General features: G+C 63.1%; 48 protein-coding genes (2 of these 48 running past the window's edge). 27 read left to right on the top strand and 21 right to left on the bottom strand.

The genetic code is table 11. The features are described 5' to 3' along the window. Together Q6A47_RS17675 and Q6A47_RS17670 are read left to right on the top strand one after the other, a co-directional pair. A protein-coding gene (locus Q6A47_RS17675; RefSeq protein ID WP_304484949.1) for a zinc-dependent alcohol dehydrogenase crosses the window boundary here: on the top strand, positions 1-813 show its 3' portion. The gene continues 411 nt to the left of window position 1, outside the view; only the last 813 of its 1,224 coding nucleotides appear in the window; the start codon falls outside the window, past its left edge; the stop codon is at positions 811-813. 95 nt (positions 814-908) lie between these two features. Then, complete coding sequence (locus tag Q6A47_RS17670) at positions 909-1,214, top strand: DUF6555 family protein (protein ID WP_304484948.1); 306 nt, start codon at positions 909-911, stop codon at positions 1,212-1,214. A 13-nt stretch (positions 1,215-1,227) separates the two neighbouring features. Here Q6A47_RS17670 and Q6A47_RS17665 read toward each other — a convergent pair whose 3' ends face one another. Continuing rightward, positions 1,228-2,235 carry an aldo/keto reductase gene (locus Q6A47_RS17665; RefSeq protein WP_039577580.1) on the bottom strand — a complete coding sequence of 336 codons (1,008 nt, stop codon included), beginning with the start codon at positions 2,233-2,235 and terminating at the stop codon, positions 1,228-1,230. A 157-nt stretch (positions 2,236-2,392) separates the two neighbouring features. Between Q6A47_RS17665 and Q6A47_RS17660 the strand changes: the two genes are divergently transcribed. Continuing rightward, positions 2,393-2,866 (top strand): YbjN domain-containing protein, encoded by a 474-nt coding sequence (locus tag Q6A47_RS17660; RefSeq protein WP_029614137.1) that lies wholly within the window; start codon positions 2,393-2,395, stop codon positions 2,864-2,866. Positions 2,867-2,876: 10 nt separating this feature from the next. On the opposite strand, the gene alkB is transcribed toward Q6A47_RS17660, so the two are convergent. Then, the gene (gene alkB, locus Q6A47_RS17655) at positions 2,877-3,521 is read right to left on the bottom strand and encodes a DNA oxidative demethylase AlkB (protein ID WP_304484947.1); all 645 of its coding nucleotides are present in this window, start codon (positions 3,519-3,521) and stop codon (positions 2,877-2,879) included. Positions 3,522-3,795: 274 nt separating this feature from the next. Between alkB and Q6A47_RS17650 the strand changes: the two genes are divergently transcribed. Together Q6A47_RS17650 and Q6A47_RS17645 are read left to right on the top strand one after the other, a co-directional pair. Then, on the top strand, positions 3,796-4,404 hold the full coding sequence (locus Q6A47_RS17650) for an SCO family protein (RefSeq protein WP_029614138.1): 609 nt from the start codon (positions 3,796-3,798) through the stop codon (positions 4,402-4,404). After that, entirely contained in the window at positions 4,405-4,887 is a 483-nt protein-coding gene (locus Q6A47_RS17645) for a copper chaperone PCu(A)C (RefSeq protein ID WP_304484946.1), read from the top strand. Between the two features lie 47 nt (positions 4,888-4,934). Here Q6A47_RS17645 and Q6A47_RS17640 read toward each other — a convergent pair whose 3' ends face one another. The 4 genes from Q6A47_RS17640 to Q6A47_RS17625 all read right to left on the bottom strand — a co-directional run bounded on the left by Q6A47_RS17640 (position 4,935) and on the right by Q6A47_RS17625 (position 7,069). Then, positions 4,935-5,162: a hypothetical protein gene (locus Q6A47_RS17640; RefSeq protein WP_029614139.1), complete on the bottom strand. Its 228-nt coding sequence runs from the start codon at positions 5,160-5,162 to the stop codon at positions 4,935-4,937. A gap of 64 nt (positions 5,163-5,226) precedes the next feature. Then, on the bottom strand, positions 5,227-6,060 hold the full coding sequence (locus tag Q6A47_RS17635) for an AraC family transcriptional regulator (protein ID WP_304484945.1): 834 nt from the start codon (positions 6,058-6,060) through the stop codon (positions 5,227-5,229). Continuing rightward, positions 6,057-6,371 carry an AzlD domain-containing protein gene (locus tag Q6A47_RS17630; protein ID WP_029614140.1) on the bottom strand — a complete coding sequence of 105 codons (315 nt, stop codon included), beginning with the start codon at positions 6,369-6,371 and terminating at the stop codon, positions 6,057-6,059. The genes Q6A47_RS17635 and Q6A47_RS17630 overlap by 4 nt, the downstream gene beginning before the upstream one ends. After that, positions 6,368-7,069: an AzlC family ABC transporter permease gene (locus tag Q6A47_RS17625; RefSeq protein WP_304484944.1), complete on the bottom strand. Its 702-nt coding sequence runs from the start codon at positions 7,067-7,069 to the stop codon at positions 6,368-6,370. Before Q6A47_RS17625 ends, Q6A47_RS17630 begins: the two co-directional genes overlap by 4 nt. 156 nt (positions 7,070-7,225) lie before the next feature. Between Q6A47_RS17625 and Q6A47_RS17620 the strand changes: the two genes are divergently transcribed. The 3 genes from Q6A47_RS17620 to Q6A47_RS17610 all read left to right on the top strand — a co-directional run bounded on the left by Q6A47_RS17620 (position 7,226) and on the right by Q6A47_RS17610 (position 10,205). Further along, the gene (locus Q6A47_RS17620) at positions 7,226-8,089 is read left to right on the top strand and encodes an SMP-30/gluconolactonase/LRE family protein (RefSeq protein WP_039577590.1); all 864 of its coding nucleotides are present in this window, start codon (positions 7,226-7,228) and stop codon (positions 8,087-8,089) included. 50 nt (positions 8,090-8,139) lie between these two features. Continuing rightward, positions 8,140-8,892 carry a methyltransferase domain-containing protein gene (locus Q6A47_RS17615; protein WP_304484943.1) on the top strand — a complete coding sequence of 251 codons (753 nt, stop codon included), beginning with the start codon at positions 8,140-8,142 and terminating at the stop codon, positions 8,890-8,892. A 98-nt stretch (positions 8,893-8,990) separates the two neighbouring features. Continuing rightward, a complete protein-coding gene (locus Q6A47_RS17610; RefSeq protein ID WP_304484942.1) occupies positions 8,991-10,205 on the top strand; it encodes a YeeE/YedE family protein in 1,215 nt (404 codons plus the stop codon). A 136-nt stretch (positions 10,206-10,341) separates the two neighbouring features. On the opposite strand, the gene Q6A47_RS17605 is transcribed toward Q6A47_RS17610, so the two are convergent. After that, positions 10,342-10,671: a hypothetical protein gene (locus tag Q6A47_RS17605; RefSeq protein WP_029614143.1), complete on the bottom strand. Its 330-nt coding sequence runs from the start codon at positions 10,669-10,671 to the stop codon at positions 10,342-10,344. 227 nt (positions 10,672-10,898) lie between these two features. Between Q6A47_RS17605 and Q6A47_RS17600 the strand changes: the two genes are divergently transcribed. Next, entirely contained in the window at positions 10,899-11,651 is a 753-nt protein-coding gene (locus Q6A47_RS17600) for a FadR/GntR family transcriptional regulator (RefSeq protein WP_039583158.1), read from the top strand. A 33-nt stretch (positions 11,652-11,684) separates the two neighbouring features. Here the strand turns inward: Q6A47_RS17600 and Q6A47_RS17595 are convergent, their stop codons facing one another. The 5 genes from Q6A47_RS17595 to Q6A47_RS17575 all read right to left on the bottom strand — a co-directional run bounded on the left by Q6A47_RS17595 (position 11,685) and on the right by Q6A47_RS17575 (position 18,496). After that, entirely contained in the window at positions 11,685-13,265 is a 1,581-nt protein-coding gene (locus Q6A47_RS17595; RefSeq protein ID WP_304484941.1) for an aldehyde dehydrogenase (NADP(+)), read from the bottom strand. Positions 13,266-13,335: 70 nt separating this feature from the next. Continuing rightward, positions 13,336-14,889, bottom strand: a complete 1,554-nt coding sequence (gene garD / locus Q6A47_RS17590) for a galactarate dehydratase (protein WP_304484958.1) — start codon at positions 14,887-14,889, stop codon at positions 13,336-13,338. Positions 14,890-14,945: 56 nt separating this feature from the next. Further along, positions 14,946-16,301 carry an MFS transporter gene (locus Q6A47_RS17585; protein WP_304484940.1) on the bottom strand — a complete coding sequence of 452 codons (1,356 nt, stop codon included), beginning with the start codon at positions 16,299-16,301 and terminating at the stop codon, positions 14,946-14,948. 100 nt (positions 16,302-16,401) lie between these two features. Next, complete coding sequence (gene kdgD / locus Q6A47_RS17580) at positions 16,402-17,313, bottom strand: 5-dehydro-4-deoxyglucarate dehydratase (RefSeq protein ID WP_295487172.1); 912 nt, start codon at positions 17,311-17,313, stop codon at positions 16,402-16,404. A gap of 370 nt (positions 17,314-17,683) precedes the next feature. Continuing rightward, positions 17,684-18,496, bottom strand: a complete 813-nt coding sequence (locus Q6A47_RS17575; RefSeq protein ID WP_304484939.1) for a gamma-glutamyl-gamma-aminobutyrate hydrolase family protein — start codon at positions 18,494-18,496, stop codon at positions 17,684-17,686. Between the two features lie 398 nt (positions 18,497-18,894). On the opposite strand from Q6A47_RS17575, the gene Q6A47_RS17570 reads away from it, so the two are divergent. Further along, positions 18,895-19,932, top strand: a complete 1,038-nt coding sequence (locus Q6A47_RS17570; RefSeq protein WP_304484938.1) for an Ldh family oxidoreductase — start codon at positions 18,895-18,897, stop codon at positions 19,930-19,932. Between the two features lie 399 nt (positions 19,933-20,331). Here the strand turns inward: Q6A47_RS17570 and Q6A47_RS17565 are convergent, their stop codons facing one another. Beyond that, the gene (locus Q6A47_RS17565) at positions 20,332-20,829 is read right to left on the bottom strand and encodes a hypothetical protein (protein ID WP_304484937.1); all 498 of its coding nucleotides are present in this window, start codon (positions 20,827-20,829) and stop codon (positions 20,332-20,334) included. Between the two features lie 253 nt (positions 20,830-21,082). Here Q6A47_RS17565 and Q6A47_RS17560 point away from each other — a divergent pair, with 253 nt between their 5' ends. From Q6A47_RS17560 to Q6A47_RS17520, 9 genes are all read left to right on the top strand, one after another. Then, entirely contained in the window at positions 21,083-22,282 is a 1,200-nt protein-coding gene (locus tag Q6A47_RS17560; protein WP_304484936.1) for an amino acid aminotransferase, read from the top strand. Between the two features lie 202 nt (positions 22,283-22,484). Then, the gene (locus Q6A47_RS17555) at positions 22,485-23,765 is read left to right on the top strand and encodes a serine/threonine transporter (protein ID WP_039577611.1); all 1,281 of its coding nucleotides are present in this window, start codon (positions 22,485-22,487) and stop codon (positions 23,763-23,765) included. Between the two features lie 91 nt (positions 23,766-23,856). Further along, positions 23,857-24,357, top strand: coding sequence for a thiol peroxidase (tpx, locus tag Q6A47_RS17550; protein ID WP_029615159.1), 501 nt, complete (start codon positions 23,857-23,859; stop codon positions 24,355-24,357). Positions 24,358-24,579: 222 nt separating this feature from the next. Further along, entirely contained in the window at positions 24,580-25,851 is a 1,272-nt protein-coding gene (locus Q6A47_RS17545) for an MdtA/MuxA family multidrug efflux RND transporter periplasmic adaptor subunit (RefSeq protein ID WP_039577614.1), read from the top strand. Then, entirely contained in the window at positions 25,848-28,943 is a 3,096-nt protein-coding gene (locus Q6A47_RS17540) for an MdtB/MuxB family multidrug efflux RND transporter permease subunit (RefSeq protein WP_304484935.1), read from the top strand. The genes Q6A47_RS17545 and Q6A47_RS17540 overlap by 4 nt, the downstream gene beginning before the upstream one ends. Positions 28,944-29,070: 127 nt before the next feature. Further along, positions 29,071-32,181: a multidrug efflux RND transporter permease subunit gene (locus Q6A47_RS17535; protein WP_304484934.1), complete on the top strand. Its 3,111-nt coding sequence runs from the start codon at positions 29,071-29,073 to the stop codon at positions 32,179-32,181. After that, entirely contained in the window at positions 32,178-33,668 is a 1,491-nt protein-coding gene (locus Q6A47_RS17530; protein WP_304484933.1) for an efflux transporter outer membrane subunit, read from the top strand. Before Q6A47_RS17535 ends, Q6A47_RS17530 begins: the two co-directional genes overlap by 4 nt. Positions 33,669-33,759: 91 nt before the next feature. Next, on the top strand, positions 33,760-38,553 hold the full coding sequence (locus tag Q6A47_RS17525) for an NEL-type E3 ubiquitin ligase domain-containing protein (RefSeq protein WP_304484932.1): 4,794 nt from the start codon (positions 33,760-33,762) through the stop codon (positions 38,551-38,553). Positions 38,554-38,732: 179 nt separating this feature from the next. Continuing rightward, positions 38,733-39,287, top strand: coding sequence for a DUF4174 domain-containing protein (locus tag Q6A47_RS17520; RefSeq protein ID WP_029612575.1), 555 nt, complete (start codon positions 38,733-38,735; stop codon positions 39,285-39,287). 71 nt (positions 39,288-39,358) lie between these two features. Here Q6A47_RS17520 and Q6A47_RS17515 read toward each other — a convergent pair whose 3' ends face one another. From Q6A47_RS17515 to Q6A47_RS17505, 3 genes are all read right to left on the bottom strand, one after another. Next, a complete protein-coding gene (locus Q6A47_RS17515; protein ID WP_304484931.1) occupies positions 39,359-40,219 on the bottom strand; it encodes a shikimate dehydrogenase in 861 nt (286 codons plus the stop codon). A 163-nt stretch (positions 40,220-40,382) separates the two neighbouring features. Next, on the bottom strand, positions 40,383-41,723 hold the full coding sequence (locus tag Q6A47_RS17510; protein ID WP_304484930.1) for an MFS transporter: 1,341 nt from the start codon (positions 41,721-41,723) through the stop codon (positions 40,383-40,385). 160 nt (positions 41,724-41,883) lie between these two features. After that, complete coding sequence (locus Q6A47_RS17505; protein WP_304484929.1) at positions 41,884-42,567, bottom strand: FadR/GntR family transcriptional regulator; 684 nt, start codon at positions 42,565-42,567, stop codon at positions 41,884-41,886. 275 nt (positions 42,568-42,842) lie between these two features. Between Q6A47_RS17505 and Q6A47_RS17500 the strand changes: the two genes are divergently transcribed. From Q6A47_RS17500 to Q6A47_RS17480, 5 genes are all read left to right on the top strand, one after another. Continuing rightward, positions 42,843-43,628: a transporter substrate-binding domain-containing protein gene (locus Q6A47_RS17500; protein ID WP_116888184.1), complete on the top strand. Its 786-nt coding sequence runs from the start codon at positions 42,843-42,845 to the stop codon at positions 43,626-43,628. Positions 43,629-43,650: 22 nt separating this feature from the next. Then, positions 43,651-44,316: an amino acid ABC transporter permease gene (locus Q6A47_RS17495; protein ID WP_304484928.1), complete on the top strand. Its 666-nt coding sequence runs from the start codon at positions 43,651-43,653 to the stop codon at positions 44,314-44,316. Next, positions 44,317-44,964, top strand: coding sequence for an amino acid ABC transporter permease (locus Q6A47_RS17490; protein WP_029612583.1), 648 nt, complete (start codon positions 44,317-44,319; stop codon positions 44,962-44,964). After that, positions 44,951-45,685, top strand: a complete 735-nt coding sequence (locus Q6A47_RS17485) for an amino acid ABC transporter ATP-binding protein (protein WP_304484927.1) — start codon at positions 44,951-44,953, stop codon at positions 45,683-45,685. The genes Q6A47_RS17490 and Q6A47_RS17485 overlap by 14 nt, the downstream gene beginning before the upstream one ends. Positions 45,686-45,857: 172 nt before the next feature. Further along, positions 45,858-46,637, top strand: coding sequence for an AraC family transcriptional regulator (locus tag Q6A47_RS17480; RefSeq protein ID WP_304484926.1), 780 nt, complete (start codon positions 45,858-45,860; stop codon positions 46,635-46,637). Positions 46,638-46,646: 9 nt separating this feature from the next. Here the strand turns inward: Q6A47_RS17480 and Q6A47_RS17475 are convergent, their stop codons facing one another. Next, positions 46,647-47,231 (bottom strand): LysE family translocator, encoded by a 585-nt coding sequence (locus tag Q6A47_RS17475; protein ID WP_029612585.1) that lies wholly within the window; start codon positions 47,229-47,231, stop codon positions 46,647-46,649. A gap of 259 nt (positions 47,232-47,490) precedes the next feature. Here Q6A47_RS17475 and Q6A47_RS17470 point away from each other — a divergent pair, with 259 nt between their 5' ends. Then, a complete protein-coding gene (locus tag Q6A47_RS17470; protein WP_116888189.1) occupies positions 47,491-49,059 on the top strand; it encodes a TerC family protein in 1,569 nt (522 codons plus the stop codon). Here the strand turns inward: Q6A47_RS17470 and rarD are convergent. Next, on the bottom strand, positions 49,025-49,909 hold the full coding sequence (gene rarD, locus Q6A47_RS17465; protein ID WP_116888190.1) for an EamA family transporter RarD: 885 nt from the start codon (positions 49,907-49,909) through the stop codon (positions 49,025-49,027). The two genes, Q6A47_RS17470 and rarD, sit on opposite strands and share 35 nt — an antisense overlap. A gap of 34 nt (positions 49,910-49,943) precedes the next feature. Further along, entirely contained in the window at positions 49,944-51,530 is a 1,587-nt protein-coding gene (locus Q6A47_RS17460) for an EAL domain-containing protein (protein WP_304484925.1), read from the bottom strand. 304 nt (positions 51,531-51,834) lie between these two features. Here Q6A47_RS17460 and hppD point away from each other — a divergent pair, with 304 nt between their 5' ends. Then, a complete protein-coding gene (hppD, locus tag Q6A47_RS17455; protein WP_304484924.1) occupies positions 51,835-52,911 on the top strand; it encodes a 4-hydroxyphenylpyruvate dioxygenase in 1,077 nt (358 codons plus the stop codon). A gap of 14 nt (positions 52,912-52,925) precedes the next feature. On the opposite strand, the gene Q6A47_RS17450 is transcribed toward hppD, so the two are convergent. After that, positions 52,926-53,702, bottom strand: coding sequence for a CSS-motif domain-containing protein (locus Q6A47_RS17450; RefSeq protein ID WP_304484923.1), 777 nt, complete (start codon positions 53,700-53,702; stop codon positions 52,926-52,928). A 321-nt stretch (positions 53,703-54,023) separates the two neighbouring features. Here Q6A47_RS17450 and Q6A47_RS17445 point away from each other — a divergent pair, with 321 nt between their 5' ends. Continuing rightward, positions 54,024-56,090 carry an ATP-binding protein gene (locus Q6A47_RS17445; protein WP_304484922.1) on the top strand — a complete coding sequence of 689 codons (2,067 nt, stop codon included), beginning with the start codon at positions 54,024-54,026 and terminating at the stop codon, positions 56,088-56,090. A 6-nt stretch (positions 56,091-56,096) separates the two neighbouring features. On the opposite strand, the gene Q6A47_RS17440 is transcribed toward Q6A47_RS17445, so the two are convergent. Further along, on the bottom strand, positions 56,097-56,944 hold the 3' portion of the coding sequence (locus tag Q6A47_RS17440; RefSeq protein ID WP_304484921.1) for a response regulator. 733 nt of this gene lie beyond the right edge of the window; the window shows 848 of its 1,581 coding nt (coding positions 734-1,581); the start codon falls outside the window, past its right edge — the gene reads right to left on this strand; the stop codon is at positions 56,097-56,099.

Raw genomic sequence — 56,944 nt, 5'->3', positions numbered from 1 at the left:
GGTGGGCAGGCCGATTACGTGCGGGTGCCGAAGGCCAACGTCGGCCCGTTCAAGGTGCCGGGGCATCTGGCTGACGACAAGGTGCTGTTTCTCTCCGACATCCTCCCGACGGCCTGGCAGGCGGTGGTCAATGCCGAAGTGGGCGAAGGCTCTTCATTGGCCATCTACGGGGCCGGCCCGGTCGGCCTGCTGTCGGCGGCGTGCGCACGCATGCTCGGCGTGGAACGCATCTTCATTGTCGACAACTGCGGTTATCGTCTCGATTACGCCCGCCAGGCTTACGGTGTGATTCCCATTGATTTCTCCCACGATGACGATCCGGCCGACACCATCATCCGCCAGACCGCCGGCATGCGCGGGGTGGACGCGGTGATCGACGCAGTAGGCTTCGAGGCCAAGGGCAGCGCTACCGAGTCGGTACTCACCGCCTTGAAGATCGAAGGCAGCAGCGGCAAGGCGCTGCGCCAGAGTATTGCTGCCGTGCGGCGCGGCGGAGTGGTGAGCGTGCCGGGGGTGTATGCCGGTTTCGTCCATTGTTTCCTGTTCGGCGACGCCTTCGACAAGGGCCTGACCTTCAAGATGGGGCAGACCCATGTGCAGCGCTATCTGCCCGAGTTGCTGGAGCATATCGAGGCGGGACGGTTGAATCCGGAGGCGATTGTCACCCATCGCCTGGCGCTGGAGGACGCTGCGCGTGGCTATGAGCTGTTCGACGAGATGCAGGAGCGCTGCCGCAAGGTCATCCTGCAGCCCGGTGCGGTGCCGGATCCCGAGATCGAGGCCGTGCGCCGAAGCTTGGCGGGGCAGGACTGAACGCACTGTTTATCCACTTGTTCGACAATTTTCTGAATCTTCGCGATGAAGCCCGATCAATCTAGGGTCATCCATGGAGAACAGGAGGCCCAGAAATGCCAGCTCCACAGTTGTACGTCATCGAATACAAGCAGCATGGGCAGCTGCGAAGCTTCATCATTCGATCGGAGCGCATGGACAATGCCGAGGCTTGGCATTGGGCCAGTTGCGATGCGGGGGTGGGCATCATTCCCAAGTTCGGGCGAGAGAAGATCAAGAAAGTCAGCCGGCCCATGGCTGAGCGCTACGGCATTACCGATGTGACCTGGCGGTTGTCCGGAAGCGGAGCCGGACGCAACGTCAGCGACAGCCCGCAACGCACCGAGCCGCTGTCTGGCGGCGAGATGCGTGTGCTGGTGTGATCACCGGGTTAAGTCAGCGCGGCAGCCGCCCGCTGACGAAATGCGCGACATCGTTGAATCCCGGGGTCGAAGCATGCCCTGGGGTGACCAGTGAATCGACGAAGGCTTCGTCTTCAGTGCTGATTTGGACCTCCAGCGCGCCGGCGTAGGTCTGCCACTGCGCCTCGGTGCGCGGGCCGACGATGGCCGAGCTGATCAATTGGTTGTTGAGTACCCAGGCAATGGCGAATTCGACCATGCCGACCCCTTTGGCCTGGGTGTACGCGTGGATCTTCTGGGCAATGGCCAGCGATTCCTGTCGCCATTCCACCTCCATGATGCGTTTGTCCTGGCGCGCCGCACGGCTGCCTTGCTCAGGTGTGGCGCCCGGTGCGTACTTGCCGCTGAGCACGCCGCGCGCCAGCGGGCTGAAGGGCACCACGCCCAAGCCATGGTAGGCGGCTGCCGTGAGCTGCTCGGGCTCGGCCTGGCGGTTGACGATGTTGTACAGCGGTTGGCTGACCACCGGTTTGGCCACACCCAGGCGCTCGGCCAGGTTGCAGATCTCGGCGATGCGCCAGCCGCGGAAGTTGGACACGCCCCAGTAGCGGATCTTGCCTTGCTGCAGCAGGTCCCCCATGGCGCGCACGGTTTCCTCCAGCGGCACCTGGTGGTCCTCGCGGTGCAGGTAGTAGATGTCCAGGTAATCGGTATTCATGCGCGTGAGCGTGGCGTGCAGGGCATTGAACAGGTGCTTGCGCGACAGGCCGCTACGGTTGGGCAGTCCGTCGACCGGGCCATAGCCGCCTTTGGAGGCGACCACCCAGTCCTGACGATTATGCGCCACCGCCTGGCCGACGATTTCCTCGGAGCGTCCGGCGTTGTACACATCGGCGGTGTCGATGAAGTTGATGCCCTGGTCCCAGGCCTGGCCGATGATTTTCAGGGCGGTCGGAGTGTCGGTCTGTTCGCCGAACATCATGCTGCCCAGGGTCAGGGCGGAAACGTGCAGGCCGGAGCGGCCGAGGGGGCGGTAGCGCATGCTGAAGGTCCTTGCATCGGGAAGGGGATCGGTCCGTTTTACACACAACGCCGCGGCTTTTAAAGGCTGGGCGCGCGTGCCTGGGTGTCGTCCTGGCCAATCAGGAGCGCTGTGCTACTACTTGATAGCGACGCAATGATGATGAGGAAGCGTGTGCATGACGGATGTGACCCTTATTGAAACCGTGAGCGTAGAGTCGCTGACCGAGCTGCTGCAGGATGCCGGCTGTCGGGTCAACCGCAACGAACAGAGCGCTGTGGTGCAGTTGCTCAGCGCCAGTCAGGGCGTGGGCTATGCGGTGCGCTTCGGCAACCGCGCGCCAGGCAAGGACGGCGAATTTCTCGACTTTACCTTCAGTTGTGCGCTGCGCATCCAGGGTGACCTGCCGGACGGCTTGGCTGAACGTTGGAATGCGAGCCGGCGGTTCGCGCGGTTGTCGCTACAAGGTGAATTTCTGGTGATGGAAATGGATGTCGTGGTGGCCGATGGCGTCACCCCGAAGCATCTGCTCGGTAGCCTGCTGCTGTGGGATCGGGTGTTGCAGGAGTTCATCGTTTATCTGCGCGACTACGGGCGTAATAACCCGGTACAGGCGGCGCAGTCGGTCAGCGACGACACGGCTGCGGTCTGAAGGCTGTGCTTCAGCCGGCCCTGCGCAAGGTCAGGTTGATGCGTCGCTCGCCCATTCGTTCATGGCGTCCCGGCTTGATCGGTAACACGCCATGAAATCGCAGCCGGTCCTCGCCGCCCCAGACCAGGACATCGCCATGACTGAGCGGCACCTGTTGCGGGCGGTCGCTGCGCTGATGACCGCCGAACAGGAACGTGGCTGGCAGGCCCAGTGAAATCGACACGATCGGCTGGGCGAAGTCGCGTTCGTCACGGTCCTGGTGCAGGGTCAGTCGGGTGCCGGGCAGGTAGTGGTTGATCAGGCAGGCGTCGGCGACAAAATCGTCGAAGCCGGCTGCGGCGGCTGCCTGCGTTGCCAGGGACGATAACGTCTCGGGCAGCCTCGGCCAGGGTCGATCAGTGCGCGGGTCGGTGCGGCTGTAGCGGTAGCCGCGCTCATCGCTGACCCAGCCGAACGTGCCGCAGTTGCTCAAGGCCACGGCCATGTGCAGCCCGCCGGGCGTGCGCATGTGCCTGAAGGGTGCCGCGCGCAATACCGGGCGCAGCGCGTCGAGCAACGCTTCGATCTGCGGCAGTGCGAAGCCGGGGAGCAATACGGTGTGGCTGGCCAAGCGCTGCGGCTGCTGGTCGAACAGGTCGAGGTCGGACTGGATCATGGCGCTCACGGGCGGGGACAGGCGCTCAGTGTAGCGCCGTGGCCGGGCAGCGCCCATGCCCTCCGGTCGTCCGTAAGCCTTCGCCGCACTGATCTCTAGCAACAAAGTGTTACTCTTTCAAGCCCTGCGACAACAGGCCGCAGCCCGTAAATACGGGGCTGCGGGGGAATTGCCGTGTCGGCGTGTGGCTGCTGACGGGGTGTCATGCCAGAATGCCGCGGTTTTCGACCGGTCCTGCGCGAGGACCGGCGCCTCTCCTGTAAAGGATGGTTCCATGACTGATCTACTGACTCGGCGCGCGGTCGTCGCCGGGATGGGTGTACTGGGGCTCGGTCTGCTGGCCGGCTGCAGCCCGGCCCGTGGCCTGGACTTCAAGTACGGCAAGAACATGAGCAATGAGATTCTCGGGCGCAAGTTCAAGCTCAAGGACCCCCAGGGCAACGAGCGAACCTTGTCGAGCTTCTACGGCTCGATGCCGATGATCTTCTTCGGTTTCACCCAGTGCCCGGCCGTGTGTCCGACCGCGCTGGCACGCGCTGCGCAGATCCGCCAACAGCTCAAGGGCCGTGATCGCGATCTGTTCCGGGTGGTGTTCATCACCCTGGATCCGGAGCGCGACACCCCGGAGGTGCTCGACGCCTACGTCAAGGCGTTCGACCCTTCATTCGTCGCCCTGACCGGCACGCCGGAAGAGATCGATGCTGTCGCCCGGGAGTTCAAGGTGTTCTACGAGAAGATCCCGACCGGCGACACGTACACCATTTCCCACTCGTCCACCAGCTACGTCTACGATACCCGTGGCACCCTGCGCCTGAGTCTCGGCCATTCCCTGAACGCCAAGGAATGCGTCGAAGACCTGCGCACATTGATGGAGATCTGCTGAATGTCGATGCAACCGATCAAGCGCGGCCTGGCCGCATTCGCCCTGCTGGGCCTGACTCTGCCAGCGTTGGCCGACACCAGCGTCAAGGACGCCTGGGTACGTGCCAGCGTCCCTCACCAGCAATCGACCGGGGCGTTCATGACCCTTACGGCGACGACCGACAGCAAGCTGGTCGGGGTCGCGTCGCCCGTGGCCAAGACCGTGCAAGTGCACGAAATGACCATGCAAGGCGATGTGATGGGCATGCGTGAGGTGAAGGCCGTGGATCTGCCAGCCGGCAAACCGGTGACCCTGGACCCGAACGGTTACCACGTGATGCTGATGGGGCTCAAGGACCAGGTCAAGGAAGGCCAGCAGGTGCCGCTGACCCTGACCATCGAAGATGCGCAGGGCCAGAAGCAAATCCTGGACGTCCAAGCCCCGGTCAAGCCATTGACTGCCGACATGAGCGGCGGCCACGACCACATGCACATGAAGCACTGATCGCCTTGATACCCGTTGGCCGCCTATCAGCCAACGGGTTGGAGGGATCAACTGCGAAAGCGCGGCAGTGGCCGGTCGACGGTGAGCGAGGTCAGCGTGCGCCGCACCTGCGCTTCGTCGGCCTCAAGCGCCTTGAGGCTGGCGCGGATCTTACCCGCCGCCGGGACATCGCCCTGCCGGTCGATCCAGTCGGCGATCTGTTTGCAGGCGCTGCTCAGGCAGGCCTGGCGCTGGTTCATCAAGTTGATGAGGGTAGTGAGTTCGCGTTCAGACATGACTGCATCCTCCATTCAGCCCCAATCAGTGTAGCAGCGCCTGGCCATCTCGCCGGGTGCGCGCTCAGCGCTGCACACAGGCCAGACGGTAGGCCCCGGGCGTGACGCCATAGGCTTGCTTGAACTGACGGTTGAGGTGGCTCTGGTCGGCGAAGCCCAGGGTAAAGGCCACCTCCAGTGCCGGCAGGCCGCGACGCAGCAGTTCCCTGGCCCGCGCCAGGCGCCGTTGTTTGAGCCAAGCATGGGGCGGCAGTCCAGTGGCCTGGCGAAACACGCGGGCGAAATGGAAAGGCGAGAGGTTGACGGCCGCTGCCAGGGCCTCCAAGGAAGGAGGATCGGCCAATTGGCTTTCCAGCAGTTCCCGCGCCCGCGCCACGGCCAGCGGCTCGTGGCCCGGTGCAGCAGGTTCGGCGCCGTGGCCATGGCGCTGCACCAGTCCCAGCACGGCTTCGCGCCAGGCCGTTTGCTGCTGCAGTGCGCTGGCGCCCTGTTCACAAAGGCGATGCAGTTGGCTCAGGGCGGCTGCCAGCAGCGGATCCTGGACCACGCTCTGGCGAAAATGCGGCAGGCCACCGCGCCTGAGTTCGAGCTCGTCGAGCACCCCAGTGACCCGTTGGTGCTCGGGGTAGAACGCCCGGTAACGCCAACCGGCCTCGTGCGCCTTCGCGCCGGTGTGCAACTCGTCAGGATTGATCAGCACCACGCTGCCGACCGGCGCCAGATGGTCGCTGCCACGGTGCCAGAAGCACTGCGCGCCGGACTCGATCACCGTGAACACGTAGCCTTCGTGCACATGGGGCGCGAAGCGCTGCTGCACGTAGCGGGCGTGCAGCATCTCGACATCGCCGAGCGCAGGCGCCTGCCACAGGTGGATCTGTTCGCGCAGGGGCGTGCTCATGCCAGCCAGCTGCGCAGAAGGATGAAGAGCAACATGCTCGCCAGCATGCTCAGCAGTACGCTGCGGGTCAACAGAACGAGTGCGATGGCCACCAAGGCGCCCAGCAGGTACGGGTTCAGCGGATCCAGGTCGAGCTGATGGCCGGGCAGGAAAATGATCGGCCCACAGATTGCGGTGAGCATGCCCGGTACGGCGAATCCGAGGAACTGGCGCACGTTGGAGCTCAACCGCAGCGGCAGTCGCGGTTCGAGGAACACGTAGCGGTTGAGAAACACCAGCAGCCCCATGGCGACGATCAGTAACCAGATCATGGGCGGCTCCTTGTCAACTTCTGGCACACGAAGCCCGCCGCCATGCCCAACAGGCCGGCCAGGACCAAGGCGGTTTCCCAGTGCCAGGTGCTGAACAGCACCGAGCAGAACAGCGATACCGCCACGCACACCAAGGTCGGTAGATTGCTCACGCGGGGTGCGATCAGCGCGACGAAGGTGGCGACGATGGAGAAGTCCAGACCCAACCGATCAAGGTGCGGGATGCTCTGACCGAGCACGATGCCGGCCAGGGTGAACAGGTTCCAGGCCACATAGAAGGTGAGTCCTACGCCCAAGGCGTACCAGCGGTCGAACTGTTGACGGTCGTGATGGCTGGTCAGGGCGAACAGTTCATCGGTGAGCAGAAAACCCAGGCCCAGCCGCCAGCGCGTCGGCAGGCCACAGATCACCGGCCGCATGGACAGCCCGTAGAGCAGGTGCTGCGAGGTGAGCAGCAGGGTGGTCAACAGGATCGATAGCGCGCCGGCGCCGCTCTTGAGCATGCCGATCGCTACCAGTTGTGCGGCGCCGGCAAAGACGATGGCTGACAGACCCTGGCCTTGCCAGGCGCTGAGGTCGGCTTCGATGGCCATGGAGCCGGCCAGCAGGCCCCAAGGCGCCACGGCCAGGGACAGTGGGACGATGGCGAGGCTGCCTTGGACGAACGCCTGGCGGTGATGCAGTGCAGGGCTGGACATGGTGACTTCGAACGTAGGGCAGGGGTAGCCAGCATGCCAGAGCCAATGCGGCAGGGCTTGAACGATCTTGCTGCCTGGGCGCTGGCCCGGGCCGAGCCGATGACATTTTTTTCACATCCCCTTGTTAGGATCGCCGCGACCTCAAAGGAGCGATCGATGATTCAAGTGTTGCGCACGCGCGCGGTAAAACTGACCTTGGCGGCCACGGCAGGCGTTGTCGTCAGTGCTTTGGGTTTCTTCGCCTGGCAGAGCTTCTATCCCGTCCAGGCCGCCGATGGTTGGCAGGTTCAGGTGCTGCACGACGACCTGGACAAGGCCGCGTCGCTGCTGCCGCTGGCCGATGGCAGTCTGCTGGTCAGCCGTGAGCTGGACGACGGCAAAGGCAGCATTCTCAAGATCACCCCTCAAGGCGAGCGTCAGGTCCTGATTGATGGGCTGTCCAAGCCTGACGGCATGACAGCGGTGGAGGGCGGCTGGGTGTTCAGCCAGGAGGGAGGGCTGGCGCCGGTCAACCTGTCCCGCGACGGTCAGCTCACAGCCCTGTTCGAAGGCGAGAACGTGCAGGGGCTGTGGAACGAGGGCAGCCACCTCTACGCCATCGAGGACCGCAAAGGCGAAGGTCGCCTGATGCGCTACGACTGGAGCACTGGCCAGGTGCAGGTGCTGCGCGCGGCGCTCACCGAAGGCGAGGGCCTTACCCGCTGTGAAGGGGGGCGTCTGCTTTATACCGAAAAAGCGGCCGGGCGCATTCGCGCACTGGGCGACAAGGGCGAGGATCCGGTGGTGGCCGAGGGCCTGCGCCATCCAACCTTCCTGTTCTGCGACCAACGCGGGTTGTGGATCAGCGAAGACTCGACCCACCGCGCCCGATTGCTGCGCATCGATGCCGATGGTCAGCAGCACACCGTCCTGTCGTTCCTCAAGGCGCCACAGTCGATCGTGCCCGACGGCCAGGGCGGTTATCTGCTCGCCGAAGGCGGGCGGGATCGTGTACTACGTTTGTCGCCGTCTGCGCAGTAGCGCTCGGCGGTCTGTCCCGCCACACTGACCACCCCGATCAGGAGCAGGGCATGGCGCTTTCCTCGACCGATTTCACCACCCGGCTGCTGGTCGATGCCGGCATAGGCCCCGGCATGCGTGTACTGGATGTCGGCTGCGGCATGGGCGATGTCAGCTTCATGCTCGCCGAGCTGGTGGCGGCGGACGGGGCGGTGGTGGGCATCGACCCGTTTGCCGCCGCGCTGGCGCACGCGCGCCAGCGTCAGGTAGATGGGCATGCTGCCAACGTCGAATTCGTCGAGTGTGACCTGCATCGACTGCCGGCGTCTCTGGGGCTGTTCGACGCCATCGTCGGGCGCCGAGTGCTCATGTACCAGCCCGATGCCGTGCTTGCCGTGCGTCACTTGGCCAGGCTGCTGCTGCCCGGTGGCGTGCTGGTGTTCCAGGAACATGACAGCTCCCTGACGCCCGCCAGCCTCGACCCTTTCCCCTTGCATCGCCGTGCCCAGCGCTGGTTGCAGCGCATGATCGCGCATGAAGGCGCCGACTTGCACATCGGTTTCAATCTGCACCGGATCTTCAGTCAGGCCGGGTTGCAGGTCGGTCACTTGCGCGCCGAATGCCTGCTGCAGACGCCTGACAGCCCCTACGGGCTGGCGGCGATCATTCGCGCCTGCCTTCCCCGCATCATCGAGCACGGCATTGCCACCGCGCGACAGGTCAACATCGACACCCTGCAGGCGCGTCTGGACGCCGAGCGGACCGCCTCCACGGGCATCTACATTGGCGACATGGCCTTTGGGATTTGGGCACACAAGCCCTGAACAGGCCGGTGTCACGACTGCGTGACGGTACAGGCATCTCGCCAACGCCCGCATAGCGGTATACTCGCGGTCCGTTCGACTGTTATCCGAGTATTTCAATGGGTCTTTCCACTACCGCCACTTCCGAGCCGCGCCGTCTGGGCGCGCCGCTCATCGCCCTGGTCCTGTTGCTGACCGGCGCCTGGTTTCTCCAACTCAATGCCAGCTTCAAGCAGATGCTGTTGCTGCTGGTGGGCGCGGCCCTGGGGCTGACCCTCTATCACGCCGCCTTCGGCTTCACATCGGCCTGGCGCGTGTTCATCAACGAGCGGCGCGGCGCAGGGCTGCGTGCGCAGATGGTCATGCTGGCACTGGCGGTCGTGTTGTTCTTCCCGGCCTTGTCTGCCGGCAGCCTGTTCGGTAATCCAGTCAACGGACTGGTGGCGCCCGCCGGAGTGTCGGTGGTGTTCGGCGCCTTCATCTTCGGCATTGGCATGCAACTGGGCGGCGGCTGTGCATCTGGCACCTTGTTCACGGTGGGCGGCGGCAACGCGCGCATGCTGGTGACTTTGCTGTTCTTCATCATCGGCTCGGTCGCCGCGACTCACCACGCCGATTGGTGGTTCGCCTTGCCGTCGCTCCCGGCCACCTCGATCGTCAAGGCCTGGGGTGTCGGACCGGCACTGGTCGCCAGCCTTGGGCTGTTCGCGCTGATCGCGTGCGTGACGGTGATCCTGGAGCGACGTCGCCATGGTGTGCTGGAGCGGCCTGTGGGCAGCGAGCACCACGGCGTGCGGCGTTTTCTGCGCGGGCCGTGGCCGCTGCTGTGGGGAGCCATCGCTTTGGCGCTGCTGAACTACGCCACCCTGGCATTGGCCGGCCGCCCGTGGGGCATCACCTCTGCCTTCGCCCTGTGGGGCGCCAAGACCTTGAGTGGGTTGGGCGTTGATGTCGGCAGTTGGGTCTTCTGGCAGGCACCGGCCAACGCCAAGGCCCTGGCATCGCCGCTGTGGCAGGACATCACTACGGTCATGGATGTGGGCATCGTGCTCGGCGCCTTGCTCGCCGCCGGACTGGCGGGTCGGTTTGCGCCTAGCCTGAGGATTCCCTTGCCTTCGCTCGTCGCTGCGGTGATCGGGGGGCTGTTGCTGGGGTATGGCTCGCGTCTGGCCTACGGCTGCAATATCGGCGCCTATTTCAGTGGCATCGCGTCCGGCAGCCTGCACGGCTGGCTATGGCTGGTGGCCGCCTATGTCGGCAACGTGATCGGTGTGCGACTGCGTCCGCTGTTCTTCGCCGGTGAGCGACGTGCTGACAAGCTGACCGGGTGTTGAGCATCGGGTCATCAATCGTGAAACTGAGAAACTACCTGAGCTTTATCGATAAATAGCTTTAGGTTTTCATCTTAAGCTATTGATTAATAAAACATTCCTGGTTTGAGGCTCTGATCAGCAGAGCCTCTGCTGCGAATCATCGACGGGCTACGGCATGCTGCACGCACTGTTCGTAGTACGTCTGCTTGATCGCCTTGGGCGGCAGCCTTGAACGACTGTTGTAGGTCTGTTCAGTGATGCCCATGGCGGTCATGCGCATCCAGGGCTTACCGAAGCGGCGTACCTGCAGTTTCTTGCGCGCTGCATACAGCGTGGCCCCCGACAGTTTGGACTGCTGCGCCTCAGCGGCGATCTGAGCGCCCCATCCACAGACGCTGCGATCGTTCTGGTTCAACGGCCTGGCCTGGGCGTCCCACGCCACGAAGGCCAGCGCACAGCTGGCCAGGGTTGCTAGAAATACGCGCATGTTGCTGTCCTAAGCATCTGATGAAAAAGGGAGTTTGCCTTCGCTTCTGTGGCATCGGGGCCAGCAAATTGCCGTCAGCCGACGGACTGTCATACCCCTTCCAGGGACCATGGCCGCGCGAGCATGGGCTGGTTCATGTGAGGTGAGGAATATCGGGTGCATCGATGTGATCGTACAACTGCATGCGTTATGATGGCCGCTGTCTTTTCACGGTGAATCACAACGGCATGACAGAGCAGCACGTACAGCCGCGGACACGACGCAAGCCGCGCAGTTTGGCTCAGGAATTGGTCACGGTGCTCACCGAGCGTATCCGCAACGGCCAGCTCAAGCGCGGCGACAAGTTGCCGACCGAGTCGCAGATCATGCTCGAGGAGGGGGTCAGTCGCACCGTGGTGCGGGAAGCCATCTCGCGCTTGCAGGCAGCCGGGCAAGTCGAAACCCGTCATGGCATCGGCACCTTCGTGCTCGACGCACCGAGCGCTACCGGCTTTCGGATCGATCCTGCGACCGTCGTCACCTTGCGCGAGGTGTTGGCGGTGCTGGAGCTGCGCATCGCCCTGGAGATCGAGGCGGCCGGACTGGCCGCCCAGCGGCGCAGCGACGCGCAGTTGCAGGGCATGCGCACGGCGCTGGACGAGCTCAATGAAGGCGCCGCACAGGCCTGCGATGCGGTCTCGGCGGACTTCCAGTTCCACCTGCGCATCGCCCAGGCCAGCGGCAATCATTATTTCGCCGATATCCTCGCCCACCTGGGTACCAGCATCATCCCTCGCACCCGTCTCAATTCCGCGCGTCTGGCCCACGATGACCAGGCCCATTACCTCAGCCGCCTGAGTCATGAGCACGAGGCCATCTACGAAGCCATCGCTCGCAGTGACAGCGAGGGCGCGAAGTTGGCCATGCGCTTGCACTTGAGCAATAGCCGCGAGCGTCTGCGCCAGGCTCATGCCGCAGCCGAAGAGCAGCACGCGGGGTAGCGAACAGGGGCCTCGAGGCCCCTGGCCGTCGCGTCAGAGCGGTGCGTCACTCCACTGGCCGTTCACCAGTCGCCGCAGCCGCAGTGGATTGGCGTCCTGCAAGGCCAGTGGTAACAGCGCCTGCGGGTAGTTCTGGTAGCACACCGGGCGCAGGAAGCGGTCGATGGCCAGTGTGCCGACCGACGTGCCGCGTGCGTCGGACGTGGCGGGATAGGGGCCGCCATGGACCATCGCATCGCACACTTCGACCCCCGTGGGATAGCCGTTGATCAAGATCCTGCCGACTTTTTCCTCCAGCAACGGCACCAGCCAGGCGTAGGCCTCGAGGTCTTCGGGTTCGCCAATCAGCGTGGCCGTCAGTTGTCCACGCAGGCCCAGCAGCGCGGCGCGTAGCTGAGCGTCGTCAGCGACTTCGACCGCGACCGTGGTCGGGCCGAACACTTCTTCCTGCAGCACCGGGTCGGACGCCACCAGCAAATGAGCGTCTGCCTTGAACAGTTGCGCGTGCGCTTGGGTGCCGGTCTGGACCTGACCGGCCAGGTGCTCGATGCCAGGATGCGCATGCAGGTGCGTCAGCCCCTTTTCGTAGCTGCGCAGGCCACCGGTATTGAGCAAGGTCTGTGCGGCTTGCTGTTGCAACTGCTGACCGACTTCGCTCAACAACTGACTGAACGCGGGGGATTTCAGGCCGATCACCAGCCCCGGATTGGTGCAGAACTGACCGGCACCCAGGCATACCGACCCTGCAAGTTCCCGGGCAATGGCTTCGCCGCGCTGGTTCAGTGCCGCGGGCAGGACGATCACCGGATTGATGCTCGACATTTCAGCGAACACCGGAATGGGCTGGGGGCGTTCGGCGGCCATGCGGCACAGGGCATCGCCACCCTTGAGCGAGCCGGTGAAGCCGACCGCCTGGATGGCGGGGTGCTTGACCAACCCTTCGCCCACGCCTGCACCGAAGACCATGTTGAACACGCCCTCAGGCATACCGGTGCGCCTGGCAGCGCGGACAATGGCGCAGCCGACCAGGTCAGCGGTGGCCATGTGCCCGCTGTGCGCCTTGAACACGACTGGGCAACCGGCCGCCAGCGCAGCGGCCGTGTCGCCACCTGCCGTGGAGAAGGCCAGCGGGAAGTTGCTGGCACCGAACACCGCTACCGGACCCACGCCGATACGCATCTGTCGAAGGTCGACGCGCGGCAGCGGTTGGCGCTGTGGCTGGGCCTGGTCGATGCGAGCGCCAAGGTAGTCGCCACGGCGCAGTACCTGGGCGAACAGGCGCATCTGACCGCTGGTACGGGCGCGCTCGCCCTGGATGCGCGCGGCGGGCAGTGCGGTTTCCTGGCAGACGATGGCGACGAAGCGGTCGTCCAGTTCATCCAGCTCGTCGGCGATGGCGTCGAGAAATTCGGCACGCCGTGTCCCAGGCAACTGACGGAATTCGGCGAAGGCGGCCGCTGCCGCGCGAGCAGCTTGATCGACTTCGCTGTCGGTGGCCTGCGCGAAGCTGAAGGGCAGTGCCTGCCCCGTACTGGCGTCCAGGCTCTGCAGACGTTGCTGGCCGGCAGCGCTGCGCTGGCCGGCGATGAAGTTGTGGCCGAGGATCTCAGGCATGGGGTGCTCCTGTGGTTGACGCTGGGTGCCTGCTCACCGCCCCGTCAGGTGCGGAAGATGCAGGCCATTTTCAGGTGATGGGTGCTGGATTGAACAAGGTGATGTCGTTGTGCAGCTTGTGGCGCTCGGCCCAGGTCTGTTTGCGGCCACTGGCCACGTCCAGGTAGTAGTGGAACAGCTCCCAGCCCAGCGCCTCGATGCTCGAGCGGCCGCTGGCGATGCGTCCGGCGTCGATGTCGATCAAGTCGGGCCAGCGTTGCGCCAGTTCGCTGCGGGTACACACCTTGATCACCGGCGCCATGGCCAGGCCATACGGGGTGCCGCGGCCCGTGGTGAAGACATGCAGGTTCATGCCCGCCGCCAACTGCAGGGTGCCGCAGACGAAATCGCTGGCCGGTGTGGCGCAGAAGATCAAGCCCTTGCCGGTGACTCGCTCGCCTGGGCCGATGACGCCCTGGATGGCGCCACTTCCGGACTTGACGATCGACCCCAGGGATTTTTCGACGATGTTCGACAGGCCGCCTTTCTTGTTCCCGGGCGTGGTGTTGGCGCTGCGGTCGGCTGCGCCCTGTTGCAGGTAGCGGTCGTACCAGTCCATCTCGCGCACCAGCGCCTCGGCCACCTCGGGGGTCTGTGCGCGCGAGGTGAGCATATAGATGGCGTCACGCACTTCGGTGACCTCCGAGAACAGCACCGTGGCCCCGGCGCGCACCAAGAGATCGGCGGCGAAGCCCAGCGCCGGGTTGGCGGTGATGCCGGAGAAGGCATCGCTACCCCCGCATTGCATGCCCAGGATCAGCTCACTGGCCGGGACCGTCTCGCGGCGACGCTGATCGAGCTTCTTCAGTCGCGTTTCGGCCAGGTGCATGATCTGTTCGATCATCTCCACGAAGCCTAGCGAGGCATCCTGCAGGCGGTACAGCCACGGCTCGGCGAGGTTCACGGAGGAGTCTCCCTCGTGCATGACCTGTCCTGCCTGCAATTTCTCGCAGCCCAGGCTGATCACCAGCGCTTCGCCGCCCAGATTGGGGTTGCGTGCCAGGTTGCGTACGGTGCGGATGGGGATATAGGCGTCGCGGGCATTGATTGCCACGCCACAGCCGTAGCTGTGGGTGAGGGCGACCACGTCGTCGACATTGGGATAGCGCGGCAGCAACTCGGCGCGAATGCGCTTGACGGCGTGGTCGAGCACACCCGTCACGCACTGCACGGTGGTGCTGATGCCGAGGATGTTGCGGGTGCCGACGGTGCCATCGGCGTTGCGATAGCCCTCGAAGGTGAAGCCCTCCAGGGGGGGTAAGGCCGCTGGCACGGCATTGCACCGGGGCAGGCTGTCGAGTTCAGGCGCAGCAGGCATCGACAACTGGGTTTCCTGGACCCAACTGCCCTGGCGCAGGTCCTGGAGGGCGTAGCCGATGATTTGCCCATAACGCCGCACCGGCTCGCCTTGGCGGATGTCGACGGTGGCCACCTTGTGGCTTTGTGGTACGCCCTCGATCAGGGTCAGGCCATCGGCGAACCGCGCGCCTTCGCCCAGCCCGCCGTCGTTGACCACCACCACGACATTGTCATCGTCGTGCAGGCGGACGTAGCGGGGCGACTCGGAATGTTCGATCAACTGCATGCTCAAGCCCTTTTTGTCATTCATCTCAGGCGTTCATCCGGCGTTCTTGGTTCAGCTCATCGGCGCGCGGCCGCCAGCCCGCCAGTAGGCGCGGCGGCAGGCTTGGGCGGATCCTTGAGCTCGATACGCTTGATCGGCCCAACGATCACCAGGTAGCTGAACACCGCCACCAGCGCGTTGGCGCCGATATACACCAGTGCCCACTTGAACGAGCCGGTGGCGCTGATGATGTAGCCGATGACAATCGGTGTGGTGATCGAGGCGATGTTGCCGAAGGTGTTGAACAGGCCGCCCGAGAGTCCGGCGATCTGCTTGGGCGAGGTATCGGCGACCACGGCCCAGCCCAGCGCGCCGATGCCTTTGCCGAAGAAGGCCAGGGTCATGAAGCCGACCACCATCCACTCGGCCTCGACATAGTTGCAGAACACCATGGTGGTGGAGAGCATGAGGCCGCAGACGATCGGCAGCTTGCGCGAGAAGGTCAGCGAGTTGCCGCGTCGCAGCAGCCAATCCGACAGTACGCCGCCCAAGACACCGCCGATGAAGCCGCAGATGGCCGGCAAGGAGGCGATGAAGCCCGCCTTGAGGATGGTCATGCCGCGCTCTTGCACCAGGTACACCGGAAACCAGGTCAGGAAGAAGTAGGTGATGGCATTGATGCAGTATTGGCCGAGGTAGACCCCCAGCAGCATGCGACTGGTGAGCAGTTGCTTGATGTAGCCCCATTTCGGTCCGTCGTTGCCGCGTTTCTGGTCCATGTCCACCAGGCCGCCGTTGTGTTCGATGTGCTCGAGTTCGGCCGGACTGATACGCGGGTGCTGGCGTGGGTTGTAAATGGTTTTCATCCACACCGCCGAGAACAGGATGCCCAGGCCACCCATGACCACGAACACATGTTCCCAGCCGAAACTGAACACGATCCAGCCCATGAGCGGGGCGAACAGGGCGGTGGCGAAATACTGCGCCGAGTTGAAGATCGCCGAGGCGGTGCCACGCTCGGCGGTGGGAAACCAGGCCGCGACGATGCGGGCGTTGCCCGGGAACGACGGGGCTTCGGCGAAGCCGACCAGAAAGCGCAGGGTGAACAGCGTGACCACCGCCCAGGCGACCGGCAGGCCGCCGACGAAGCCTTGCAGCAGGGTGAACAGCGACCAGGTGAAGATGCTGAAGGCGTAGACATTCTTCGAACCGAAGCGATCGAGCAGCCAGCCACCGGGAATCTGTCCGGCCACGTAGGCCCAGCCGAATGCCGAGAAGATGTAGCCCAGAGTGACTGCGTCGATGCCCAGGTCCTTCTGCAGGCTGGAGCCGGCGATCGCGATGGTGGCGCGGTCGGCATAGTTGATCGTGGTCACCAGGAACAGCATGAACAGGATCAAGTAGCGCACGTGCGTTGTTTTCGTCGCTTGCATGCGGTTGAACTCCCACTAGTTATTGTTGTGCGGGGCGGTCGAATTGTAGGCCGGAGCAGCTGTGCTCCGGCGGCGGCCTGTGCTGGCCGCAGGGCTGCGCCTATTGCGGGCCCATCTTGTCCATCAGCGCGGCGAGCATCTGGTATTCCTCGTCGGTCAGGTCGGTCAGCGGTGTGCGCACGGGACCGGCGTCGTAGCCGGCGATACGGGCACCGGCCTTGACAATGCTCACGGCGTAGCCAGCCTTGCGGTTGCGGATGTCCAGATACGGCAGGAAGAAGTCATCGATCAGTTTGCCGACGGTCGCGTGGTCGTCGCGGGCGATGGCGTTGTAGAAATCCATGGCGGTCTTGGGCACGAAATTGAACACGGCCGAGGAATACACCGGCACGCCCAGTGCCTTGTAAGCCGCTGCATAGACTTCAGCAGTCGGCAGGCCGCCCAGATAGCTCAGGCGATCCCCCAGGCGACGGCGGATAGACACCATGAGCTCGATATCGCCCAGGCCATCCTTGTAGCCCACCAGGTTCGGGCAGCGCTCGGCAAGCTGTTCCAACTGGGTTGCGTTCAGCCGGCAGACGTTACGGTTGTACACCACGACGCCGATCTTGACCGACTTGCACACCGCCTCCACATGGGCGGCTACCCCGTCCTGGCTGGCTTCGGTGAGGTAGTGCGGCAGCAGCAGCAGCCCTTTGGCGCCCAGGCGCTCGGCTTGCTGTGCATATTCGATGGCCTGGCGAGTGGCGCCACCGACCCCGGCCAGGATCGGAACCGAGGTGGCGCAGGTGTCCACGGCAGTCTTGATCACTTGGCTGTATTCGCTGGCAGCGAGGGAGAAGAACTCGCCGGTGCCGCCAGCGGCGAACAGCGCGCTGGCGCCGTAGGGGGCGAGCCATTCCAGGCGCTTGGCGTAACCGGCGGGATTGAAGTCGCCGTGAGCGTCGAAGTCGGTGACCGGGAAGGACAGCAAGCCGTGGGAGAGGATGGATTTCAGTTCTTGTGGATTCATTGTTGGACGCATCCTATGGCGCTTGAGGAGGAAAGGGTTCAAGGCTAGAGGTAAGTTATCGTACAACCTAAATTCTGCAAAGAGGTCTGTTGAAAAATTTCGATGCCAGGCGACGGAGATCGAGAGGGTGAGAAGCAGGCAAGCTGTTCGATCAGCACTGAGTAGGATCAGCTAGCTGCTTACGGTTGCAGGTGTTTGCCCAACGTGATCGACTACTTGAAGGTTCAAGCAAGACTAGGCCAGGTCATCGTATGTCTAAGTCGCAGGGCCGTGAGTGGTGCTGATCATGTCTGGTCCGCACGTCAAAGGCAGACAGTCCCACTGCGGAACGACATTGCGTCGTCCCGCGATCAGGGTGTCAAGCACGCGATCAGGCCGCCTGATGGCGTTTTCCGGCCTTAGCTTTACGCACCTGGGCGCGGCACGCCTCGCCAAAGGCCTGGAACAATTTTATCGAATCCGGGTTCTTCGCGGCCTGCCATTCCGGATGCCACTGCACCGCGAACAGGAAGGGCGAAAGGCTTGGTGCATGGATGGCCTCGACCAGACCGTCTTCGGCACGCGCAATGGGCTGCAGGCCTTCCCCGAGGTTGCGCAAGCCTTGACCGTGGAGCGAGTTCACCCGGATCTGATCGCTACCCAGGATGTCGCGCAGCCAGGTGCCTGGTTCAATGGTGACGCTGTGGGAAGCGGCATACTGCACCTCGACCGGATCATCGGGATTTTCCCGATGATCGTTGAAACCGGGCTCGGCGTAGACCTTCTGATAGATGTCGCCACCGAGGGCCACGTTGATTTCCTGCATGCCACGGCAGATGCCGAAGATGGGCAGGCCACGGGCGATGGCCAGTTGTACCAGGGGGATGTCGAACAGGTCGCGATCCTTGTCCTGCGCTTTGCCGGGCGTTTCGTTCTGCTGACCGTACAGGGTCGGATCGATGTTGCTGCCAGCGCCCGTCAGGTACACGCCATCTGCCATATCCAGGTAGGCTTCGAGCGCCTCCGTACCACAGCAAGTGGGGACCAGAACCGGGATGCAGTCGGCGAAGTCGACCAGGGGCGTGATGTACTTGTGGGTCATGACCTGGTAGTCGTGACCTTTGCGCTCTTGGGTGCCCATGGTCATCAGGACGACGGGTTTGCGCAGGGCGGGTTGCTTGTTGCCAATGTTGCTGTTGGACATATGTCACCTTGGGACAGGTACTACCTGTCGTTGTTATGCAGGCGCGCGGCCTGAAGCCTGAAGTGCGCGGCCTGAAGCCCCGAGCACTGCCGGCGCAGCGATTGGCTGCGAAACCGGTCGGGGCATGGGATCTAGCTTGCCAGAGCCGTTCGATATGTCAAACGACCGAGCGGGCGGTTTAACGCGGTTTTCCGGGGTGTGCAGGGCTGCATGCCCGAGGCTGTAGGGGTTTGCCAGGGGCGCGGGTCAATAATAATTAACGACGCAGTTGGATCATTGCAGCGTTGCAATGAAGCGCACTGACCGCATGTGGTGATCGTCAGATTTGACAATGTGGCGGTGCTGGCCGAAGAGTGTCTGCCATGCCACCGACCCGCTATCACTGCAAGGAGCCGTGTATGTCCGTGTCCATAGAACCCTTGATTCGTGTACCTCTGGCCGAGTTGCAGGCGCTGTTGCAGCAGGTTTTCCAGCGTCACGGCTGCAGCGAAGCGGTGGCCGGTGTGCTCGCCGCTAATTGCGCGAGCGCCCAGCGTGACGGCGCGCACAGCCATGGCGTGTTCCGTATGCCGGGATACGTTTCGACCTTGGCCAGCGGTTGGGTCGACGGGCGTGCGGTGCCTGAGGTCAACGATGTCGCGGCGGCCTTCGTGCAGGTCGATGCCAAGGGCGGTTTTGCCCAGCCGGCCCTGGCTGCGGCCCGGCAACTGCTGGTGCAGAAGGTGCGTAGTGCTGGCATTGCGATGCTGGCGATACACAACTCCCATCATTTCGCGGCGCTGTGGCCGGACGTCGAACCGTTCGCCGAAGAGGGCCTGATCGCCCTGAGCGTGGTCAACAGCATGACCTGCGTGGTGCCCCATGGCGCGCGCAAACCCTTGTTCGGCACCAACCCGATTGCCTTCGCCGCGCCCTGCGCCGGGCATCCGCCGATCGTCTTCGACATGGCCACCAGCGCCATGGCCCATGGCGATGTGCAGATCGCTGCGCGTCAGGGTGAGCAACTGCCGACCGGCGTGGGGGTTGATGCCGCCGGTGAGCCGACCACCGATCCCCAGGCGATGCTCGACGGCGGCGCCTTGCTGCCGTTCGGCGGACACAAGGGGTCGGCGCTGTCGATGATGGTCGAGCTCCTGGCCGCAGGGCTGACGGGCGGGCACTTTTCGTGGGAGTTCGACTGGTCTCAGCACCCCGGCGCGAAGACGCCCTGGACCGGCCAATTGATCATCGTCATCGACCCGGCCAAGAGCACAGCCACACCGTTTTCCTACCGCAGCGCAGCATTGGTGGAGCAGATGCACGCGGCGGGCTTGTCGCGTTTGCCGGGGCAGCGGCGGTTCATCGAGCGTGAGTTGTCGGCAGACCGAGGCGTAGCGGTCACCGAGGTCCAGTGGCTGGAGTTGCAAGGGATGCTGGAGAGGCAAGTCGACGAGTGAATGGTTCGCTTGAATTTTAGTGGCTCAAGACAGCATGACTTCAGCTCGGTCTCTTGGTCGATTCCAGCAAGGCGCAGGCCTTCGATTTTTCGTACCAAAGTTCGCAAGGTATGTGTTCATTCGCACTGGGAATTTCAGTGGGAACTGGCATCTGAGCGATCAAAAAACTTGGCACGCTTAGACAATAGGAAACTGCCGAGGAGTATCAAAGCCCAGCCCCACCAAGCACCGTCCAAGTGAAGAAATCGTTTAACGCCCAGTGTTGACCAAACGGCTACACCTACCATGATTAATGCGAGACCTAAATGCCTACGAATGCGAGGCGATTCGCACAGCCACTCCAGCAGGAAACCTATCAGTAGTAGTGCAAGTGCCAGGTAGATTTCAGTCATTTCAAATCTAGATAATGAGCATGGTGGTTGATACTTGAGGTCCGATACCACCTTTAACCTCAGCCTGGAGAACTACCATAACGTTGCCGGCATGGTAGGGCGTCAACGCTTTCCGAGTCGCGAGCGCCGCTGCACTACCGGATACGCCACCTACCGCCCCTTTGGCCAATTTGCCAGATACCTTCGGCATTACCCACCCGGCGCCACGGGCAACGATCAAGCCGACCAGTGATGCAATTGTGATTTTGTTTTCGTTAAGTCTGTCGGCTTGCTGTCTGCTGAGAGGCCTGGAGACAGAGACTTGCAGGGTGCAAACACGTTCATCAGCAAGCATTCGCTCGTAAAGCTCTCGCATGGCACTCACCACTTTATAGTGTGCTCCATGGACGGAGGGGAGATTGGTTTCGGGGAAGTCGCAGCATTCCCCAGGTCTTATGATAAATACACTTACATCAAACGCTATGGCGTAACGACCGATAGAGTGATACGTCCTTTCAGGTTTCATGACCTCTCCTGGTGGGGCCTGCATAACGTTGATACTGCAACGTCAACAAGATAAATCGTTGCGCAGGCACAGCAAGACGGCCCTTTCTGAAAGATCCGTGGTGCGTTTCCGCTCAATTTTCCATGCTGTCATAACCCTCGGCATTGCAACGCCGCACACCCACCTTGCACATCCAGTGATGTTCCTCGCCGGCTCCTGCAGGTATGCTCGGGCCTGTCCTTCCGACTGTCCTGATTCCAAGGAGCTGCGCGCTGTGTTCAAACATGTCGATGCCTATGCCGGCGACCCGATTCTCTCGTTGATGGAGGCCTTCAAGGTCGATTCGCGGACCGACAAGGTCAATCTGAGTATCGGCCTGTACTACGACGAAGCCGGCGTGGTGCCGCAGTTGGCGTCGGTGGGCGAAGTCGAGAAGCGCCTGGCCGACCAGCCGCACGAGGCGTCGCTGTACCTGCCGATGGAAGGCCTGGCCAGCTACCGCCAGGCGATCCAGGCGCTGCTGTTCGGTGCAGACCACCCCGCAATCATCGAGGGCCGAGTGGCCACCGTGCAGACGGTTGGCGGTTCGGGGGCGCTGAAAGTCGGCGCCGACTTCCTCAAGCGCTATTTCCCGCAGGCCGAGGTCTGGGTCAGCGATCCAACCTGGGACAACCACCGCGCCATCTTCGAAGGCGCCGGATTCAAGGTCCATACCTACCCGTATTTCGACCCAGCCACCCGTGGCCTCGACTTCGAGGGCATGTTGGCGAGCCTGCAGGCGCTGGCGCAACAGAGCATCGTGCTGCTGCACCCGTGCTGCCATAACCCGACGGGCGTCGATCTGAGCCAGGACCAATGGCAGCAGGTGGTCGAAGTGGTCAAGGCGCGCCAATTGATCCCGTTCCTCGACATCGCCTACCAAGGCTTCGGCGAGGGCTTGGTCGAGGACGCCTACGCCATCCGCGAAATGGCCCGTGCCGGCGTGCCTTGTCTGGTCAGCAATTCCTTCTCGAAGATCTTCTCGCTGTACGGCGAGCGGGTAGGGGGGCTGTCGGTGGTCTGTGACGACATCGCCAGCGCGCACAGCGTGCTGGGTCAGCTCAAGGCGACCGTGCGCCGCAACTACTCCAGCCCGCCCAGCCATGGCGCGCTGCTGGTCGCCGGCGTGCTGGGCGACGCGCAGTTGAACGCGCAGTGGCAAGCGGAAGTCGGCGCCATGCGCACGCGGATCCTGGCCATGCGTCAAGGCCTGGTCGAGGCATTGGCCCGACACCTGCCAGGCCAGGACGTCCAGTTCTTCCTGCGCCAACGTGGCATGTTCAGCTACACCGGCTTCAGCCCCGAGCAGGCGCGTCGTCTACGTGACGAGTTCGGTGTGTACATTCTCGACAGCGGTCGAGTGTGCATGGCCGGGCTGCGTGAGGATAACCTGCAGCGCGTCGCCGAGGCCTTCGCGGCGGTGCAGCAGGGCTGATCCGAGCGCCCTCTGGAAGCGGCTCCACGCCGTTCCAGAGGGCAGCGTTTCCCTGCTACACCTGTCCCTCATGCCAACAGGGCTTCGCATTCGCCCCCATTCAGTGCACAATCGCGCCCCTCTTTTTCGGTTGGGGGTGGCGTGAGTCTCGTGTCTCGCCATGCTCAGCCTGTTGCAGTCTTGCGACTGGAGTTGCACCCGGATGAATGAGCAGGCCCAAAGCGTCGAGCAACGCTTCGAATCGACCCAACACGCCGCCCTCGGCAGCTGGTCACGTCAAGACACCACCTGGATGCTGGGCCTGTTCGGCACGGCCATTGGTGCCGGTACGCTGTTCCTGCCGATCAACGCCGGTCTTGGTGGCTTCTGGCCGCTGCTGGTCTTGGCTGCGCTGGCATTTCCCATGACCTACTACGCGCACCGGGCCTTGACCCGCTTCGTGCTCTCCGGCAGCAAGGAAGGCGACATCACCCAAGTGGTCGAAGAGCATTTCGGCATCACTGCTGGCGCGCTGATCACCGTGCTGTATTTCTTCGCCATCTTCCCGATCCTGCTGATCTACAGCGTGGCGCTGACCAACACCGTGGCCAGCTTCATGGAGCACCAACTGCACATGACCCCGCCACCACGGGCGATCCTGTCGTTCGTGCTGATTCTCGGCCTGCTGGCTATCGTGCGCTGCGGCGAGCAGGCCACGGTCAAGGTCATGAGCCTGCTGGTGTATCCGTTCATCGTCGCCCTGGCGCTGTTGGCGCTGTACCTGGTGCCGCATTGGAATGGTGGCATCCTCGATACCGCGCACCAGGTGCCGTCCGGCTCGTCGCTGCTGCATACCCTGTGGCTGGCGATTCCGGTGATGGTGTTCTCGTTCAACCATTCGCCGATCATTTCGGCGTTCGCCGTGGACCAGAAACGCCGCTACGGTGCCCATGCCGATGAGCGCAGCGGGCAGATCCTGGCGCGCGCGCACCTGCTGATGGTGGCGATGGTGCTGTTCTTCGTGTTCAGTTGTGTTCTGACCTTGAGCAGTGCGCAACTGGCCGAAGCCAAAGCGCAGAACCTGTCGATCCTGTCGTACCTGGCCAACCACTTCAGCAACCCGGCCATCGCTTTCGCCGCGCCGCTGATCGCCTTCGTGGCCATTGCCAAGTCGTTCCTGGGCCACTACATCGGCGCCAGCGAAGGCCTCAAAGGCATCATCGCCAAGACCGGCGCTCGCCCGGGCGCCAAGACCCTGGATCGTGTCGTGGCGGCGCTGATGCTGGTGGTGTGCTGGATCGTCGCCACGCTCAACCCGAGCATCCTGGGCATGATCGAGTCGCTCGGTGGTCCGATCCTGGCGGTGCTGCTGTTCCTGATGCCGATGTATGCCATTCGCCGCGTGCCGTCGATGCGCAAATACAGCGGCGCGCTGTCGAATCTCTTCGTCGTGGCGATCGGCCTGGTAGCCTTGAGCTCGGTGGTCTACGGCCTGCTGGCCTGAGTGAGTCAAAGCCTGCGGGCTTGCCCGCTTGCAGGCTGGCGCTAAAAACGATTAACTCGGGATCCTTTTCAAACCCATAAGGATTCGCGCCATGGCTCAAGTGACTCTCAAAGGCAACCCGGTTCAGGTCAACGGCGAGCTGCCCAAGGTCGGTGCCCAGGCGCCGGCCTTTTCCCTGGTTGGCGAAGGTCTGGCCGACAAGTCGCTCCAGGACTATGCCGGCAAGCGCAAAGTGCTGAACATCTTCCCCAGTGTCGACACCCCCACATGCGCCACCTCGGTGCGTAAATTCAACGCCCAGGCCAACGACCTGCCCAACACCGTGGTGCTGTGTATTTCGGCCGACCTGCCGTTCGCCCAGGCCCGTTTCTGTGGCGCCGAGGGCCTGACCAACGTGCACAACCTGTCCACGCTGCGCGGACGTGAGTTCATCGAGCAATACGGCGTAGCCATTGCCGATGGTCCGCTGGCAGGCCTGACCGCCCGTGCCGTGGTGGTGCTGGACGAACAGGACAAGGTGTTGCACGCCGAGTTGGTCAAGGAAATCGCCGACGAGCCAAACTACGACGCGGCGCTGGCTGTCCTCAAGTAAGCCTGCACTAACGCCGCTGCGCGCTGTGCACGCAGCAGCCTCGCCGAAAATACGCGGCCATACGGCCCGGACGCCTTTCCGGGCCGTTTTCATTTAAAGTTCATTGTTTTAGCAACGTCAGCCAATGGTAAATCCCTGGTAAAGCTCCTTTGCTAAACCGATGCCAGTGCTTATCGTTCAGCCTCTCCGGCCGCCACTCTCTGAACAAGGTTCGTTCAATCCATGCAAGCTTCCGTTTCCCGCTCCCCCCGTCGCTGGCTGATCGGCCTGCTGATCCTGCTGCTGGTGGCCCTGCTGGCCTGGTGGCTGTGGCCTGCGGCTGCGCCCAAGCACACGGACCCGGCGGTACGCATGGGCAAGGGCGGGCGACCGGGTTTCGGCGCGTCCAGCGATCCAGTGCCCGTGCGCGTGGAGCCGGTCCGCGTCGGTGATTTCCCGCTGTATTACAAGGCATTGGGCACCGTGACGGCGACCAGCACGGTCAACGTACGCAGCCGCGTCGCTGGCGAGCTGGTGAAGATTCACTTCACGGAGGGCCAGCAGGTGAAGGCCGGTGACCTGCTTGCCGAGATCGACCCGCGGCCTTATCGCATCGCCCTGCAACAGGCCGAAGGCACCTTGGCGCAGAACCAGGCGCAGCTCAAGAATGCCCAGGTCGATGTGGCCCGCTACAAAGGCCTCTACGCCGAAGACAGCATCGCCAAGCAGACTCTGGACACCGCCGAGGCTCAGGTCGGTCAGTTCCAGGGGCTGGTCAAGACCAACCAGGCGGCGGTCAACGATGCGCGGCTGAACCTGGAGTTCAGCCAGATCCGTGCCCCAATCAGCGGGCGTCTGGGCCTGCGTCAACTGGACCTGGGCAACCTGGTGGCGGCCAACGACACCACGGCGCTGGTGGTGATTACCCAGACCGAGCCGATCAACGTCGTTTTCACCCTTCCTGAAACCGAACTGGGTACCGTGCTGGACCGCTATCGCAGCGGCGCACGGTTGGCCGTCGAAGCCTGGGACCGGGGCGACAGCAAGCTGCAGGCCACCGGCGTGCTCGGCAGCCTCGACAACCAGATCGACACCAGTACCGGCACCCTCAAGTTCAAGGGCCTGTTCGAGAACAAGGACCGGGCCCTGTTCCCCAACCAGTTCGTCAACGTGCGCCTGCTGGCCGACACCCTCAAGCAGGTGGTGCTGGCCCCGGCAGCGGCAATCCAGTTCGGCAACGACGGCACCTTCGCCTATGTGGTCGGCGCCGACGACAAGGTCAATGTGCGTAAGCTCAAGGTCGGTGCCAGCGATGGCATCAACAGCGTGATCCTCGATGGCCTCAAGGATGGCGAGCGCCTGGTCCTGGAAGGCACCGACCGCCTGCGCGAAGGCACTCAGGTCGAGATCGTCGACGACAGCTCACAGGTGCCCGCCACTCCGGGTCAGCACCTGCAAGGCCAGGAAACCAAGGACGCCACCCAGGCCGGTGAGTCGAGCAAGGCGGGCGCATGAACATCTCGCGGCTGTTCATTCTGCGCCCGGTCGCCACCACGCTGACTATGCTGGCCATCGTGCTGGCTGGCCTGATCGCCTACACCCTGCTGCCGGTGGCGGCCTTGCCGCAGGTGGACTATCCCACTATCCGGGTCATGACCCTGTACCCCGGCGCCAGCCCGCAAGTGATGACCAGCGCGGTCACCGCACCGTTGGAACGTCAGTTCGGCCAGATGCCGGGGCTGAGCCAGATGGCCTCGACCAGCTCCGGCGGCGCCTCGGTCCTGACCCTGCGCTTCAACCTGGACATGAACATGGATGTCGCCGAGCAGCAGGTGCAGGCGGCGATCAATGCCGCCAGCAACCTGCTGCCCAGCGACTTGCCGGCGCCGCCGGTGTACAACAAGGTCAACCCGGCCGACACGCCGGTGCTGACCCTGGCCATCAGTTCGCGCACGCTGCCCTTGCCCAAACTCAACGACCTGGTCGATACCCGGGTGGCGCAGAAGATCGCGCAGATCAGCGGCGTCGGCATGGTCAGCATCGCCGGTGGCCAGCGCCAGGCGGTGCGCATCAAGGTCAATGTCGATGCCTTGGCGGCCAACGGCCTGAGCCTGGACGACGTGCGTACGCTGGTCGGCGCCTCCAACGTCAACCAGCCCAAGGGCAACTTCGACGGGCCGACGCGGGTGTCGATGCTCGACGCCAACGACCAACTGCGTTCCCCTGAGGAATACGCCAACCTCATTCTCAAGTACAGCAACGGCGCGCCGCTGCGTTTGAAGGACGTCGCCGAGATCGTCGATGGCGCCGAAAACGAACGCCTGGCCGCCTGGGCCAATGAAAACCACGCCGTGCTGCTGAACATCCAGCGTCAGCCTGGGGCCAACGTCATCGATGTGGTCGACCGCATCAAGACGATGTTGCCGTCGATCACCGACAACCTCCCGGCGGGCCTGGACGTCAGTGTGCTCACCGATCGCACCCAGACCATCCGCGCCGCCGTGCGCGACGTCCAGCATGAACTGCTGTTCGCCATTGCCCTGGTGGTGATGGTCACCTTCCTGTTCCTGCGCCGCTTCAGCGCCACGATCATTCCTTCCATCGCCGTGCCGCTGTCGCTGGTCGGCACCTTCGGTGTGATGTACCTGGCCGGCTTCTCCATCAACAACCTCACGCTGATGGCCCTGACCATCGCGACAGGATTCGTGGTGGACGATGCCATCGTCATGCTGGAGAACATCTCGCGCCATATCGAGGAAGGCGAAACGCCGCTGCAGGCCGCGCTCAAGGGCGCGCGGCAAATCGGTTTCACCTTGATTTCGCTGACGTTCTCGTTGATCGCGGTGCTGATCCCCTTGCTGTTCATGGCCGATGTGGTCGGCCGGCTGTTCCGTGAGTTCGCCATTACCCTGGCGGTGGCGATCCTGATCTCGCTGGTGGTGTCGCTCACCCTGACACCGATGATGTGCGCACGGCTGCTCAAGCGCGAGCCCCGGGAAGAGGAACAGGGCCGTTTCTACCGCGCCAGCGGTGCCTGGATCGACTGGTTGATCGAGCGCTACAGCCAAGGCCTGCGCTGGGTACTGCGGCATCAACCGCTGACGCTGCTGGTCGCGCTGGCCTCGTTGGCGCTCACCGTCATGCTTTACGTCATCGTGCCCAAGGGCTTTTTCCCGGTGCAGGACACCGGCGTCATCCAGGGCATTTCCGAGGCGCCGCAGTCGATCTCGTTCGCCGCCATGAGCGAACGTCAGCAGGCGCTGAGCCAGGTGATCCTGCAGGATCCGGCGGTGCAGAGCTTGTCGTCCTATATCGGTGTGGACGGCGACAACGCCACCCTCAATAGCGGTCGCCTGCTGATCAACCTCAAGCCCCATGCCGAGCGCGACGTCACCGCCAGCCAGGTGATCGCCCGGCTGCAGCCGCAACTCGAGCGCCTGGTCGGCATCCGCCTGTTCATGCAGCCGGTGCAGGACCTGAGCATCGAGGACCGCGTCAGCCGCACCCAGTACCAGTTCAGCCTGTCGTCGCCCGATCCGGACATGCTCGCCGAATGGAGCGGTAAGTTGGTGCACGCGCTGCAGCAGCGCTCCGAGCTGACCGACGTGGCCAGCGACCTGCAGGACAAGGGGCTGCAGGTGTACCTGGCGATCGACCGCGACATGGCCAGCCGGCTGGGCATCAGCGTGGCGCAGATCACCAACGCGTTGTACGACGCCTTCGGTCAGCGGCAGATTTCCACCATCTACACTCAGGCCAGCCAGTACCGCGTGGTGCTGCAGGCCCAGGCGGCCGCCAACATCGGTCCGCAGATGCTCGAATCGATCCACGTCAAGGCCGCCGATGGCGGACAGGTACGCCTGTCGGCGCTGGCCCGGATCGAGCAGCGCCAAGCGCAGTTGGCAATTTCCCACATCGGCCAATTCCCGGCGGTGATGATGTCCTTCAACCTCGGCCAGGGCGTTTCGCTGGGCGAAGCGGTGCAGGTGATCGAACAGGTGCAGCACGATATTGGCGTCCCTCTGGGGGTGCAGACGCGCTTCCAGGGCGCCGCCGAGGCCTTCCAGGCCTCGCTGTCGAGCACCTTGCTGCTGATTCTCGCCGCTGTGGTGACCATGTACATCGTGCTCGGCGTGCTCTATGAGAGCTACGTTCATCCCGTGACCATTCTGTCGACGCTGCCTTCGGCGGCGGTCGGGGCGTTGCTGGCGTTGCTCATCAGCGGCAATGACCTGGGCATGATCGCCATCATCGGCATCATCCTGTTGATCGGCATCGTCAAGAAGAACGCGATCATGATGATCGACTTCGCCCTGGAGGCCGAGCGTCACCAAGGCATGAGCCCGCAGGAGGCGATCTACCAGGCCGCGTTGCTGCGCTTCCGGCCGATCCTGATGACCACCTTGGCCGCGCTGTTCGGTGCTTTGCCGCTGATGCTGGCCACGGGCTCCGGCGCCGAGCTGCGCCAGCCCCTGGGGCTGGTGATGGTCGGTGGATTGCTGGTGAGCCAGGTGCTGACCCTGTTCACCACCCCGGTCATCTACCTGTACTTCGACCGCCTTTCGCGCCGCTGGCGGCGCAGCCCCGCGCTGGAGACTCAGGTATGAGTGGCAAGCGCGAAGCGGCGAGCGGCGAGCTGATTGCGAAGCGCTCGGGCACGACACGCGCAGACGCCGCGGCTTGCCGCTTGCCACTTGAGGCTTGCAGTTCGCCGCGACCGGCAGGGAGCGCTCGATGAACCTGTCCGGCCCGTTCATTCGTCGGCCCGTGGCGACCATGCTGCTGAGCCTGGCGATCATGCTGCTTGGCGGCGTGAGTTTCGGTCTGCTGCCGGTTTCGCCGCTGCCGCAGATGGACTTCCCGGTCATCGTGGTGCAGGCCAGCCTGCCGGGGGCCAGCCCGGAGGTCATGGCCTCGACTGTGGCCACGCCGCTGGAACGCAAGCTGGGCAGCATTGCCGGGGTCAACGTGCTGACCAGCAATTCCAGCCAAGGCTCCACGCGAGTGATCATCGGTTTCGAGCTGGGCCGCGACATCGACGGTGCCGCGCGCGAGGTCCAGGCCGCGATCAATGCCACGCGCAACCTGTTGCCCAGCGGCATGCGCAGCATGCCGACCTACAAGAAGGTCAATCCGTCGCAGGCGCCGATCATGGTGCTGTCGCTGACCTCCGACGTCCTGTCCAAAGGCCAGCTGTACGACCTGGCGGACACCATCCTGTCCCAGAGCCTGTCACAGGTCACCGGGGTGGGCGAGGTGCAGATCGGCGGCAGCTCGTTGCCAGCGGTGCGCATCGAGCTGGAACCGCAACTGCTCAACCAGTACGGGCTGTCCCTGGACGAAGTACGCACCGCGGTGGCCAATGCCAACCAGCGCCGCCCCATGGGGTTCGTCGAGGATGACCAGCGCAACTGGCAAGTGCGTGCCAACGACCAACTGGAAAAGGCCGATGACTACAAACCCCTGGTAATCCGCCAGCAAAACGGCGCGATCCTGCGCCTGGGGGATGTGGCCAAGGTCCGCGATGGTGTCGAGAACCGCTACAACAGTGGTTTCTTCAACAACGATGCGGCGGTGCTGCTGGTCATCAACCGCCAGGCCAACGCCAACATCATCGAGACTGTGCAGCAGATCAAGGACCAGCTCCCGGCCTTGCAGTCGCTGCTGCCGGCCAGCGTCAAGCTCAACGTGGCCATGGACCGCTCGCCGGTGATCAAGGCGACGCTCAAGGAAGCCGAACACACCCTGCTGATCGCCGTGGTGCTGGTGATCCTGGTGGTCTACCTGTTCCTGGGCAACCTGCGCGCCTCGTTGATTCCCAGCCTGGCGGTGCCGGTGTCGTTGGTGGGTACGTTCGCGGTCATGTACCTGTGTGGCTTCTCGCTCAACAACCTGTCGCTGATGGCGCTGATCCTCGCCACCGGACTGGTGGTGGACGACGCCATCGTGGTGCTGGAGAACATCTCACGGCATATCGAGAACGGCGAGAAGCCCATGCGTGCGGCCTTTCTCGGCGCCAAGGAGGTCGGTTTCACGCTGCTGTCGATGAACGTCTCGCTGGTGGCGGTGTTCGTTTCCATCCTGTTCATGGGTGGCATCGTGCGCGGGTTGTTCCAGGAGTTCTCGATCACCTTGGCGGCCGCGATCCTCGTTTCGCTGCTGGTGTCGCTGACCCTCACGCCCATGCTGTGCTCGCGTTGGCTCAAGCCCCACACCGCGCGCCAGCAGACACGCCTGCAGCGCTGGAGCGACCGTCAGCACCAGCGCATGGTCGCCGGCTATGACCGCAGCCTGGGCTGGGCCTTGCGCCATCGGCGCCTCACGTTGCTCAGCCTGCTGGCGACCATCGTGCTCAACGTTGCCCTCTACGTGATCGTGCCCAAGACCCTGATGCCGCAGCAGGACACCGGTCAGTTGCAGGGCTTCGTGCGCGGCGACGATGGCCTGTCGTTCAGCGTCATGCAGCCGAAAATGGAAACCTATCGACGTGCGCTGCTGGCCGACCCGGCCGTGCAGAGCGTAGCCGGCTTCATCGGCGGCAACAGCGGCACCAACAACGCCTTCGTGCTGGTGCGCCTCAAGCCCATCGGCGAGCGCAAGGAAAACGCCCAGAAAGTCATCGACCGGCTGCGCAAGGAGCTGCCGAAAGTGCCGGGCGGGCGGCTGTACCTGATGGCCGACCAAGACCTGCAACTGGGCGGCGGCGGACGTGACCAGAGCTCCTCGCAGTACCTGTACACCCTGCAGAGTGGCGATCTGACGGCCCTGCGTGAGTGGTTCCCGAAAGTAGCGGCGGCGTTTCGCAAGCTGCCGCAGCTCACCGCCATCGATGCGCGCGACGGTGCAGGCACCCAGCAGGTGACGCTGGTGGTCGACCGCGACCAGGCCAAGCGCTTGGGCATCGACATGGACATGATCACCGCGGTGCTGAACAACGCTTACAGCCAGCGGCAGATCTCGACCATCTACGACAGCCTCAACCAGTACCAGGTGGTGATGGAGATCAACCCGCGCTATGCCTGGGACCCGAGCACACTGGAACAGGTGCAGGTGATCACCGCCGACGGCGCGCGGGTGCCGCTGTCGACCATCGCCCACTACGAAAACAGCCTGGCCAACGATCGGGTCAGCCATGAAGACCAGTTCGCCTCAGAGGACATCTCCTTCGATGTCGCCGAAGGCTATAGCGTCGATCAGGCGCTGGCGGCGGTGGAGCGTGAGGTGGCCAAGCTGGGGCTGCCCGAATCGGTGATCGCCAAGCTCGGCGGCGACGCCGATGCTTTCGCCAAGACCGCCCAGGGCCAGCCATTCATGATCCTCGGCGCCTTGGTGCTGGTGTATCTGGTGCTGGGCATCCTCTACGAGAGCTACATCCATCCGCTGACCATTCTCTCGACCCTGCCGTCGGCTGGGGTGGGCGCCTTGCTTACGTTGTACCTCACCGGCGGGGAGTTCAGCCTGATTTCGTTGCTCGGCTTGTTCCTGCTGATCGGGGTGGTGAAGAAGAACGCCATTCTGATGATCGACCTGGCGCTGCAACTGGAGCGCCACGAAGGCCTGACGCCTGAAGAGTCCATCCGCCGCGCCTGCCTGCTACGGCTGCGACCGATTCTGATGACCACGCTCGCCGCGATGCTGGGCGCGTTGCCGCTGCTGCTCAGCCAGGCCGAAGGCGCGGAGATGCGCCAGCCGCTGGGCCTGACCATCATCGGCGGCCTGGTGTTCAGCCAGGTGCTCACCCTCTACACCACTCCCGTCGTCTACCTGTACCTGGACCGCGCGCGCCATCGTTTCAACCGCTGGCGCGGCGTGCGTACCGACGCCGCCCTGGATACCCCGCTATGACTTTTGCCCAGACCCCGCTGCACCGTGCCCTGCAACTGCTGACCCGTGGCCGCGGCTCACGCCTGCTAGGTGCCGGGCTGTGCGTGGCGCTGCTCAGTGCCTGCACGCTCAGCCCCGACTATCACCGTCCCGAGGTCAGCACGCCGGTGCAGTTCAAGCAGGCCGAGGGCTGGACCCAGGCCAAGCCCTCGGATGCCATTGCCCGTGGCGCCTGGTGGGAAATCTACGGCGACCGCCAGCTCGATACCTTGGTCGAGACCCTCAACAGCAGCAATCAGACCGTGGCCCAGTACGAAGCGCAGTACCGTCAGGCCCAGGCCCTGGTGCGTAGCAGCCGTGCGTCGCTGTTTCCATCGCTGAACCTCACCACCAGCAAGAACCGTTCGGCCCAGGGGGCGGGCAGCTCGAGTTCGAGTCTGTCGAACAACAGCAGTGGCATTCGCAACACCTACAACGCGCAATTGGGGGTGAGCTGGGAGATCGACCTGTGGGGCAAGCTGCGCGAAACCCTCAATGCCAATGAGTCCAGCGCCCAGGCGAGTCTTGCCGACATGGCGGCAATTCGGCTGAGCCAGCAGTCCGAGCTGGTGCAGAACTATTTGCAGTTGCGGGTGATCGATGAGCAGAAGCGGCTGCTTCAGGCCACGGTGGCCGCGTACGAACGCTCGCTGCGGATGAACCAGAACCAGTACCGCGCCGGCGTCGCCGGGCCCGATGCCGTGGCCCAGGCGCGCACCCAGCTCAAGAGCACCCAGGCCGACCTGATCGACCTGGCCTGGCAACGTGCCCAGTACGAAAACGCCATCGCCGTGCTCATGGGCAAGGCGCCGGCCGAATTTTCCTTGGCCGAAACCCGCGACATCCCTGCATTGCCGCAGATTCCGTTGAACCTGCCGTCGCAGTTGCTCGAGCGTCGTCCGGACATCGCGTCTGCCGAGCGCAAGGTCATGGCCGCCAACTCGAACATCGGCGTGTCGCGCGCCGCCTATTTCCCCGATCTATCGCTGAGCATGAATGGCGGCTATTCCAGCAGCAGCTTCAGCAACTGGATCGAATTGCCCAATCGCTACTGGTCGGTCGGCCCGCAACTGGCGCTGACTCTGTTCGATGCCGGTAAACGCAGCGCCGAGGTCGATCGCACCGTGGCGGTGTATGACCAGACCGTCGCGCAGTATCGCCAGACGGTGCTCGATGGCTTCAAAGAGGTGGAAAACTACCTGGTGCAGTTGAAGGTCTATGCCGATGAGGCTGTGGTACGTCAGGAAGCACTGGATTCGGCGCGCGAGTCGTTGCGTTTGACCGAGAACCAGTATCGCGCTGGGCTAATCGGTTATCTGGACGTGGTCAACGTGCAGACGACCGCCCTGAGCAATGAGCGCAGCGCCTTGAACCTGCTGCAGGGGAGGCTGGTGGCCAGTGTGCAGTTGATCGCAGCACTGGGCGGTGGCTGGGACGCCGAGCAGGCCTTATCGCCAGTCGAGGACTGAGCGAGTCGACGCGTTCTACGTGGCAACTATCTAGCGCATGAGCGCACCGCCTGCTCCTTAGCCTCAGGGCTTTCTCCAGGAGCATGCCATCGTGACTCACGCTATCCCTCCCTCGGCAGCGCATCAGGACTGGATCATCGGTCGGCGCTTGCCCAACTGGCTGGCGACCGCCAGCATTGAACAGGTCCAGGCACTTCAGGATGCGTTGAGCTTGAGCCTGTATTTTCATGAACGGGCCAGAGCGCTATTGGCTGGACTTCGAGCCCCGGATGCTTACGCTGCGCCCTTGCTGAGCGCAGCGCTCGAACAGCAGATGGGCAGGGCTGTCGAGCTGGATGCCTTGCGGTTCAGAGTCGGCACCCGCGAACCTGTACTGACCTCGCAACCCATCGGTTACCCCGTGACCAAGGCGGTGTATCGCGAGATATCACTCTTGGAGGCAGCTCTGCGCAACTTCAGCGCCGAGCAGGCTGAGGAGGGTGGACAGCTGGAAGGCAATCGGCTGCTCCGGCCCGATGACGAACAGGCTGTACTGCCCACTGCCGCGCAGTTCGCCCAACTGTGCCGCGAGGTGGATGTGGGTGGGCAGTATCAGGCGCATGTGGACCAGGTGCTGCAACCTGACGATCACGCCGACGAGCCGGCAGGCGCAGCGCAGCGCCGGACCTTGTCCCTCCTGGCCCGCGCACACCGCTACGGGATGCTCGCCGATGCTCATGTGGCGCGCCTGAGAGGCCACCTGAGCGAGCAGGAGTTACAACTGGTGGTGCAGGTGTGCAGCTTGACCGTCAAGCCAACCTTCCAAGGTTGTCCGGTTCAGACCAAAGGCCTGCAGTTGCTAGGCACTGCACTAGAACGCATCGTGGTATTGGATGTACGCGATGAGAGCCTCAGCCCTCTCTATACCTCAAGCCAACGTGTGCTGGTGCATATTCCAGGCGATCCGCACACGCCCTGGAGTGCGTTTCCCAACTTGCGCTACTTCGCCAACGACTTGGGCAAGCGCCTGCGCACTGCCGACTATCAAGCATTTTTCAGTCGCTTCGTTCGCAGACGGCAGGCCAATGCCTTCTTCAATCAATTGGTCAGTGGCTACGCGGGCGTATCGGATCTGGCCAACATTGCGCTCGAAGAGCACATGCGGCCGTTGCCTGAGCCGTTGTTCGACCAGTTGGCTCAGGCACGCATCGCACAGATCAAGGACGATGCTGCGATGATCGCGGTGCCGGTCAAGGCCGTCGATGAGCAGGTGCAGCGCGAGCACGATCAGCGCTTGGCCAGCGAAGGCTGGGCCTTGCTGAATCTGGCGGGTTTCTTCGTGCCGGTGATCGGCCTGGGGTTGCTGGCGGTGACCGCCTGGGAGCTGCTGGGCGAGGTCTACCACGGCGTCGAGGCCTGGCGCGAAGGCGATACCAGTGAGGCGTTGGACCACCTGCTCAATGTGGCGGGCGATGTCGCTGCATTCGCGGTCACGGCCGCCGGCGTGGGTGTGGTGCGCGGTGCCTGGAGTCGATCACGCTGGGTCGACGAGCTGCTGCCGGCCACCCTGGAGGATGGCAGTACACGCCTGTGGCACGAAGACCTTTCGCCCTGGCGCGACGCACCGCCGGCCGAAGCGCGCTGCGACGAGCAGGGCCTCTGGCGCCACGGCGACCGTACCTGGGTCCAGATCGATGAACATCACTATCCGGTGCGACAGCGCGCCGATCTGCGCTGGCAGCTTTTGCCGCACAACGGTCACGGCCCGCTACTCGAACACAACGGTGCCGGTGCCTGGCGTTTGTGGTGGGAGCAGCCGCTGGCCTGGGACGACCCGTATCGGCTGTGTCGCCGCCTGGGCGGGGCCTGGGCGCGGCTGGATGACCAGCAGTTGGACGAAATCATGCAGATTCACGGCCTGGATGCCGCGCAATTGCGCGCGCTGCATGCCGATGGACGCAAGCCTCCTGCAGTCTGGCAGGACAGCGTCGAGCGCTATGATCTGGACCGCCGCATTCGGGGCACCGTCAGCCAGTTGCGCAGCGGCCAGCCGGCGAGCGACGGTCTGGTGCTCGCCCATGCACGGCGCTTGCCGGGTGCCGCCGACGTCAGCGATCAAACCCTGGCCGAGCGGATCTGGGCACAGCGTCGAGAACTGTTCGAGCAGTTGTATGAGGCCACGCAGCCCAGTGACGCGCCCGCGGCGCAGATCGTGCGACGGCAGTTCACCTCGCTGCATTCACGGGGCGCAGCCCAGGTGCTGAACGATGCCCGTGCTGCGGATCGCGAACGTTTGTTGCAAGGCGCACGCGTGCCGCTGGCCCTGGCGGAGGCGGCGCGTGAAATGGTGCGGCAGATCCGTGTCGCCCGGGTGCTGGAGGCGTTGTACCTGGACGCCAGTCAGGACGCGGATCTGGCGCGGGTGGTGTTGCACCTCTTGGGCCGATCGCCTGGGCCGGCCGCCGCTAGCGGATGGCGTTTGTACGAGCATTCATTGTCGGGGCCCACGCTGCTGTCGATCGAAGCCGGGGAGGGCGCAGCCAGCTTCGACCTGGTTCATCTCAATGGCAGGTTTCAGTTGGCGCAGGGGGGGCATGCACTCGGCGAGCGGGGCGAGTTGTTCGAAGTCATCGCGCACACGTTGGATGAATCGCGCTGTACGGCGATGGGACTGAGCGACCCACTGCCGCACAACCTGCGCGTGCACATGGCCCGACTGGCTGCCCGTCAGCCTGGCGAAATCCAGCAGGCCCTGGGGCTGCGCTCGCCGGTTGGCGGCTTCCGGCCGCCCCAGCGTCTGGCTGACGGACGCCTGGGCTATCCGCTCAGTGGGCGCGGTGCGCGACACCAGGCCCGCGCATTGTATGCACGGGTTCGGGCGCTGTACCCCAATTTCAGCGACAGCGAAGTGGAGAACTGGCTGATTTCCGTACGCGCACAAGGTCTTGACCATAACCTCGAGCTGCAGCGCTTGGGCGCAGAGCTCGACACGCTGCGCGAACATCTCGCTGCCTGGACCCAGCAAGCGCCGGGGCTGATGGCCCGTGCCGAGCGCTCTGCCATGAGGGATGCGCTGATGGCTGTCTGGCGCCGCCAGTCTCAGCGCGTGGCCAACCAGGTCGGCGAGCCGATCGGCTATCGCCTGGCCCTCTGGGGGCTGCCCATGCATCGACTACCAGACATCCCGGCGCAGGTGCGCTTCAGTCATGTGGTGTCGCTGAACATGACCAGCATGAGCCTGGAAGAGATCCCTGAGTCGTTCATGAACGCCTTCACCGGCTTGCAGTCCCTGGCGCTGAACAACAACGCGTTGAGCCGATTACCGGCCAACATCGAGCACTTGCCTGAGTTGCGCGAGCTGGACCTGTACGGTAACCAGATCGTGCTCGATCCTGAACAGGCCGAGCGTCTGGGTCGTTGTACCCGTTTGCAGCGGCTGAACCTGTCGTTCAATCCGCTGGGGCGGGTATTCTCGGTGGCTGCCATGCCGCGCCTGATCTCGCTGCAGGTGCGTGCGACGAGCATCAGCGAACTGCCGAGCGGTCTGTTCGACCATCACCTGCTGGAAGAAGTGGACCTGCGCAACAATCTCATTACACGGGTGCCAGACGACTATTACCGGGTCCCGCTGTGGGTTTCGGGTGCCATCCTGCTAGCCGAGAACCCGCTGGAGTCCGGCTCGGCCAACCGGCTGCGCAGTTTCATGAGGGTGAACGGCTGGCTGGAGGAAACCGATCCTGCCTCAGGGGTCGAGGAACCCGAGTCGCTCGATCTTGCTCAGGCTTTGGATTATGCCCGCGAGGGGTGGATGCGCCGCATCGCGCCGCGTGAGGCCAGAGGTTTCGGCGAAGCCTGGGACGCCTTGCAGGCCGAGCCGGGCAGTCAGGACTACTTGGCCTTGCTGGCTCGTCTGCGCGAGACCCGCGATTACCGGACCGACCCTACCGGCCTGGGCAGCCGAGTCGCGGCCACCCTGCAGGCTGCCCAGGACCATGCCGAACTGCGTCAGGAGCTGTTCGACCTGTCCAGGGGGCTGGAGGGGTGTGACGACGCGGTGATTGGCCGCTTCAGCGATCTGGAAGTCCATCTGCTGGTGTGGCGAGCACGGTGTGAGGCCGAGCGCGGTGCCGAAGAGTCCGCTCTGCTGTACCTGGGTCGACAGTTGTGGCGGCTGGACGAACTCGATCGCATCATCGCCGAAGACCTGCAGAGTCGGCGCCGGGACGGTGGGCATCCGGATGAAGTCGAGGTAGGACTGGCCTACCGGCTAGGCCTGCGTGACGAGTTCGATCTGCCGGGGCAACCGGCGACCATGAGTTACCGCGAGGTGGCTGGTGTGGGTGCGGATCAGTTGGACGACGCGCGGGCGCGGCTGCATGAGAGCGAGACCGACGAGGCGGTGGCGCAGTCGATGGTCTGGAAGTCCTTCTGGCGCACCCATCTGCTGCGCAGCGATCCAGAAGGCTTCGAGCGGTTGGACCAACGTTTCCACAGCCGCTTGCAGGTGATCGAGGACATGGCCGAGGGCAAAAGCTATGACCAGGTGCTGCTCGATCGCGCCGCACAGATCGACGCCTTGCAGCAACGGGCGCGGGTGTTGGGCGATGAAGCACAGGCGCTGGGCGAGGATTCTGAGGCGCGGGTGCGCAATGCAGCGGCTTTGGCCGAAAACGCCCGCCAGTTGCAAGAGAGCCAGAGTGAATTGGCAGCAATACAGGACGATTCGGCGTTCGCCGAACAGGTCAGGGCACTGACGGTGTCCGCCGATGACCATGAAAACTGGCTGCGCAGCATTGGTCGGGACCGAGAGGCGGCGTGGGATGCACGCATATTGGCATACACCCGTGCAGCACTCGCCCAGGCCAGGCCCGAACCGCAACCGGGGCCCAGCCACAGGCGTCCCTGATGCCTTGATCGACTATGCTTGCAGATGTGTAGGAAGCTTCTGAGACGTTCGGGGCCGTTTCCGAAATCCCACGTTACCTTTAGTCTAAGCCGGTGCCTGATCCCTTGGTTTAGGCTCTGGCTCGGATCTTTCTCCCTGATCTGTAGTCCCTGGTTAATCGAGAAAACAAGGAGATGCTCATGCTCGTCCGGTCACTGACCCTCGCCACCCTGTTCGCCGTCAGCGGCCCGCTGTTCGCCGCCGACAGCGACGCTCCACTGGCCAAGGAACTGGGCAAGGCACGGCCATTGGTCGTCATCGCGCCCAGCAGCGCCGACCCGACGCTGCGCGGCCTGGAGCAGGCCATCAAGGATCCTGCCACCGAAGCCGGGTTCAAGGAGCGCAATCTGGTGCTGTTCAGCGTGGCCAGCATGATGGGCAAGCGCGAAGACAAGAACCTCGAGCAGCAGACCACCATGGCCTTGATCCGCGAGCTCAAGCTCGGGGCGAGCAAAGGCACCCGGGTGATCCTGATCGGCAAGGATGGCGAGCGTCATGTACTCAAGGACGACGACACCCCGGAGAAGCTCGACCCGCAAGCGGTGTTCAAGGCAGTCGACGAACTGCCGGCCAGCGAAAAGGCTGTGACTGCGCCTGAACCGGTGGCTGTGGCGCCAGCCGGCAAGCCGGAGAAGCCGAACAAGGGGACCAAACCTGTCAAGCCCGCTGCGGCGCCCAAACCACTGGACGACTGATTGCGCTCGGCGATGCGCAGGTCTGGGCGTTAGTGCTCATCTGGCCTTTGCCTTCGACCTGCCTGCGACCCTCAACTCAGCCGTGCAAAGTGCGCTTGCATGCGTGCAGCATCGGCCGGCCGGCCGCTGAACAGCTCGAACGCCTTCACTGCCTGAAATACCGCCATGGTGCCGCCGTCCAAGGTACGGCAGCCCAACGCTCGGGCATGGCGCAGCAATTCGGTTTCCAGCGGGAAGTAGATGATTTCCGCTACCCACAACCGCTCATTCAGCAAATGCACCGGCAGCGGAGTGCCGGGCAGTTTGCTCATGCCCACCGGCGTGGTGTTGACCAGGCCGTCAGCCGCGGCCAGCGCAACCGCCAGATCATTGCCGAGCAGCGCCCGGCCAGCACCGAAACGCTGTGCGAGGTTTTCTACCAGGGCTTGCCCGCGAGCGGCGTCGACCTCGAACAGGGTCAGTTGCTCCACGCCCTCGGCCAGCAGTGCATGCGCCACCGCCGAACCTGCACCGCCGGCGCCCAGTTGCACCACCTGGCGGCGCGCCACATTGGGCAAACCACGGCGCAGACCTTCGGCAAAGCCCAAGCAGTCGGTGTTGTGGCCAATGCGCTTGCCGTCTTTGAATACCACGGTGTTCACAGCGCCGATGCCACGGGCTTCTTCTGACAGTTCGTCGAGCAACGGCACGATGGCTTGCTTGAACGGGAAGGTGATGTTCAGGCCGGTAAAGCCGCTGCGCTGCGCGCCGTCCACCAGCGCAGGCAGAGCGCTATCGTCCACGCCGAGCTGATCGGCATCGATCAGACGATACAGATAACGCAGGGATTGGGCATCGCCTTCGCCTTGGTGCAGGGCAGGCGTGAGGGAGGCTTGGATACCACGACCGACAAGGCCGGCGAGAATGCCGTGGGCGGCGAGGGGGGAGGTCATGACAGTGCATCGCTTTTGTTATTGGATGCGATTATTTTTGTACCATCTGGTTAGTTTTGTAAACGCAGACCTGCTTCGCCTTGGGGATTTGGGGCGGTAATCGCCCGCAGCTTTAGGCGTCGTTACCCAAACAGGGGGCGTAGCCAACGCCCCCTGTCGTCGGTTACAACGCGTTGGCTCGCCCACGGGCCGTCGATGGGCCGCCGAGTGTTTCGTCATCCAGTGAAACGCGTGAGGTTTCCGGCAGCGCCAATCCACCGACCAGCGCAACCAAAGCAATCATCACCAGATAGAAAGCCGGCGCCAAGCTGCTGCCAGTCTGGGTGATGAGCCAGGTCGCCACCAGCGGTGCGGTGCCGCCGAACAGGGTATAGGCCACGTTGTAGGTAATCGCCGACGCAGTGTAGCGGGTGCGGGTCGGGAAGCTCTCCGACAGCAAGGCAGCGGTCACTACACCACTGGACAAGGCGCCGACTGCCAGCAGGATCACCCCTAACAGGGCGCCGGCCATCGAGCCGGAACTGGCCAGCCAGTAGGCGGGGAATACGCAGACCATTACCCACAGGCAGGTGAAACCGATGGTCCGACGCCGGCCGATGCGGTCCGACAACGCGCCGGCCAGCGGGCATCCGGCGGCAGCGAACAGCAGTGCCACCGTGGTTACCAGCAGCGACTGGGCACGGCTGAGATGACCGACCATCTGCAGGTACGTGGCGAAGTAGGTGGTGAACATGTAGAACGACAACGCCGTCAGCGAGATGAAGGCCCCCAGATTGCGAATGGCTCGGCCATGGTGGCGCAGGGTGTCCTTTAGCGGCGAGTGCTCGTGCTGGCGACCCTCGGCCAGCGCCTCGCGGAAGGCCGGCGTTTCCTCCATGCGCCAACGCAGGTACAGGCCCACCAGCCCCAGGGGCGCGGCGATCAGGAACGGTACGCGCCAGCCCCAGGCGTTCATGGCATCGCTGCTCAGGCTGGCTTCCAGGCCGTAGGCGATCACGGCTGCACACGCGAACGCGGAAAACGTCGAGACCGGCACGAAGCTGCCATAGAACGCCCGGCGTTCGCGTGGGGCGTGCTCCATCAGGTAGGCGCAAGCGCCGGCATACTCGCCTCCGGCAGAAAAACCTTGCAGGCAGCGCGCCAGCGTCAGCAATACCGGGGCGGCGATGCCGATGCTGGCGTAGGTCGGCAACAGGCCGATCAGTGTGGTGGAGCCGGCCATCAACAGGATGGTCAGCGAGAGGATACGTTTGCGTCCCAGACGGTCGCCCAACGCGCCGAAGACGATGCCACCCAGCGGGCGCAGGGCGAAGGCGACGGCGAATACGGCGAAGGTCTTGAGCAAGGCGACGCTGGCATCCTCGCTGGCGAAGAACTGGCTGGCGATCAGTGTGGCGAGAAAGCCGTAGACCGCGAAATCGAACCACTCGACGAAGTTGCCGATGGCCGAGGCGGCAATCACGCGGCGCAGGGTGGCGGGGGATACCTCATGGGATGCGGACATGGGCACGTGCTCCGGTTGGCGTAGGCAGCCTGATGGGGGCGGACAGGATCATGCCCTGTCGTCTGGTTATCAGGTGCAGTACACCTCAGCGCAACGACCGCCGCATCCTTGAGCACGACACCGAGATATCCGTTTGGACCGATCCGGGCGCCAGCGCTATTCAAACCGTGAACACCACCCCGGTGCGCGAGGCGGCGTTGCGGATATGCGCTTGCATGGCCCGCTGGGCGGCGGCCTGGGCGCGGCGTTCGAGGGCCTTGAGGATAGTGCGGTGTTCCTGCCAGGTTTCCATGGCCCGCTCGGGACGACTGAACGGCAGCTTCTGGCTTTCCAGGAAGATCTCCCGGCTGCTGGTGATCACCTGCAGCATCGCCTGATTGCCGCAGGCCTGCAGCAGCGCCTGGTGGAACTCGAAATCCAGTCGCGCCGCCGCCTCGAAGCGGCCCGCGCGCAGCTCCACGCGCATGGCCTCGACGTTGGCCCGAAGCCGGTCCAGCGGATCGGCGGTCAGGGCCAGGGCCGCTTGGCCGGCCGCAAACCCCTCCAGGGCATAACGCATCTGGAAGGTATCGGCCGCCGACACTTGCTCGGCATAGGGCCAGGCGAATCCGCCCGGTGCCGGGCTCTGCACGAAGACACCTTTGCCGGCCTGCACGCTGATCAGCCCCAGGGCGCTCAACGAGGACAGGGCTTCGCGCAGGGAGGCCCGGCTGACGCCGAGGCGATCGGCCAGGTCGCGTTGCGAGGGCAGGGCGTCGCCGGGTTGATAACCGCCTTCGTCGATGAGCTTGCGGATGGCCTGCAGGGCCAGTTCCGGTACGGCGCGGGGGAGGGTGTCGAGCATGCTGTTCAGACCGGTAGGAGGGCGATGACGCTGACGTTGTACGGCGATCTGCCGGTGCTGGCAAGCCTTGCGCCAAGCTGGCGCAGCGCGGATTACAGCGCACGAAAGCAGGGCGCACGAGGCCAACCGAGTGAGATCTAGAGTTCAACTGTTCAGACCAGTAAGACCTTGTAGAGCCCGCGCCACGCGCACTCGCGGTCGATTTCAGGACGAGCTGGCATGCTGCCTGCAATGGCCTGCAGCGCACACCCATTCGACTTTCCGCGAGGCCTTCCATGACGACGTTCCGCTCCCTGCTCCTGGCCACCCTGTTCTGCAGTGCGGGCCTGACGCTCACACCCGCCCAGGCCGATGCGCTGAGCGACATCGCTGCCCGTGGGGTGCTCAAGGTCGCCGTGCCCCAGGATTTCCCGCCCTTCGGCTCGGTTGGCCCCGACATGAAGCCGCGCGGGCTGGATATCGACACCGCGCAGTTACTGGCCGACAAACTGGGCGTCAAGCTGGCGCTGACGCCGGTCAACAGCACCAACCGCATTCCCTTTCTCACCACCGGTAAAGTCGACCTGGTGATTTCCAGCCTGGGCAAGAATGCCGAACGTGAAGCGGTGATCGACTTCTCCCAGCCCTACGCGCCGTTCTACCTGGCGGTGTTCGGTCCGGCCGACGCGCCGATCGACGACATCGGCGCAGTGGCCGGCAAGACCATCAGCGTCACCCGCGGCTCGATCGAGGACATGGCGCTGAGCGCCGTCGCACCCAAAGACGCGGTGATCAAACGCTTCGAGGACAACAACTCGACCATCGCCGCCTACTTGTCTGGCCAAGTACAGTTGATCGCCAGTGGCAGCGTGGTGATGGCGGCCATCGCCGAGAAGAACCCGGCCAAGGTGCCGGTGGTCAAGGTCAAGCTCAAGGACTCGCCGGTCTACGTCGGCGTCGCCAAGCACGAGCCGGCATTGCTGGACAAGGTCAACAGCGCACTGGCTGCCGCCAAGGCCGACGGCAGCCTGAATCGCAACGCCGAGAAATGGCTCAAGCAACCGCTGCCAGCCGACCTTTAAGCACCAGGCGGACTCTCGGACCATGGCCTATCAATTCGACTTCGCGCCCGTGCTCGCCCAGAGCGACCTGCTGCTCAAGGGCGCACTGTTCACTCTGGAGCTGACCGTCATCGGTACGGTGCTTGGCCTTGCCATCGGTGTGGTCGGTGCAGGCGTGCGGGCCTGGCGCCTGCGCCCGTTCGACCTGCTGTTCGTTGTGTACGTGGAACTGATCCGCAACACGCCGTTCATCGTTCAACTGTTCTTCATCTTCTTCGGTCTGCCGGCACTGGGTGTTCGTCTGAACGAGTGGGAAGCCGCGGTGCTGGCCATGGTGGTCAACCTCGGCGCCTACAGCACCGAGATCATTCGCGCCGGTATCCAGGCGATCCCCAAGGGGCAGTTGGAGGCCGCGGCGGCGCTGGCCATGAGTCGCTTCGAGGCGTTCCGGCACGTGGTGCTGCGCCCGGCCCTGGCCAAGGTCTGGCCGGCGCTCACCAGTCAGATCGTGATCGTCATGCTCGGATCGGCGGTCTGCTCGCAGATTGCTACCGAGGAGCTGTCGTTCGCCGCCAACTTCATCCAGTCGCGCAACTTCCGCGCCTTTGAAACTTACCTGCTGACCACCGCCTTGTATTTGCTGATGGCCATCGTCGTGCGCCAACTGCTCAACTGGCTCGGCCAGCGTCTGCTGATGGGGAAACGCTGAATGGATTTCACCTTCTGGGACATCGTGCGCAACCTGCTGGTGGGGTTGCAGTGGACTCTGGCGTTATCGCTGGTGGCCTTCGTCTGCGGCGGGCTTGCCGGACTGTTGGTGCTGATCGGACGGATCTCCGAGCGCGCACTGCCACGGCGGCTGGCGCGTGCCTACATCGAGCTGTTTCAGGGCACGCCGTTGTTGATGCAGTTGTTCATGGTGTTCTTCGGCATTGCGTTGTTCGGTGTGGATGTGTCGGCCTGGGCCGCGGCGGCTATCGCGCTGACCCTGTTCACCAGTGCATTTCTCGCCGAGATCTGGCGCGGCTGCGTGGAATCGATCCCGCAAGGGCAGTGGGAAGCCAGCGAAAGCCTGGCGCTGAGCCGTCTGGAGCAACTGCGCCACGTGATCCTGCCGCAGGCCCTGCGTATCGCCGTTGCGCCGACCGTGGGCTTCTCGGTGCAGGTGGTCAAAGGCACCGCCGTAACCTCGATCATCGGCTTCACGGAGCTGACCAAGACCGGCGGCATGATCGCCAACGCCACCTTCGAGCCGTTCATGGTCTACGGCCTGGTCGCGCTCGGCTACTTCATCCTCTGTTATCCGCTCTCGCTGAGCGCCCGCTACCTTGAAAGGAGGCTGCATGCCGCTGCTTAGAGTGTCCGCGCTGCACAAGTATTACGGTGACAATCATGTGCTCAAGGGCGTCGACCTGAGCATCGAAGAAGGTGAAGTGGTGGCCATCATCGGCCGCAGCGGCTCGGGCAAGAGCACCTTCCTGCGGACCCTCAATGGTCTGGAATCGATCAGTGACGGGGTGATCGAAGTGGATGGCGAATACCTCGATGCCAGTCGCGCCGATTTGCGCGCACTGCGCCAGAAGGTGGGCATGGTGTTCCAGCAATTCAACCTGTTCCCACACCTGACGGTCGGTGAGAACGTGATGCTGGCACCGCAAGTGGTGAAGAAGGCCGGCAAAGCCGAGGCACAGGCGTTGGCCCGGCAGATGCTGGCTCGGGTCGGCCTTGCCGAGAAGTTCGACGCCTATCCGGATCGTCTTTCCGGCGGACAGCAGCAGCGGGTGGCCATCGCCCGGGCCCTGGCGATGTCGCCCAAGGTGCTGCTGTGCGACGAGATCACCTCGGCGCTGGATCCGGAGTTGGTGAACGAGGTGCTAGGTGTGGTGCGCCAGTTGGCCCGCGAGGGCATGACCCTGGTCATGGTCACCCACGAGATGCGCTTCGCTCGGGAAGTGGGCGACAAACTGGTATTCATGCATCAGGGCAAGGTGCACGAGGTGGGCGATCCCGAAGCGCTGTTCGCCGCGCCGAGGACGCCGGAATTGGCACACTTCATCGGCATGACCGCGCCGGCCTGACACCAGGGGGGAGGTGACATTGCCAGCTAAAGGCTTATGCTGTGCCAATCCGTGAGTCTTCCGACTGTCCTGCCATGATCAGATCTCAAACCCTGTATCGCCGGTCCCGCAAGGGTGGTGTGGTCACGTTCCCAGGTTGCACAGCCCTGCCGGGCGACCTTGGGAAGTGGGTATGAGCACCCACTCGCAATTCTGGCGCGATTCAGCACTGCCCTTCGTCGAAGCGCGGCGGGTCGGGGATGGTCGTGAAGTCTGCTATGGCCCGCATTCCCATGAGAGCTTTTCCATCGGCGTGGTGACAGGTGGGCGCAGTACCTATCTCAATGGTCACCAATGGCGAGAACTGGCAGCGGGTGCCACCGTCCTGATGAACCCGGGTGCAGTCCATGCGTGCAACCCCATCGCCGATGAGCAGTGGTCGTACCTGATGCTGTATGTGGATCTGCCCTGGCTGCAGGCCCAGGGGTTCGTGCTGCCAGTGGCGACGTGGAGTGATTGTCCCCGTCTCTATGGGCACTTGCTGGAGGTGTTCGGGCAACTGTTCGACGGTCACACCGTGAATGCCGAGGCAATGCTGAAGACGTTCTTCAGGGCGCTGCCGGTGTATCTGGAGGTGCCCGAGCCACGGCCGCTATCGGCTCATCCCCAATTGGAAACCGCAGCGGCCTTTATTCGCGCCCATCGGCTCGATCCGTTGAGCCTCGAAGACATCTGCGCGGCAGCGGGATTGTCGCGGGCCTATCTGATTCGTGCCTTCCGCCGTCGCTTCGGCCTTACCCCGCATGGTTACCTGATCGATCAGCGTGTGCAGCATGCGCGGGCTGAGCTGCGTCGGGGGCGGGGCATCGCCGAAGTGGCGCTGGAGGCCGGGTTCGCCGATCAGGCGCATTTGCAGCGCGCCTTCAAGCAACACCTGGCGGCAACGCCTGGACACTACCGCAGCGGTCGGTGATCCAGCCCTTCAGGCCAGCATCAGATACGCCGCGCTGACCACCAGCAAGCCCGCCAGTAGCCGATTGAACAGGCGCATGTTCCGGGCATTGCCCAAGTAATGGCTGATCATGCTGCCCGCCCAGGCCCAACTGGCGACCGACACAAAGCAAATGGGCGCGTACAGCCAGGTGAACAGCCACAGCAACTGGTGATCGCCGCCAGTATAGGCGCCGATACCGGCCACCGAGGCCAGCCATGCCTTGGGATTGAGCCACTGCATCACCGCGCCGTGCCAAGCCGAAGGTGCCTGGCTCTGGTGCCCGGTGTGCAACTCGCCCCTGTCGCTGGCCAGCTTCCAGGCCATGTACAGCAAGAACAGCACACCGCCCCAGTGCAGCAGACGATTGAGCAGTGGCCAACGCAGCAGCAGTTCGTGCAGGCCCAGGCCGATCAGCACAAGCAACAGGCAAAAGCCCAGGCTGGCACCGGCGGCGTGTCCCAGGCTGGCCCGCAGACCGTGTCGCGCGCCGCTGCCCAGCGCGACGATGTTGACAGGGCCTGGGGAAATCGAAGCGGCCAAGGCGAAAGCGGCCATGGACAGTGACAGGCTCATGGAAGGCGTCCTCGTTGTTCTATGAAGCGGCCATGCTCTTGCAGGGGGCACTGCGGCGTATTGAACGAAAGTGCTCAGCGACCGGTTACAGTTTTTGTAATAGTTTCCCGCTGTCAGAAAAACCTGCTTCGATTGTAGGATCGACATCCCAAATTACACTTAAGGCCCTTATGAGCACCTTCGCGGAGCCCCCCAGTCCCTGGCCGTCCCGGCCGCCCTTCATGCGTCGTCCTGACGCGTTCCCCGAGAGTACCTGCTGATGGAATGGCTAGCTGACCCCACGGCCTGGCTGGGCCTGCTGACACTCATCGTGCTCGAACTGGTGCTGGGTATCGATAACCTGGTGTTCATTGCCATCTTGGCCGACAAACTGCCCCCGCATCAGCGTGACCGCGCCCGGGTGATTGGTTTGACGCTGGCATTGGTGATGCGCCTTGGCCTGCTGGCCTCGATCTCGTGGATGGTGACGCTCACTGCGCCGCTGTTCGAGGTATGGGGCAAGAGCTTCTCAGGTCGAGATCTGATCATGCTGTTTGGCGGCGTATTCCTGCTGTTCAAAGCCACCATGGAGCTGCACGAGCGCCTTGAAGGGCATGTCGCCCAAAGCAGTGCGGGTGCACGTCACGCGGCTTTCTGGCCGATCGTCGCGCAGATCGTGGTGCTGGACGCGGTGTTCTCGCTGGATGCGGTGATCACCGCCGTGGGCATGGTCGAGCATCTGTCGGTGATGATGATCGCAGTGATCTTCTCCATCGGCATCATGATCGTGGCCAGCAAGCCGCTGACCCGTTTCGTCAACGCCCACCCGACGGTCATCATGCTGTGCCTGGGCTTCTTGATGATGATCGGCTTCAGCCTGACCGCCGAAGGCTTGGGCTTCCACATTCCCAAGGGCTATCTGTATGCGGCGATCGGTTTCTCGATCCTGATCGAGGCGTTCAACCAACTGGCCCGGGCTCGTCGCAAGCGCAGCCTGCAACAGCACCGCCCGCTGCGCGAGCGCACCGCCCACGCGGTGCTGCGCCTGCTGGGCGGGCGTCGTGTCGAGGCTGACGAACTGGGCGAGGAGATCGCCGATCTGGTCGAAGGCGGTGAAGAACAGGTGCTGTTCGACCGCCGCGAGCGCGTGATGATCAGCGGTGTGCTGAACCTCGCCGAGCGGCCGATCCGGACCGTGATGACCGTGCGCACCGAAGTCGATGCGCTGGACCTGGCGCAGTCGGCCGAGATGATCACGCAGACGCTGATCAACTCGCCTTACTCACGGCTGCCGCTGATTCGTGACGGTCGCATCGACGAGCCTCTGGGCTTCGTTCACAAGAAGGAGTTGCTCAAGGAATTGCTGACCGGTAGTACCCCGGACCTTGAGCGAATGGTGCGCCAGCCGCTGAACCTGCTGGAGAGCTTCAGCATTCTCAATGCGCTGGAGCAGATGCGCGGACAGTCGACGCACATCGCGTTCGTGATCAACGAATTCGGTGATTTCACCGGCGTGCTGACCATGACCGACATTCTTGAGTCGATCGCCGGTGAGCTTCCCGATGCCAGTGAGGTGGCCGGGCCGGAGATCGTCCAGGAGGTCGATGGGTTCGTCGTCAACGGGGCGCTGAACCTGACCCAGGTGCAGGCGCGAACCGGCTTCGCCGCCCGCGCCACCGAGGATTACCAGACCCTCGCCGGACTGGTGATGAGCCTGCTCGACCGCCTGCCGATGGTCGGCGATCAGCTCGACTGCAATGGCTGGCGCATGACGGTGATGGCGGTGCAGGAGCGCCGAGTGCGCCAGGTGCGCCTTACACCGCCCGCCGACGCTGACGCAGGTGCTTGATGCCCTCGAGCACCAGGACCAGTACGGCGGCCCAGATCGGCAGATAGGTCAGCCACTGATCCGAGGTGATGGTTTCGCCCAGCAGCAGTGCCACGCCAACCAGCAGCACCGGTTCGACGTAGCTGAGCAAACCGAACAGGCCAAAGGGCAGTAAGCGGCTGGCCAGCACGTAGACGATCAGCGCCGAGGCGCTGATCGCACCGAGCAGGGGAATCAGCCCATACAATCCAGGATGGGCGGCCAGGTCGGCCGTTGTCAGGGGGCCCTCGATCACGAAGTACAGGGCCCAGGGCAGCAGCAGGCACATGTCGCACCACAAACCGCCCAGGTGGTCGGTGCGGCAGCGTCGGCGCAGGACGAAGTAAATCGGGTAGCCCACCACCACCACCAAGGTTTCCCAGGCGAAGCTGCCATGCTGGTACAACTCGTGGCCAACGCCTAGGGCAGCGCAGCCCACGGCCAGTTTTTGCAGGCGTGAGAGACGTTCGCCATAGACCACTCTGCCCGTGAGCACCATTGCCAGGGGCAGTAGGAAGTAGCCCATCGATACTTCCAGACTGCGCCCATGCAGCGGTGCCCACAGGAATAGCCACAACTGGATGCCCAGCAGCGATGAAGTGCCGATCATGCCGAGCAGCAGGGCGGGTGTCTGGCGAATCCGTGTCAACAGTTCGCCGACATGGCGCCAGTCCTTGCTCAGTAGCATGAACAGGGTCAGGCACGGCAGGGTCAGCAACGTTCGCCAGCCAAAAATTTCCTCGCCGTCGAGCGGAGCAAGCAGGGAGGTGTAGAAATACATCACGGCGAACAGACAGGACGCCATGACGGACGAGATGATGCCTTTTGACACGAAAGCCTCGATAGCTGGAGAGTGAACGGACCGATCAACCGGGCATGATGGCAGCGGGGGTGTCCGGGGGCAACCGGCCGCTTGAGGAACGTGCGGCGAGTGCCTGGATAAAGGCCTCCAGTGGCATGGGCCTGGCATGCAGGTAACCTTGCTGCAGATCGACCTGATGTCGCGCCAGGTAATCCCGCTGCGCCTCGGTTTCCACCCCTTCAGCGACCACCGCCAGATCCAGCTTGCGCGAGAGCTCGATGATGGTGTCGAGGATGTGCTGCGAGAGCGCGTCGCCGCCGATCATGGCGACGAAGCTCTGATCAATTTTCAGATAATCGATGTTGAACTGACGCAGGTAGCTCAGGCTGGATTGCCCGGTACCGAAGTCGTCCAAGGCGATCTTTACGCCCATCTGGTGGAGTTTCTCAAACAGTTCGAGGGTCATCGGCGTGACTTCGAGCAGCTTGCGTTCGGTCAGTTCCAGCGTCAGCAGCACCCGTCCTGGGGGAAAGAAGCCGAGGAAGGCGCGACACTCGTCGAGCAGGGTGAAGTCCTGGCAATGATCGGCGGTGATGTTGATGCCGATGTGAAAGCCTTCATCCATGAAGGCTGCATAAGGCGCCAGACCTCGGGCGGTGCGCAGCATCAACGCGCGAGTCATGGGTACGATCTGCCCGCTGTGCTCGGCATAAGGGATGAACAGGTCAGGGGGCACCAGCCCCTCGCGCGGGTGCTGCCAGCGCATCAGCACCTCAGCCCCGGCCCAGCGATAGTCGCTTGTGCGCACCACGGGCTGGAAATACGGGGTGAACTCGTCGGCCTGCAGCGCCCTGTCCAATTCGCTGCGTGACGAGGACGCCCGGCGCAGTTGCCAATGGCAGGTCATGCCGATAAATGTGCCGATGACACACAGCAGGGCGAGCAGCGCTGGATAGTGGCTGTAGAGCGTGCGCAGCGATTGATGTGCGCGATAGCCGCCATGTACACCGAACGGATAGCGGGAGGAATACAGCGATATTGGCGTGCTGCCTGTCAAAGGCGGCTTTGAGAGGTGCACCCGACCGTCGGCACCCATCCAGTGCGTGCCGACCTGAATCTGCAGGGCTTCGTCATTGGCAATCAACTGCAAGGCGGTAATGAGGTGATCCCCATCCACCGTGAGCAGAACGCCACGCCCAGCCTGGTGGGTTCGATAGACCAGCAGCGCGTGGTCGGGCGTGACCGTGTTTCCATCCATCAACCACAGTTGGCCCTCGGTGTAGCGCATCGCTTCGACCGGCTCATGAATGGCGCCAAACAGGGACGAGCAATAAAGTATGTCGTTGGCGAACAGGTTGGTCGAGCGGATGAACGCGTTGCGCGTCACCTGCTCGCGCAGTGCGAGCGTCACCTCTGCGCAAGGGCGGCCTGCCAGCGGCGCCAGGATCTTCGCTGCGGCCGACACGCTGTCGAGAATGCGTTCGACGTGATTGACCACCTGTCGTGCCGTGGCCACGCTGCGCTCGTGCAGGTTACGCTCGACTTGCCACTCTAGCAGTACCAATCCGCACAGCAGCGGCAGCGCGCCAACCGTCCAAGGGAGCAGAGCCCGCCAGGTTCGATGACGTTGACGTTCAAGCGTGAGAGGCATGTGAGTCTTGAGGTGAGTGGCTGCCGACAGCACAAGAATAGTCGGTGATGCGTCCGCACACTGAACGAGTGCGCGACAAAGGAAATTACGCCCTGTAGAATCAAGTTACGAATACAAGAATAAGGTTTCCCGTTTTGGGGAACCGACCCAGCCGAGAACATTGCTATGGCGTATCACGGGTTCAAGCTTCTCATCGGTGATTTTCTCGCCCGCAGCGTCAGGGGAATTCCCTGCTCGCCGCCTGTCCTGTCTGACATCCCACGCATTCGAGCATATTCATTCTGTTACCGCTGAGGATAACGACATGGCAGATCTTTTCGAAAACCCGATGGGCCTGATGGGCTTCGAGTTCATCGAGTTCGCTTCCCCCACCCCTGGCGTTCTTGAGCCCGTGTTCCAAGCATTGGGCTTCACCAAGGTGGCTACCCACCGTTCCAAAGAGGTGCACCTGTACCGCCAGGGCGGCATCAATCTGACTCTCAACAATGAGCCCAAGAGCATCGCGGCGTACTTCGCTGCCGAGCATGGCCCGTCGGTATGCGGCATGGCGTTTCGCGTGCGCAACGCGCACGACGCTTACGCTAGAGCGTTGGAACTCGGCGCGCAGCCGGTTGAGATCGAAACCGGTCCCATGGAGTTGCGCCTACCGGCGATCAAGGGTATCGGTGGTGCACCGCTGTACCTGATCGACCGCTTCGAAGAGGGCAGCTCGATCTACGATATCGACTTCAACTTCATCGAGGGTGTCGATCGTAATCCGGTTGGGGCGGGACTGCAGGTGATCGATCACTTGACTCACAATGTCTATCGCGGGCGCATGGCCTATTGGGCCGGTTTTTACGAAAAGCTGTTCAATTTCCGGGAAATTCGCTACTTCGACATCAAGGGCGAGTACACCGGCCTCACTTCCAAGGCCATGACCGCACCTGATGGCATGATTCGCATTCCGCTCAACGAGGAGTCTTCCAAGGGCTCCGGACAGATCGAGGAATTCCTCATGCAGTTCAACGGAGAGGGCATTCAGCATGTTGCCTTCCTCACCGACGATCTGCTCAAAACATGGGATGCCCTGAAAGGTATTGGCATGCGCTTCATGACGCCGCCTCCCCAGACTTACTACGAAATGCTCGAGGAGCGTCTTCCAGGGCATGGCGAACCGGTCGATCAACTCAAAGCTCGAGGTATTCTCCTCGACGGCGCATCGGTGTCGGGAGATAAGCGCCTGTTGCTCCAGATTTTCTCCGAAACCCTGATGGGGCCCGTGTTCTTCGAGTTCATCCAGCGCAAGGGAGATGATGGTTTCGGAGAAGGAAACTTCAAAGCGCTCTTTGAATCCATCGAGCGTGATCAGGTTCGTCGAGGCGTGCTGAGCGCCGAGTGATCACACGTGTCGGGTCAAGCCGCCGGTCGCCGACTGGCGGTTTTACCGTCGATGTTGACCCTTCGATTACGCAGGCTCCAGATCACGACGGCAGAAGTGAGTGCACTGATCAGCACCAGTGAGGGGAGCACGCTGTTTCTTGCCTGGCGTGCTTCCGCGGCAGTGAAGCCTTGCGGATAGCCGACTTTTATTCGGTATCCGTACTTCTTGGAAACACCGCCTTCCAAGAACTCCGACATTGAGGGGCGTATTTGCTCACGGCTGTCGCCCTCTGTCCAAATGTACTGATCGCCGACTTCAACGATCAGACGCAGGCCATTTTTGAAAGCGCGTAGTTCGTTGCGTATTTCCAGTCCATAGGTTGTGGCGACGACTGAGCGGTCGCCGTTGACCAAGCGATAGGCGACCAGTGCGCCATCGGGTATCGCGGTCGAATCGAAGATCAACCGGAGGGTCTGGTCCGGGGCAAAGTCGGGAAGTTCCATGGTCTCCATGCTGCGGCATATTCGCCCCGCGCCCTGATTGACGATCAGCGATTGCAGTCTAGGGTTGCCTGCGACCTGGGCGGCGAGTCTGTTCTGAATGTCCTGGCAGGGTTTTGTCCCTGACGGCAGGGCGAGTACTGCTGCGGCGCGCAGACCATCGAACAGACGGTCGAACGTGAACAATGCTTCGTCTACGGCGATCTTCGCGCTTTGCTCCAAGCGTTTATTCAATTGATAGTCCATGACGAGCAGCCCAGAGATCAGTGGCGCAGCACCGATCAGCAGTGCGATCGCCAGAGCGACCATGCGACGGCTTTGATGCTTTGGATGCCTTGATATGCTCATTGATTTCCTAATCCGATAGTGGAGGACTCCAAGAGCCTAAGGCTGTGTCTGGGGCCACGCTGTAGGTCATATCTGTAGCGTATGAAGCAAGGCATGCTCAAGGCGTGGGATTGATTACGCCTACCCCCCGAGCCAACGGTGGACGCGCGTCTGCCAGGCGGCACTGGCGATCCATGTGCTAGGCTCAAACCCACCTCAATACTGCCCAGGAGTTGCCATGGACCCGGAAACTCTGCTCCGCTACTCCATCTTCGTCGTCATGCTAGAACGGGAGTCTGTTCCGTGAATGCTGGCAAAGCGGCTCGTATGGGTGCTACACAGGTGATTCACCTAGCGGCAGCTTCCTGTTCTGCACAAATGGCGGGCGAACACATCACGCGTTTCGACTGGGGGCCGACACCGCTCGGTGCCTTGACGCAATGGCCGCCGTCACTGCGAGTGGCGGTGGATATCATGCTTTTGTCGCCATTTCCGTGTGCATTGGTATGGGGTCGAGCACTCACGCTGATACCTAACCGCAGCTACACGGCGCTTCTGCCCGGTGTCAAGCAATCACTCGGCATGCGCTTTGATCTGTTGTGGCACGAGGAGTGGCCGCGTATCGGCCCCTGGGTCTTCCAGGCACTGGAGGGGCGTGCGAATTTCATTGATGCACCCATTCAGTTGAACAGCCATGAACATGATGGCCCGGCCTGGTTCGCCTTTGGCTACGCCCCACTGCGTGACGAGCAAGGTGCAGTGGCCGGGCTCCTGCACACGGCGATCGACAACACCGCCAGCATGGAGCAGGTCAGGCAGTGGCGCGAGCAGGCGCAGGGTTTCGAGCATCAGGTGGGGCAATATCTGCCCAGCAGCGATCATCTTTGGCGAATGGCGCGCGATGCGATGGTCGTCGTCAGCCGTGAGCTTACGCTGCTGGCTGCGAATGAAGCCTGGCAACGGGTACTGGGATGGGACGTGCAGGGCATGGATACTGTTGCCCTGGTGGACCTGGTTCATCCCGGTGATCGCGCGGAGGTCAGGTTGGCCATCACCGACTTGCTACAGGGAAAGGCGGTCCATGAAGTCGAGTCTCGGCTCAAGCACAGAGATGGACATTATTGCTGGATGTGCTGGAGCGCCCGCTCACAAGGGGACGTCCTGGTGGCAGTTGGGCGTGATATCACCCAGGAGCGCTCCAGTATCGTACGCGAGGCCGAAGGCCTGCTCCGTGACAATCAGCGCATGGAAATCGTGGGCCAACTGGCAGGTGGAATGGCCCACGAAATGAACAATCTGCTGGCCGGCGTCGGTGGGAGCTTGGAGTTGCTCCAGCGACGGATGGGCCAAGGTCGAATGGAGCGCATCGACGAGTACGTCCACGTCGCGCGCGACTCAGTGCAGCGTGCCATGGCCCTTACGCACCGGCTGCTGGCCTTCGCCCGAAGCCAGCCGTTGCAGCCGCGCCCGGTGAACGTCAATACCCTGCTGCTGGAATTGAAACCGCTCGTGCATCAGGCGCTAGGCCCGGATTTCGACGTTCACTGGCAATTGGATGTTGCGCCCTGGCCAATACGGGTGGACTGCGCCCAGTTGGAGATCGCCATGCTGCATTTGTGCAGCAACGCGCGGGATGCGGCGGCTGAGCAGGGCGTGCTGACCGTTCGCACGTCGAACGAGCGCTTGCCGGCTCGGACGCTGCATGGAGAAAGCATACCGGCCGGAGACTATGTCGCCATTCTTGTCGAAGACGGGGGTACCGGCATGCCGGCAGAGATCCTCAGCCGCGCGTTCGAGCCGTTTTTCACCACCAAACCGAAAGGTCGGGGCTCTGGGCTGGGGCTTGCGATGGTCTACGGGTTCGTCCACCAGTCAGGCGGTCATGTGTGGATCGAGTCCAGTCCCAGTGACGGTACCGTAGTGACTTTGCTATTTGCCCGGTATCCGGGTGATTTGCCGGCCAGCGACTCCGATATACGCGCTTGTGAACGCAAGCGTGGGAACGGGGAACGGATACTGTTGGTCGACGATCAGCTCAATCTCAGGGCATTGATGCGAGAGGTGCTGGTAGATAACGGTTTCGAGGTGCACGAGGCGGGTGACGCCGTGCAGGCATTGGCGTGCTATGAGCAGGACGGCCCCTACGACTTGGTCATTACCGATATAGGTCTGCCGGGAGGCATGAGTGGTCGGCAGGTTGGCAAAGCGATCCGCCAGACCAGGGCAACACAGAAAATGCTGTTCATTACCGGCTATACCGAGCAACCGCTGGAGCGCAGTTTGCTTGGAAAACCGGGTACTGCATTGATGCTCAAGCCATTTTCGCTGGAAAACCTGGTCGGCAAGGTCTATCAGATGCTGGATGAGTAGCCTGTATCAGTGGTCAGCGAGCAGCTTGAGGATCTGATCACGAAGCTGCTGCAGTTCGAACGGTTTGCACATCAGGTGCATTCCCGGATCGAGAAAATCATCTCGGGAAATAGCGGTCTCTGCGTAGCCGGTGATCAGCAAGATCGGCAGGCCTGGACGTAGCGTCCGCGCGATTTCTGCCAATTGGCGGCCGCTCATCCCCGGCAGCCCAACATCGCTGAGCAACAGGGACACCTGCGTGCCGGAGCCTAGCATCTGCAGCGCTTGTGTGGCGTCGTGGGCAGTCAGGCAAGAAAGCCCGTCTTCGGTCAAGGACTGATAGAGCAATGCGCGGACATCGCGGTCATCTTCGACGATCAGTATCGGTCCCTCGGTGCTGCCAGGGCGACGGAGCAATGTGGCGGGAGCGGGGGCTGCCAGGCTCCGAGGCAGGTACAGATCGATTTGAGCGCCATGACCTACTCGGCTGCGCAGGGTGACATATCCATGGGATTGCCGGCTGAACCCATACACCATCGACAAGCCCAGACCTATTCCTTGGCCAACAGGTTTAGTACTGAAAAACGGCTCGAACGCATGATCGAGGGTGATCTGTGACATGCCTTGGCCGGTGTCGATGACGCTCAAGCGGACGTAATCGCCGGTACTCAGACCGCTTTGTGGAAAACACAGCGCATCGATGTGCTCGTTGCACGCCTGGACAGTAAGCTTGCCACCATTGGGCATGGCCTCACAGGCGTTGCATAACAGGCTGTCCAACGATTCCTGCAACTGTTGAGCGTCTGCTTGCAGGGCCCATAAATCCTCCGGTACGTTCAGCACAAGCTGAACGCACTCGGGCACGATTGCACGCA

This window comes from Pseudomonas boreofloridensis (assembly GCF_030580795.1).
Classification (GTDB): domain Bacteria; phylum Pseudomonadota; class Gammaproteobacteria; order Pseudomonadales; family Pseudomonadaceae; genus Aquipseudomonas; species Aquipseudomonas boreofloridensis.
Note: the sequence above shows the minus strand (reverse complement) of the source record. Positions and strands in the feature narration are given on the sequence as shown.

What these genes read in the sequence shown, in the direction of transcription:
- Q6A47_RS17670 (WP_304484948.1), top strand. Translation starts at nt 909, where the DNA reads ATGCCAGCTCCACAGTTGTACGTCATCGAATACAAGCAGCATGGGCAG.
- Q6A47_RS17665 (WP_039577580.1), bottom strand. Translation starts at nt 2,235, where the DNA reads ATGCGCTACCGCCCCCTCGGCCGCTCCGGCCTGCACGTTTCCGCCCTG.
- Q6A47_RS17660 (WP_029614137.1), top strand. Translation starts at nt 2,393, where the DNA reads ATGACGGATGTGACCCTTATTGAAACCGTGAGCGTAGAGTCGCTGACC.
- alkB (WP_304484947.1), bottom strand. Translation starts at nt 3,521, where the DNA reads ATGATCCAGTCCGACCTCGACCTGTTCGACCAGCAGCCGCAGCGCTTG.
- Q6A47_RS17650 (WP_029614138.1), top strand. Translation starts at nt 3,796, where the DNA reads ATGACTGATCTACTGACTCGGCGCGCGGTCGTCGCCGGGATGGGTGTA.
- Q6A47_RS17645 (WP_304484946.1), top strand. Translation starts at nt 4,405, where the DNA reads ATGTCGATGCAACCGATCAAGCGCGGCCTGGCCGCATTCGCCCTGCTG.
- Q6A47_RS17640 (WP_029614139.1), bottom strand. Translation starts at nt 5,162, where the DNA reads ATGTCTGAACGCGAACTCACTACCCTCATCAACTTGATGAACCAGCGC.
- Q6A47_RS17635 (WP_304484945.1), bottom strand. Translation starts at nt 6,060, where the DNA reads ATGAGCACGCCCCTGCGCGAACAGATCCACCTGTGGCAGGCGCCTGCG.
- Q6A47_RS17630 (WP_029614140.1), bottom strand. Translation starts at nt 6,371, where the DNA reads ATGATCTGGTTACTGATCGTCGCCATGGGGCTGCTGGTGTTTCTCAAC.
- Q6A47_RS17625 (WP_304484944.1), bottom strand. Translation starts at nt 7,069, where the DNA reads ATGTCCAGCCCTGCACTGCATCACCGCCAGGCGTTCGTCCAAGGCAGC.
- Q6A47_RS17620 (WP_039577590.1), top strand. Translation starts at nt 7,226, where the DNA reads ATGATTCAAGTGTTGCGCACGCGCGCGGTAAAACTGACCTTGGCGGCC.
- Q6A47_RS17615 (WP_304484943.1), top strand. Translation starts at nt 8,140, where the DNA reads ATGGCGCTTTCCTCGACCGATTTCACCACCCGGCTGCTGGTCGATGCC.
- Q6A47_RS17610 (WP_304484942.1), top strand. Translation starts at nt 8,991, where the DNA reads ATGGGTCTTTCCACTACCGCCACTTCCGAGCCGCGCCGTCTGGGCGCG.
- Q6A47_RS17605 (WP_029614143.1), bottom strand. Translation starts at nt 10,671, where the DNA reads ATGCGCGTATTTCTAGCAACCCTGGCCAGCTGTGCGCTGGCCTTCGTG.
- Q6A47_RS17600 (WP_039583158.1), top strand. Translation starts at nt 10,899, where the DNA reads ATGACAGAGCAGCACGTACAGCCGCGGACACGACGCAAGCCGCGCAGT.
- Q6A47_RS17595 (WP_304484941.1), bottom strand. Translation starts at nt 13,265, where the DNA reads ATGCCTGAGATCCTCGGCCACAACTTCATCGCCGGCCAGCGCAGCGCT.
- garD (WP_304484958.1), bottom strand. Translation starts at nt 14,889, where the DNA reads ATGCAGTTGATCGAACATTCCGAGTCGCCCCGCTACGTCCGCCTGCAC.
- Q6A47_RS17585 (WP_304484940.1), bottom strand. Translation starts at nt 16,301, where the DNA reads ATGCAAGCGACGAAAACAACGCACGTGCGCTACTTGATCCTGTTCATG.
- kdgD (WP_295487172.1), bottom strand. Translation starts at nt 17,313, where the DNA reads ATGAATCCACAAGAACTGAAATCCATCCTCTCCCACGGCTTGCTGTCC.
- Q6A47_RS17575 (WP_304484939.1), bottom strand. Translation starts at nt 18,496, where the DNA reads ATGTCCAACAGCAACATTGGCAACAAGCAACCCGCCCTGCGCAAACCC.
- Q6A47_RS17570 (WP_304484938.1), top strand. Translation starts at nt 18,895, where the DNA reads ATGTCCGTGTCCATAGAACCCTTGATTCGTGTACCTCTGGCCGAGTTG.
- Q6A47_RS17565 (WP_304484937.1), bottom strand. Translation starts at nt 20,829, where the DNA reads ATGAAACCTGAAAGGACGTATCACTCTATCGGTCGTTACGCCATAGCG.
- Q6A47_RS17555 (WP_039577611.1), top strand. Translation starts at nt 22,485, where the DNA reads ATGAATGAGCAGGCCCAAAGCGTCGAGCAACGCTTCGAATCGACCCAA.
- tpx (WP_029615159.1), top strand. Translation starts at nt 23,857, where the DNA reads ATGGCTCAAGTGACTCTCAAAGGCAACCCGGTTCAGGTCAACGGCGAG.
- Q6A47_RS17545 (WP_039577614.1), top strand. Translation starts at nt 24,580, where the DNA reads ATGCAAGCTTCCGTTTCCCGCTCCCCCCGTCGCTGGCTGATCGGCCTG.
- Q6A47_RS17540 (WP_304484935.1), top strand. Translation starts at nt 25,848, where the DNA reads ATGAACATCTCGCGGCTGTTCATTCTGCGCCCGGTCGCCACCACGCTG.
- Q6A47_RS17535 (WP_304484934.1), top strand. Translation starts at nt 29,071, where the DNA reads ATGAACCTGTCCGGCCCGTTCATTCGTCGGCCCGTGGCGACCATGCTG.
- Q6A47_RS17530 (WP_304484933.1), top strand. Translation starts at nt 32,178, where the DNA reads ATGACTTTTGCCCAGACCCCGCTGCACCGTGCCCTGCAACTGCTGACC.
- Q6A47_RS17520 (WP_029612575.1), top strand. Translation starts at nt 38,733, where the DNA reads ATGCTCGTCCGGTCACTGACCCTCGCCACCCTGTTCGCCGTCAGCGGC.
- Q6A47_RS17515 (WP_304484931.1), bottom strand. Translation starts at nt 40,219, where the DNA reads ATGACCTCCCCCCTCGCCGCCCACGGCATTCTCGCCGGCCTTGTCGGT.
- Q6A47_RS17510 (WP_304484930.1), bottom strand. Translation starts at nt 41,723, where the DNA reads ATGTCCGCATCCCATGAGGTATCCCCCGCCACCCTGCGCCGCGTGATT.
- Q6A47_RS17505 (WP_304484929.1), bottom strand. Translation starts at nt 42,567, where the DNA reads ATGCTCGACACCCTCCCCCGCGCCGTACCGGAACTGGCCCTGCAGGCC.
- Q6A47_RS17500 (WP_116888184.1), top strand. Translation starts at nt 42,843, where the DNA reads ATGACGACGTTCCGCTCCCTGCTCCTGGCCACCCTGTTCTGCAGTGCG.
- Q6A47_RS17495 (WP_304484928.1), top strand. Translation starts at nt 43,651, where the DNA reads ATGGCCTATCAATTCGACTTCGCGCCCGTGCTCGCCCAGAGCGACCTG.
- Q6A47_RS17490 (WP_029612583.1), top strand. Translation starts at nt 44,317, where the DNA reads ATGGATTTCACCTTCTGGGACATCGTGCGCAACCTGCTGGTGGGGTTG.
- Q6A47_RS17485 (WP_304484927.1), top strand. Translation starts at nt 44,951, where the DNA reads ATGCCGCTGCTTAGAGTGTCCGCGCTGCACAAGTATTACGGTGACAAT.
- Q6A47_RS17480 (WP_304484926.1), top strand. Translation starts at nt 45,858, where the DNA reads ATGAGCACCCACTCGCAATTCTGGCGCGATTCAGCACTGCCCTTCGTC.
- Q6A47_RS17475 (WP_029612585.1), bottom strand. Translation starts at nt 47,231, where the DNA reads ATGAGCCTGTCACTGTCCATGGCCGCTTTCGCCTTGGCCGCTTCGATT.
- Q6A47_RS17470 (WP_116888189.1), top strand. Translation starts at nt 47,491, where the DNA reads ATGGAATGGCTAGCTGACCCCACGGCCTGGCTGGGCCTGCTGACACTC.
- Q6A47_RS17460 (WP_304484925.1), bottom strand. Translation starts at nt 51,530, where the DNA reads ATGCCTCTCACGCTTGAACGTCAACGTCATCGAACCTGGCGGGCTCTG.
- hppD (WP_304484924.1), top strand. Translation starts at nt 51,835, where the DNA reads ATGGCAGATCTTTTCGAAAACCCGATGGGCCTGATGGGCTTCGAGTTC.
- Q6A47_RS17450 (WP_304484923.1), bottom strand. Translation starts at nt 53,702, where the DNA reads ATGGTCGCTCTGGCGATCGCACTGCTGATCGGTGCTGCGCCACTGATC.